The 57,671-nt window shown below is 60.6% G+C and carries 48 protein-coding genes and 2 pseudogenes (2 of these 50 running past the window's edge); 31 read left to right on the forward strand and 19 right to left on the reverse strand.

Annotated features, from left to right (window positions below):
* A pseudogene (locus MF6394_RS33090) lies at positions 1–16 on the forward strand (type II toxin-antitoxin system ParD family antitoxin); its annotated part reaches 59 nt to the left of the window's first position; the annotation flags it as partial.
* Positions 3–172, forward strand: a pseudogene (locus MF6394_RS34575) (type II toxin-antitoxin system RelE/ParE family toxin); the annotation flags it as partial. The pseudogenes MF6394_RS33090 and MF6394_RS34575, both read left to right, overlap by 14 nt.
* Positions 173–179: 7 nt before the next feature.
* Here MF6394_RS34575 and MF6394_RS13770 read toward each other — a convergent pair.
* A complete protein-coding gene (locus tag MF6394_RS13770) occupies positions 180–1,115 on the reverse strand; it encodes a helix-turn-helix domain-containing protein (RefSeq protein WP_003191111.1) in 936 nt (311 codons plus the stop codon).
* Between the two features lie 902 nt (positions 1,116–2,017).
* On the opposite strand from MF6394_RS13770, the gene oxdA reads away from it, so the two are divergent.
* The 9 genes from oxdA (at position 2,018) to MF6394_RS13815 (ending at position 11,916) form a co-directional block, all read left to right on the forward strand.
* Positions 2,018–3,076 carry an aliphatic aldoxime dehydratase gene (oxdA, locus tag MF6394_RS13775; protein WP_047710800.1) on the forward strand — a complete coding sequence of 353 codons (1,059 nt, stop codon included), beginning with the start codon at positions 2,018–2,020 and terminating at the stop codon, positions 3,074–3,076.
* Positions 3,077–3,158: 82 nt separating this feature from the next.
* Entirely contained in the window at positions 3,159–4,025 is an 867-nt protein-coding gene (locus MF6394_RS13780; RefSeq protein WP_044273676.1) for a transporter, read from the forward strand.
* Positions 4,026–4,194: 169 nt separating this feature from the next.
* Positions 4,195–5,709: an amidase gene (locus tag MF6394_RS13785; protein WP_044273675.1), complete on the forward strand. Its 1,515-nt coding sequence runs from the start codon at positions 4,195–4,197 to the stop codon at positions 5,707–5,709.
* A 75-nt stretch (positions 5,710–5,784) separates the two neighbouring features.
* Positions 5,785–6,378, forward strand: coding sequence for a nitrile hydratase subunit alpha (gene nthA, locus MF6394_RS13790; protein ID WP_044273674.1), 594 nt, complete (start codon positions 5,785–5,787; stop codon positions 6,376–6,378).
* A gap of 41 nt (positions 6,379–6,419) precedes the next feature.
* Entirely contained in the window at positions 6,420–7,076 is a 657-nt protein-coding gene (gene nthB, locus MF6394_RS13795) for a nitrile hydratase subunit beta (protein ID WP_044273673.1), read from the forward strand.
* Positions 7,073–8,317: a GTP-binding protein gene (locus tag MF6394_RS13800; RefSeq protein ID WP_078466843.1), complete on the forward strand. Its 1,245-nt coding sequence runs from the start codon at positions 7,073–7,075 to the stop codon at positions 8,315–8,317. The genes nthB and MF6394_RS13800 overlap by 4 nt, the downstream gene beginning before the upstream one ends.
* 18 nt (positions 8,318–8,335) lie before the next feature.
* Positions 8,336–9,628 (forward strand): methyl-accepting chemotaxis protein, encoded by a 1,293-nt coding sequence (locus MF6394_RS34940; protein ID WP_047710797.1) that lies wholly within the window; start codon positions 8,336–8,338, stop codon positions 9,626–9,628.
* Positions 9,629–9,697: 69 nt separating this feature from the next.
* Positions 9,698–11,338, forward strand: a complete 1,641-nt coding sequence (locus tag MF6394_RS13810; RefSeq protein WP_078466844.1) for an AMP-binding protein — start codon at positions 9,698–9,700, stop codon at positions 11,336–11,338.
* A complete protein-coding gene (locus tag MF6394_RS13815) occupies positions 11,335–11,916 on the forward strand; it encodes a TetR/AcrR family transcriptional regulator (protein WP_078466845.1) in 582 nt (193 codons plus the stop codon). Before MF6394_RS13810 ends, MF6394_RS13815 begins: the two co-directional genes overlap by 4 nt.
* A 99-nt stretch (positions 11,917–12,015) precedes the next feature.
* On the opposite strand, the gene MF6394_RS13820 is transcribed toward MF6394_RS13815, so the two are convergent.
* On the reverse strand, positions 12,016–13,293 hold the full coding sequence (locus MF6394_RS13820) for a DUF2254 domain-containing protein (RefSeq protein WP_078466846.1): 1,278 nt from the start codon (positions 13,291–13,293) through the stop codon (positions 12,016–12,018).
* 103 nt (positions 13,294–13,396) lie between these two features.
* Here MF6394_RS13820 and MF6394_RS13825 point away from each other — a divergent pair, with 103 nt between their 5' ends.
* The 5 genes from MF6394_RS13825 to MF6394_RS13845 all read left to right on the forward strand — a co-directional run bounded on the left by MF6394_RS13825 (position 13,397) and on the right by MF6394_RS13845 (position 21,090).
* Positions 13,397–14,293: a LysR substrate-binding domain-containing protein gene (locus MF6394_RS13825; RefSeq protein ID WP_078466847.1), complete on the forward strand. Its 897-nt coding sequence runs from the start codon at positions 13,397–13,399 to the stop codon at positions 14,291–14,293.
* Between the two features lie 217 nt (positions 14,294–14,510).
* The gene (gene mexE / locus MF6394_RS13830) at positions 14,511–15,752 is read left to right on the forward strand and encodes a multidrug efflux RND transporter periplasmic adaptor subunit MexE (protein WP_034135660.1); all 1,242 of its coding nucleotides are present in this window, start codon (positions 14,511–14,513) and stop codon (positions 15,750–15,752) included.
* Positions 15,753–15,764: 12 nt separating this feature from the next.
* Positions 15,765–18,944: an efflux RND transporter permease subunit gene (locus MF6394_RS13835; RefSeq protein ID WP_044273664.1), complete on the forward strand. Its 3,180-nt coding sequence runs from the start codon at positions 15,765–15,767 to the stop codon at positions 18,942–18,944.
* Positions 18,941–20,356: an efflux transporter outer membrane subunit gene (locus MF6394_RS13840; RefSeq protein ID WP_069558350.1), complete on the forward strand. Its 1,416-nt coding sequence runs from the start codon at positions 18,941–18,943 to the stop codon at positions 20,354–20,356. Before MF6394_RS13835 ends, MF6394_RS13840 begins: the two co-directional genes overlap by 4 nt.
* A 209-nt stretch (positions 20,357–20,565) precedes the next feature.
* Positions 20,566–21,090 (forward strand): hypothetical protein, encoded by a 525-nt coding sequence (locus tag MF6394_RS13845; RefSeq protein ID WP_078466848.1) that lies wholly within the window; start codon positions 20,566–20,568, stop codon positions 21,088–21,090.
* A 711-nt stretch (positions 21,091–21,801) separates the two neighbouring features.
* Here the strand turns inward: MF6394_RS13845 and MF6394_RS13850 are convergent.
* A complete protein-coding gene (locus tag MF6394_RS13850; RefSeq protein ID WP_078466849.1) occupies positions 21,802–22,824 on the reverse strand; it encodes an AraC family transcriptional regulator in 1,023 nt (340 codons plus the stop codon).
* A 168-nt stretch (positions 22,825–22,992) separates the two neighbouring features.
* Here MF6394_RS13850 and efeU point away from each other — a divergent pair, with 168 nt between their 5' ends.
* Genes efeU through efeO (MF6394_RS13870) form a run of 4 tightly spaced genes read left to right on the forward strand, consistent with a single transcriptional unit; the run spans position 22,993 to position 27,211 of the window.
* A complete protein-coding gene (gene efeU / locus MF6394_RS13855; protein WP_078466850.1) occupies positions 22,993–23,838 on the forward strand; it encodes an iron uptake transporter permease EfeU in 846 nt (281 codons plus the stop codon).
* A gap of 10 nt (positions 23,839–23,848) precedes the next feature.
* Entirely contained in the window at positions 23,849–25,051 is a 1,203-nt protein-coding gene (efeO, locus tag MF6394_RS13860; RefSeq protein WP_078466851.1) for an iron uptake system protein EfeO, read from the forward strand.
* Between the two features lie 14 nt (positions 25,052–25,065).
* Positions 25,066–26,370 carry an iron uptake transporter deferrochelatase/peroxidase subunit gene (efeB, locus tag MF6394_RS13865; RefSeq protein WP_069558355.1) on the forward strand — a complete coding sequence of 435 codons (1,305 nt, stop codon included), beginning with the start codon at positions 25,066–25,068 and terminating at the stop codon, positions 26,368–26,370.
* Positions 26,371–26,395: 25 nt separating this feature from the next.
* Positions 26,396–27,211 (forward strand): iron uptake system protein EfeO, encoded by an 816-nt coding sequence (gene efeO / locus MF6394_RS13870; RefSeq protein ID WP_078466852.1) that lies wholly within the window; start codon positions 26,396–26,398, stop codon positions 27,209–27,211.
* Between the two features lie 72 nt (positions 27,212–27,283).
* Here efeO (MF6394_RS13870) and pssA read toward each other — a convergent pair whose 3' ends face one another.
* Positions 27,284–28,627, reverse strand: coding sequence for a CDP-diacylglycerol--serine O-phosphatidyltransferase (pssA, locus tag MF6394_RS13875; protein ID WP_032891996.1), 1,344 nt, complete (start codon positions 28,625–28,627; stop codon positions 27,284–27,286).
* Between the two features lie 125 nt (positions 28,628–28,752).
* Between pssA and MF6394_RS13880 the strand changes: the two genes are divergently transcribed.
* Both MF6394_RS13880 and MF6394_RS13885 read left to right on the forward strand, forming a co-directional pair.
* Positions 28,753–29,316: a TetR/AcrR family transcriptional regulator gene (locus MF6394_RS13880; protein WP_078466853.1), complete on the forward strand. Its 564-nt coding sequence runs from the start codon at positions 28,753–28,755 to the stop codon at positions 29,314–29,316.
* Between the two features lie 54 nt (positions 29,317–29,370).
* Positions 29,371–29,850 carry a nuclear transport factor 2 family protein gene (locus tag MF6394_RS13885; RefSeq protein WP_047710787.1) on the forward strand — a complete coding sequence of 160 codons (480 nt, stop codon included), beginning with the start codon at positions 29,371–29,373 and terminating at the stop codon, positions 29,848–29,850.
* Between the two features lie 514 nt (positions 29,851–30,364).
* On the opposite strand, the gene MF6394_RS13895 is transcribed toward MF6394_RS13885, so the two are convergent.
* Together MF6394_RS13895 and MF6394_RS13900 are read right to left on the reverse strand one after the other, a co-directional pair.
* Positions 30,365–31,522: a PQQ-dependent sugar dehydrogenase gene (locus tag MF6394_RS13895; RefSeq protein WP_078466855.1), complete on the reverse strand. Its 1,158-nt coding sequence runs from the start codon at positions 31,520–31,522 to the stop codon at positions 30,365–30,367.
* 12 nt (positions 31,523–31,534) lie between these two features.
* On the reverse strand, positions 31,535–31,846 hold the full coding sequence (locus MF6394_RS13900; RefSeq protein WP_078466856.1) for a hypothetical protein: 312 nt from the start codon (positions 31,844–31,846) through the stop codon (positions 31,535–31,537).
* A 185-nt stretch (positions 31,847–32,031) separates the two neighbouring features.
* Between MF6394_RS13900 and ku the strand changes: the two genes are divergently transcribed.
* Together ku and ligD are read left to right on the forward strand one after the other, a co-directional pair.
* Complete coding sequence (ku, locus tag MF6394_RS13905; protein ID WP_047710785.1) at positions 32,032–32,871, forward strand: non-homologous end joining protein Ku; 840 nt, start codon at positions 32,032–32,034, stop codon at positions 32,869–32,871.
* A 24-nt stretch (positions 32,872–32,895) separates the two neighbouring features.
* Positions 32,896–35,412 carry a DNA ligase D gene (gene ligD / locus MF6394_RS13910; protein WP_078466857.1) on the forward strand — a complete coding sequence of 839 codons (2,517 nt, stop codon included), beginning with the start codon at positions 32,896–32,898 and terminating at the stop codon, positions 35,410–35,412.
* An 18-nt stretch (positions 35,413–35,430) separates the two neighbouring features.
* On the opposite strand, the gene lpxO is transcribed toward ligD, so the two are convergent.
* On the reverse strand, positions 35,431–36,330 hold the full coding sequence (lpxO, locus tag MF6394_RS13915; RefSeq protein ID WP_078466858.1) for a lipid A hydroxylase LpxO: 900 nt from the start codon (positions 36,328–36,330) through the stop codon (positions 35,431–35,433).
* Positions 36,331–36,594: 264 nt separating this feature from the next.
* Positions 36,595–37,920: a Wzz/FepE/Etk N-terminal domain-containing protein gene (locus MF6394_RS13920; protein ID WP_044273649.1), complete on the reverse strand. Its 1,326-nt coding sequence runs from the start codon at positions 37,918–37,920 to the stop codon at positions 36,595–36,597.
* 340 nt (positions 37,921–38,260) lie between these two features.
* Between MF6394_RS13920 and MF6394_RS13925 the strand changes: the two genes are divergently transcribed.
* Positions 38,261–38,647: a TIGR03067 domain-containing protein gene (locus MF6394_RS13925; protein ID WP_044273648.1), complete on the forward strand. Its 387-nt coding sequence runs from the start codon at positions 38,261–38,263 to the stop codon at positions 38,645–38,647.
* A gap of 255 nt (positions 38,648–38,902) precedes the next feature.
* Here MF6394_RS13925 and MF6394_RS13930 read toward each other — a convergent pair whose 3' ends face one another.
* Positions 38,903–39,715: a class I SAM-dependent methyltransferase gene (locus MF6394_RS13930; RefSeq protein ID WP_069558089.1), complete on the reverse strand. Its 813-nt coding sequence runs from the start codon at positions 39,713–39,715 to the stop codon at positions 38,903–38,905.
* A 155-nt stretch (positions 39,716–39,870) separates the two neighbouring features.
* Between MF6394_RS13930 and MF6394_RS13935 the strand changes: the two genes are divergently transcribed.
* From MF6394_RS13935 to MF6394_RS13945, 3 genes are all read left to right on the forward strand, one after another.
* Entirely contained in the window at positions 39,871–41,109 is a 1,239-nt protein-coding gene (locus MF6394_RS13935; protein ID WP_078466873.1) for an MFS transporter, read from the forward strand.
* 142 nt (positions 41,110–41,251) lie between these two features.
* On the forward strand, positions 41,252–42,838 hold the full coding sequence (locus MF6394_RS13940) for an ABC-F family ATPase (protein WP_003191057.1): 1,587 nt from the start codon (positions 41,252–41,254) through the stop codon (positions 42,836–42,838).
* A gap of 1,186 nt (positions 42,839–44,024) precedes the next feature.
* Positions 44,025–45,197, forward strand: a complete 1,173-nt coding sequence (locus tag MF6394_RS13945; protein WP_078466859.1) for an MFS transporter — start codon at positions 44,025–44,027, stop codon at positions 45,195–45,197.
* Here MF6394_RS13945 and MF6394_RS13950 read toward each other — a convergent pair.
* Both MF6394_RS13950 and MF6394_RS13955 read right to left on the reverse strand, forming a co-directional pair.
* Positions 45,191–46,228, reverse strand: coding sequence for an alpha/beta hydrolase family protein (locus MF6394_RS13950; RefSeq protein ID WP_044273645.1), 1,038 nt, complete (start codon positions 46,226–46,228; stop codon positions 45,191–45,193). The two genes, MF6394_RS13945 and MF6394_RS13950, sit on opposite strands and share 7 nt — an antisense overlap.
* A gap of 191 nt (positions 46,229–46,419) precedes the next feature.
* A complete protein-coding gene (locus tag MF6394_RS13955; RefSeq protein ID WP_003191051.1) occupies positions 46,420–47,031 on the reverse strand; it encodes an FMN-dependent NADH-azoreductase in 612 nt (203 codons plus the stop codon).
* A gap of 125 nt (positions 47,032–47,156) precedes the next feature.
* Here MF6394_RS13955 and MF6394_RS13960 point away from each other — a divergent pair, with 125 nt between their 5' ends.
* Positions 47,157–48,065: a LysR substrate-binding domain-containing protein gene (locus MF6394_RS13960; RefSeq protein ID WP_034127344.1), complete on the forward strand. Its 909-nt coding sequence runs from the start codon at positions 47,157–47,159 to the stop codon at positions 48,063–48,065.
* A complete protein-coding gene (locus MF6394_RS13965) occupies positions 48,062–48,418 on the forward strand; it encodes an MmcQ/YjbR family DNA-binding protein (RefSeq protein WP_054895937.1) in 357 nt (118 codons plus the stop codon). Before MF6394_RS13960 ends, MF6394_RS13965 begins: the two co-directional genes overlap by 4 nt.
* Here the strand turns inward: MF6394_RS13965 and MF6394_RS13970 are convergent.
* Positions 48,407–48,790, reverse strand: coding sequence for a DUF1294 domain-containing protein (locus MF6394_RS13970; RefSeq protein ID WP_032892008.1), 384 nt, complete (start codon positions 48,788–48,790; stop codon positions 48,407–48,409). The two genes, MF6394_RS13965 and MF6394_RS13970, sit on opposite strands and share 12 nt — an antisense overlap.
* A complete protein-coding gene (locus MF6394_RS13975; RefSeq protein ID WP_044273643.1) occupies positions 48,787–49,617 on the reverse strand; it encodes an undecaprenyl-diphosphate phosphatase in 831 nt (276 codons plus the stop codon). The genes MF6394_RS13970 and MF6394_RS13975 overlap by 4 nt, the downstream gene beginning before the upstream one ends.
* Positions 49,618–49,843: 226 nt before the next feature.
* Between MF6394_RS13975 and MF6394_RS13980 the strand changes: the two genes are divergently transcribed.
* Positions 49,844–51,478 carry a methyl-accepting chemotaxis protein gene (locus MF6394_RS13980; RefSeq protein WP_003191044.1) on the forward strand — a complete coding sequence of 545 codons (1,635 nt, stop codon included), beginning with the start codon at positions 49,844–49,846 and terminating at the stop codon, positions 51,476–51,478.
* Positions 51,479–51,525: 47 nt separating this feature from the next.
* Here MF6394_RS13980 and dctM read toward each other — a convergent pair whose 3' ends face one another.
* The 6 genes from dctM to MF6394_RS14010 all read right to left on the reverse strand — a co-directional run.
* Positions 51,526–52,806 (reverse strand): C4-dicarboxylate TRAP transporter large permease protein DctM, encoded by a 1,281-nt coding sequence (gene dctM / locus MF6394_RS13985; RefSeq protein WP_014718351.1) that lies wholly within the window; start codon positions 52,804–52,806, stop codon positions 51,526–51,528.
* Positions 52,806–53,438 (reverse strand): TRAP transporter small permease, encoded by a 633-nt coding sequence (locus tag MF6394_RS13990; RefSeq protein WP_047710778.1) that lies wholly within the window; start codon positions 53,436–53,438, stop codon positions 52,806–52,808. Before MF6394_RS13990 ends, dctM begins: the two co-directional genes overlap by 1 nt.
* 174 nt (positions 53,439–53,612) lie before the next feature.
* Positions 53,613–54,596 (reverse strand): TRAP transporter substrate-binding protein, encoded by a 984-nt coding sequence (locus tag MF6394_RS13995; RefSeq protein ID WP_078466860.1) that lies wholly within the window; start codon positions 54,594–54,596, stop codon positions 53,613–53,615.
* A 223-nt stretch (positions 54,597–54,819) separates the two neighbouring features.
* A complete protein-coding gene (locus MF6394_RS14000; protein ID WP_078466861.1) occupies positions 54,820–55,638 on the reverse strand; it encodes an HpcH/HpaI aldolase/citrate lyase family protein in 819 nt (272 codons plus the stop codon).
* 14 nt (positions 55,639–55,652) lie between these two features.
* Positions 55,653–56,846 (reverse strand): CaiB/BaiF CoA transferase family protein, encoded by a 1,194-nt coding sequence (locus MF6394_RS14005; RefSeq protein WP_078466862.1) that lies wholly within the window; start codon positions 56,844–56,846, stop codon positions 55,653–55,655.
* A gap of 10 nt (positions 56,847–56,856) precedes the next feature.
* On the reverse strand, positions 56,857–57,671 hold the 3' portion of the coding sequence (locus tag MF6394_RS14010) for an MmgE/PrpD family protein (RefSeq protein WP_078466863.1). The gene runs 535 nt beyond the window's last position; the window shows 815 of its 1,350 coding nt (coding positions 536–1,350); the start codon falls outside the window, past its right edge; its stop codon occupies positions 56,857–56,859.

The following is a 57,671-nucleotide window of genomic DNA, read 5'->3' on the forward strand; positions in this document are numbered from 1 at the left end:
GCGCACCGGGCCTTCGCAGCGATCACCTCGTCTATTCACGCCAGCAGGCCAAACAAACCAAGGAACGGTCAAAAACCCACGCCATATCGTGTTCTATCGTGGGGCAAACGACGACGTGATCGAGGTCGTCAGACTCCTTCATGACGCCATGGAAGCGCAGTTGCACTACCCCGCCAATTTCAATCGCGGCGCAAAAGCGTATTCGGTGCCACGCCAAACGCCTTGCGAAACGCATGGCTGAAATGCGAGAAGTCAGAAAACCCGAAGTCCAGCGCCGCCTCAGACACCGAGCGCACCTGGCCCCGCTCGATCGCTTCTCGGCTGGCATTCAGGCGCTCTTTCCAGATCTCTGCAACGGGGGTTTTTTGGTAGCGGGCGAAGGCCCGTGTAACGGTGCGGGTGGATACATTGTGGGCTTTGGCGATGGCTTCAATCGACAGGTCCGGCTCGGTCAGGTGGCGTTGGATGTACTGCATGATGCGGCCGTAGAGGTCCATTTCCTGATGGCTGGTTTTCAGGTCCTGGAGTTCCAGGCTGATCACAAGCAGATCAAGCACAGCACTTGAGTAACGATTGGAGATGCGCTCATCCTGCAGCGACGCAGGCGTGCTCGCGGCCTGGTGCAGCATTTCGCGCAAGGGCACTACACCAGGACGCCGGTCGTCGAGGACCATCGCGGTGTATTCTGCAATACGCGGCAGGCGCTCGGTGAGCAACGCTCTGGGAATACGGATCAAGTGGTTTTCGGTACCACCCAGGCTGAAGCGAAACGCCTGGGTTGCGTCATAAAGAAACAAATTTCCCGTGGCCAAGTTGGCTTTTCTTGAGCCTTGTTCGATTTGCCCATGGCCCTTTCGAGCGAAACCCAACCATAAATCTTCAGCCGGGCCGCTGCGCAGGTGCTGTTCGGAACGCTCCCAGTAATGCAGCGGTGAAGACAGCGTACAAATGTCCAGCGCGCCGACTGTATTGAGGGTGAGCGAGCCATCAAAACGGCTCTGGGACAAGGGTTTGCTATCGGCCGCCAGGCAATGGCGACAGACCACTTCTTTCCAATAATCAAACCGACGTGTTGCAGGGACGGCAAGGGTCGAATACTGAGTGTTCGGGTTCATGACGCTGACCTCGACAACGATGCAATAGGCGCGCGAGAAGTTGTAACGAGCGGCCGATTGTCAGCCATCGAAGCAATTAACACGCCAAATGCAGTGGCAGGTCGGCTGTAGCAACGGTAACTACGATGCGAAGCGAGCCGCTCTTGATCTTGATCTGCTTTTGATCTCAAGCGCCCCGTTAAACCACGCTGGCCGTAATTCGACAGGGATTTGGGGGGTAAACCGGCAGGGATGCCGGTTTAGCCGCCCCGCGCCATGGATGGCGCGTGGCGGCGGCCCCCAAAATCACTGGCGGATTACGGGCACACCGAGCCTAAGCGAGGTGCCGAGTGGTGGGGCAAGAGCGTTTTGCTTACTTTTGCGCTTCTCAAAAGTGAGCCGCCGTCAGGGCGGAACCCTAAGTAGCCATTACCGCAGCAATGGATATGTACACAATCCAACTGTGTTGGCTGCCAGGCCGCCTTCGCGAGCAAGCCCGCTCCCACAAGTTTGACCGCGTCGCACCGCAGTCGTGGCCCGTTTAAGGGCACAGCACATCACATCATCAGCCCGCGCGCACCAACGCAGACCACCGGTAAACCTCCGTAGCCGGCCTGTCTTTGCCAACCAAGCGGTTGTCTCACCGAACAAAGCGCGCCCTCCTCTGCCGGCCTAATTTCCACCTCACAGCAGCTCATACCCCGCTGATGAGGTACGCCATGCATCGACACTCTTCACCCCGATTGGCTGATTCTTCATGGCTTCTGCAACGGCGCGATCTCGCACCTGAAGAGTCGGCTTATTGGTTGATTGAATGGGGAACCATGCAGCTGCTGCACCGACGGCAGGTCGCCAAGCGCACCCTGCCGCCGACGCGCTGACGCCCACCCGTAGGCCTGAACCAAAATAACGAGGAGCTCAAGATGGAATCTGCAATCGACACACATCTCAAATGCCCACGCACCCTGTCCCGCCGCGTGCCCGAGGAGTATCAACCGCCTTTCCCGATGTGGGTGGCGCGCGCTGACGAGCAGCTGCAACAAGTGGTGATGGCTTATCTGGGCGTGCAGTATCAAGGCGATGCCCAGCGCAAGGCTGCATTGCAGGCGATGCGTCACATCGTCGGCAGTTTCAGCCAGGCCGACGGCCCGCAGAACTACGATTTGACTCAGCACACCGACAGCAGCGGCTTTGATAATCTGATTGTGGTCGGGTACTGGAAAGACCCTGCCGCCCATTGCCGCTGGTTGCGTTCACCCCAGGTGAATGACTGGTGGAGTTCGCCGGATCGCCTGGGTGAAGGCCTGGGTTACTTCCGCGAAATCACCGCGCCGCGCGCCGAGCAGTTCGAGACGCTGTACGCCTTCCAGGAGAACCTGCCCGGGGTCGGCGCAGTGATGGATGCCACCAGTGGCGAGATCGAAGAGCACGGCTACTGGGGCTCGATGCGCGACCGTTTCCCCATCTCCCAGACCGACTGGATGAAGCCCACGAGCGAGCTGCAAGTGGTCGCGGGCGACCCGGCCAAGGGCGGACGCGTGGTGGTGCTGGGGCACGACAACCTCACACTGATACGTTCCGGCCAGGACTGGGCGGATGCCGAGGCAGAGGAACGCTCGCTCTACCTCGATGAAATTTTACCGACGTTGCAGGACGGCATGGACTTCCTGCGTGACAACGGCCAGCCGCTGGGCTGCTACAGCAACAGGTTCGTGCGAAATATCGACCTGGACGGCAACGTTCTCGACCTGAGCTACAACATCGGTCACTGGCGCTCAGTGGAGAAACTCGAGCGCTGGGCCGAATCCCACCCGACCCACCTGCGTATTTTCGTGACGTTCTTTCGCGTGGCCGCGGGCTTGAAGAAGTTGAGGCTGTACCACGAGGTGTCCGTGTCCGACGCCAAGAGCCAGGTCTTCGAGTACATCAACTGTCACGCGCAAACCGGGATGTTGCGCGACGCCCTGCCGCCCACAGCCTGAGCGCCCTCGGCGTTTAACCCCCAGCTTCTACCGCCTTGCCACCCTTCACGGGTGGCCCGGGCGCCTGTGCGAGGAATAAACGATGAATAAGATCCGCCTGCTGACCCTCTCCACCCTGTTGCCCGCCCTCCACGCGAACGCGGGTGAAGTCGCGCCTGGCGACTACGAGCAATATCCGGTCGGCGCCACTATCGGGGCGATTTATTACCAGCACGCCACTACGGACTCGGCTTACGCCAACGGCCACAAGGCCAGCTCTGACTTCAGGGTGACCTCCGACGTCGGCATCCTGCGTCTGCTCCATGTGTATGCACTCAGCGACACGGTCACCATCGACCCGCAATTTCTTTTGCCTTTCGGCCACGTCTCCGGCGCAGGTGACGCCTCGGCACTGGGCAGTACTCGCGGCGTAGGCGACTTGATCCTCACCGCGCCGGTGAAATGGCGGTTCAACGAAGCCCGCGACACCCTCAGTATCGCCCCCTATGTGTATGTGCCTTCGGGCACGTATGACAAGAACGATGCGCTCAACCTCGGGGAGAATCGCTGGAAATTCGAACTGCAGAGTGCCTACGTCAAGCACTTCACAGAGAAATGGGCGATGGACCTGGTCGGCGGAGCGACCTGGTATGGCGACAACACCGATTACGGTGCAAATGCCGACCGCCTGAAGCAGGACGTGTCCTACGCCGCGCAGATCATGGGCCGCTACATGCCGGACGCCACCACCACCTTTGCTATTGGCTTTGGGCGTACCTGGGGAGGCGAGACAAACATCGAGCATGTCAATCAGGACAACGAGTTGGGCACCACCAACGTGCGTCTCACCGCCACCAAGTTCGTCACCCCCACCGACCAGGTGCAACTGCAATTGGGCAAAGACCTCTCGGTGGACAACGGCACCCGCGAAGACTTCCGCATGAACCTGCGTTACGCGCACATTTTTTAACGCCAGAAACTGCGAACGCGCGCCCCTGGCGCCAGGGTGTCCCGCTCAGCCAAGTCGATGTCTTTCTCAACCAAGCCACCGGCTGGATGCGCGGACTATCTTGAGCCCCAGGCCCGCTGATAGTGAGCATGCAGTGCTCTTAGGCCATTTACGATAAGGACAGCCAACCATGGCAATCGCTCGCCCCACCCTTGAACAGCTATTGGCTATTTCGAGCAGCCTGCACATGCAGCTCGATGCGCAGCAAGCCGATGAATACCTGGCGCTTATGCAGGCAAGCTTCGATGCCTATGACCTGGTTGACGAGCTGCCAGACTTCATCCCGCCGGTGCGTTATGAACGCAGCTCGGGCTATCGCCCCTCGGCCGCACACAACCCGCTCAACGCCTGGTACTTCCGCACCGAAGTCAACGGTGCACGCGAAGGCAAGCTGGCCGGTAAAACGGTCGCCCTCAAGGACAATATTTCACTGGCTGGCGTGCCCATGATGAATGGTGCCAAGCCGCTTGAGGGCTTCGTCCCCGCCTTCGATGCCACGGTTGTCACGCGTTTGCTGGATGCCGGCGCGACCATTCTGGGCAAGGCAACGTGTGAACACTACTGCCTGTCCGGCGGCAGCCACACCTCCGATCCTGCACCGGTGCACAACCCCTATCGCCAGGGGTTTGCCTCGGGTGGCTCGTCTTCCGGCAGCGCAGCACTGGTTGCCGCCGGCGAGGTCGACCTGGCCGTCGGCGGTGACCAGGGCGGGTCAATCCGCATTCCTTCCGCCTTCTGCGGCACTTACGGCATGAAGCCGACCCACGGCCTGGTGCCCTACACCGGCATCATGGCCATCGAAGCGACTATCGATCACGCCGGCCCCATTACCGCAAACGTGCGTGACAACGCCTTGATGCTGGAAGTGATGGCCGGCGCCGATGGGCTCGATCCGCGACAAGCCGCGCCACAGGTCGACGCTTACAGCGATTACCTGGAGCGCGGTGTCAGCGGACTGAGGATCGGCATCCTGCGCGAAGGTTTTGAACTGGCCAACCAGGACCCACGTGTGGCCGCGTGCGTACGTCAAGCCATTGCAGCGTTTTCGCGGCTGGGCGCGCAGGTCGAGGAGGTGTCGGTGCCTGAGCACAGCATTGCCGGTTCGCTGTGGCACCCCATCGGCTGTGAAGGCTTGATGATGCAGATGATGCACGGCAATGGGGCCGGTTTTAACTGGCAAGGGCTGTATGACCTCGGGTTGCTGGACCAGCAAGCCGGATGGCGCGATCAAGCCAATGACCTGTCCGCCTCTCTCAAGCTGTGCATGTTCGTCGGGCAGTACGGTCTGGAACGCTACAACGGACGTTTCTACGCCAAGGCACAAAACCTCAGGCGCGTGGCACGTGCCGGGTATGACGCCGCGTTGGCGCGGTATGACCTGCTGGTGATGCCCACCGTGCCGATCATCGCCCAGCCCCACCCGCAGCCGGGTTGCTCGGTTACCGAGTACGTGGCCCGTGCACTGGAAATGATCGGCAATGCCTCTGCCCAGGACATCACCGGGCATCCGGCCATGTCGATTCCCTGTGGTCTGGTAGACGGTCTACCTATCGGACTGATGCTGGTCGGCAAGCACTATGCCGAAGGCACGATTTACCAGGCCGCCGCAGCGTTCGAGGCGTCGGTTGACTGGAAAAACTGTTAGCCGGTAATCCCGCGCAGCGCAAAAAGAACAAGCCGCCAGGCGCTGCCCAGAAGCTCAACGATGAGGAGTCAACTTATGAGCGCACACGAAGCAACCACATCAACACCGGGCGAACGCGCGCAAGCGCTACTGCAGGTGCTCAAGCAGAAGGATCTGATCCCCGACGGTTACATCGAACACATGACACAGCTGATGGCGCACCAATGGAGCCCGGAGAACGGGGCTCGGGTGGTGGCCAAGGCCTGGGTAGACCCGCAGTTTCGCGAACTGCTGCTCAAAGACGGCACCGCGGCGTGCGCCCAATTTGGCTATACCGGCCCGCAGGGTGAATACATTGTTGCGCTGCCAGACACGCCCAGCGTGAAAAACGTGATTGTGTGCAGCCTGTGCTCCTGCACCAACTGGCCTGTCCTGGGCTTGCCGCCGGAGTGGTACAAGGGCTTCGAGTTCCGCGCCCGACTGGTGCGCGAAGGGCGCACCGTACTGCGGGAGCTGGGCACCGAGCTGCCGGCCGACGTCATCGTCAAGGTCTGGGACACCAGCGCCGAAACCCGCTATCTGGTGCTGCCTGTACGGCCCAAGGGCAGCGAATCGATGGATGAAGAGGCCCTGCGAAAACTGATCACCAAGGATGTCCTTATCGGCGTGGCGCTGCCTTACGTGGCGTAACCGGTGCCCTTTGTTTTTTGCATTTTTCAGAGGTATTCACAATGGATGGCTTTCACGATCTCGGCGGGTTTCAAGGCTTTGGCAAAGTCCCTCACACCATCAACAGCCTGAGCTACCAACCCGTGTTCAAACAGGACTGGGAGCACCTGGCCTACAGCCTGATGTTTGTCGGCGCCGATCACTTGAAAAAGTTCAGCGTGGACGAAGTGCGCCATGCCGTGGAGCGCCTGGATGTGCGCCAACATGTCGGCACCCAATACTACGAACGCTATGTCATCGCGACCGCCACCCTGCTGGTCGAAACCGGTGTGATCACCCAGGCGGAACTCGATCAGGCCCTGGGGTCGCACTTCAAGCTGGCGAACCCCGCGCATGCCAACGGGCGCCCAGCGATCACCGGCCGTGCGCCCTTTGAGGTTGGCGACCGGGTGGTGGTGCGAGACGAGTATGTGGCCGGGCATACCCGCATGCCGGCCTACGTGCGCGGCAAAGAAGGCGTGGTTGTGCACCGCACCGCGCAAAAGTGGCCGTTCCCTGACGCTATCGGCCACGGTGATCTGAGCGCGGCGCATCAGCCGACCTACCACGTCGAGTTTCGCGTGAAAGATCTCTGGGGCGACGCAGCAGATGAGGGTTTCGTGGTGGTCGACCTGTTCGAAAGCTACCTGGACCACGCCGATAGCACGGTGAACGCATGATGGACGGCGCCCTGACAGGCCGACTGCCGGTGACGGTGCTTTCCGGCTTCCTCGGCGCCGGCAAAACTACCCTGCTCAACCATATCCTGCGCAATCGTGACGGCCTGCGCGTGGCGGTCATCGTCAATGATATGAGTGAGGTCAACATCGATGCCGAGCAGGTGCAGCGCGACGTGGCGCTGCACAGGGGTCGCGATGAGTTGATCGAGATGAGCAATGGCTGCATCTGCTGCACGCTGCGCGCCGATTTGCTCGAGCAGATCAGCGCCCTGGCGCGCCAGCAACGTTTCGACTACTTGCTGATTGAGTCCACGGGGATCTCCGAGCCGATGCCGGTAGCCGAGACGTTCGCCTTCCTCGACGCGCAGGGCTTCAGCCTCAGCGAACTGGCGCGGCTCGACACCTTGGTGACGGTGGTCGATGGCAGTCGCTTTGAAGCATTGCTCCAATCGCCGGGCATCGTGGCCCGCGACGACGCACCCACGCGCCATCTGACCGACCTGCTGATCGAGCAAGTGGAATACGCCAACGTCATTCTCGTCAACAAACTGGACCTGATCGACGAGCCCGGCTACCAGGCCGTGCACGCGATCCTCGCCGGCCTTAACCCAAGCGCGCGGATCATCCCGATGGCTCAGGGTAACGTGGAGTTATCCGCCATCCTCGGTACCCAACTGTTTGATTTGCCCAGCCTTGCGGCCTCGCCCGGCTGGATGAAAAAAATGCAAACCGACGACGCGCCGGCCTCTGAATCGGACACCTATGGCGTGACCTCCTGGGTGTATCGCGAGCGTGCCCCGTTTCACCCACAGCGATTACTCGATTTTCTCCAGCAGCCTTGGCAAAACGGGCGCCTGTTGCGCAGCAAAGGTTACTTCTGGCTCGCCAGCAGGCACTTGGAAACCGGCCTGCTGGTGCAAAGCGGCAGGCAGTTCCAGTGGGACTACGTCGGGCACTGGTGGAACTTCATCGAGCAGTCGCAATGGCCGCAGGATGACTATCGGTTGCAGAGCATCATGGCCAAGTGGGACAGCATTGTCGGCGATTGCCGGCAGGAGCTGGTCTTTATCGGCCAGGACCTGGACACCCAAGCGCTGCAGCGCGCACTCGACAATTGCCTGCTGAGCGCTCAGGAAATCGCCGCCGGCCCCTCGGCCTGGCGAGCCCTGCCGGGGGCAGCAATCTTTGACTCCCAGGCCTTATCGGCGCCGATGTCGTCCGTGCAGGCTGACCCTATTTGACCGAGGTAGAGGTGCCCCATGCTCTTTTTCAGCCGAACCACCCGCTGCGTATTGGCGCCGCTCGCCGACCGACTGGAGCAGCCTGACCAGCCAGGCACACCGCTGTCGTCAAGCCACCCGTTGTTGCGCCGCATCCTGGCAAGCGTCGAACAACTGCTGCAAGAACGACGAACCCTCAAGGAGCAGGCCCGCGCACAGACGTTGGAGATCCGCCAACTGGAAGAGCGCCTGGCCCGCCGTGACCAGCTGGTGCGGCAGTGGGAGGCGCGCTGGACCCTGATCACACAGGGTGCAGGTGAACGGTTCTGGGAGCTGGAACTGGATGGCGCCGCCGCCCCCGCACCGGGTGCTGCGATGACGTGGACGGGGTCTGCGTCGAACCTGGCCCAGGCGATTGACCAGTTTGGCGGCTGGAGCGAACAACTGCACCCGGATGACCAGCCAGCGCATCGGGCGGCGCTCGCCCGGCACCTTGCCGATCGCAGCGGGCGTACGGCCTTTGCGCTCGACGTGCGGATGAAGTCGGCACTCGGCAATGACTATCGCTGGTGCCGGATCAGCGGAGCCGCCCGACGCGATGCGCAGGGCACAGCGCTTGCCATGGGGGGAACCGCGCGTGACATTCATGAACAGTACCTGCACCACGAGGCGCTCGAACTGGCGGCCACACGTTTCGACATTTCCCGAGAAATGCTGCACGACGGGCTCTGGGATATCGAGGTGGCGGCCGGCGACCCGGCGAACCCGAACAATACCATTTGGTGGTCTTCGCAGATGCGCCGGCTGCTGGGGTGCAACACGGTGGAGGAGTTCCCCAACACCCTGGAAAGCTGGACCTCGCGCTTGCATCCCGAAGATAGCGCACGGGCCATCGGCGCGTTCGTCGCCCATGTGGACGACCGCAGCGGCAAGACCCCATTCGATGTGGAGTATCGACTCAAACACACCAATGGCACTTACCGTTGGTTTCGCGGCCGGGGGCAAACCCGCCGCGCGCCGGACGGCTCGCCGCAACGGGTGGTGGGTGCCATCACCGATATCCATGCCCACCATGAAGAAAGTGCGATGCGCGAGGCGCAGGCGCAACAACACCAGGTGATGCAGGAAACCCTCACCAAGCTGACGCAGATTGTCGCCACGATCCAGGGCATTGCCAGCCAGACCAACCTGTTGGCGTTGAATGCCGCCATTGAAGCGGCGCGAGCTGGCGAAGCCGGTCGCGGGTTTGCGGTGGTTGCCGATGAAGTGCGTAAGCTGGCCACGCGGACCAGCCACGCGACCCAGCAAGCGGCCCAGATGATGGACCACTAGCGACAACCAGGCACCCGCGCAGCCTGCGTGGGCACAGCACAAATTCCAACAATAATAATCAGGTACGTTATGCGCGATTACGACTCAGCAGTCTCTTCCTTCGATTATCTACACCTGGCTGCCCAGGACTTGCACGGCGAACTCGGCGCCTTGAATGCCTGCATTGAATGCTGCGACCGGCACGCCCATGGCAATGCCGTGGCGTTGTATTGCGAAACGCGCGATGGCCGCGCCACGCAGTACACCTTCAGCGAACTGCAGGCGCACGCGGCGCGCTTCGGCAACTTCCTGCGAGCCCATGGCGTGCAGCCGGGGGATCGGGTCGCCGGCCTGATGCCACGCACGGTTGAACTGGTGATCGCCATCCTGGGAACCTGGCGCATCGGGGCGGTCTACCAACCGCTCTTTACCGCATTCGGTCCCAAGGCCATTGAACAGCGACTGGACTGTTCCAAGGCGCGCTGGATCGTGACCGACGCCTACAACCGTCCCAAGCTGGACGAGCTTCTCGACTGCCCCCACGTCATCGTGGCCGACGCCAACCCACAGCGCCCCAGCGACTACGCGTTTTGGGATGTGCTGGAGCATCAACAACCCGACTGCACACCTGAGCTGCTGGACGCCCGTGCGCCGTTCCTGCTGATGTGCACCTCGGGCACCACAGGGCCGGCCAAGCCGCTGGAGGTGCCTTTGAGCGCCATCCTTGCCTTCAAAAGTTATATGCGCGATTCAATCGACCTGCGCGAAGACGACCGTTTCTGGAACCTCGCCGACCCCGGCTGGGCCTATGGCTTGTATTACGCAGTGACCGGGCCACTGGCATGCGGCCGGGCCGCGCTGTTCCATGACGGCCCTTTCACCGTGCAAAGCACCAGCCGGATTATCGCCAAGTACGGGATCAGCAACCTGGCCGGCTCACCTACGGCCTTTCGCCTGCTGATTGATGCCGGGGCCGAGTTCGCCGACGCCGTGCGTGGCCAACTGCGTATCGTCAGCAGCGCCGGCGAACCGCTCAACCCGCAAGTCATCCGTTGGTTCGCCGAACAGCTCGGCGTGGTCATTCACGACCATTACGGCCAAACCGAAATCGGCATGGTGCTGTGCAATCACCATGGGTTACGCCATCAGGTACGTGAGGGTTCTGCCGGTTATGCGGTGCCGGGGTGCCGGATTGTCGTGCTGGACGATGCGCAACGGGAATTACCGACAGGCCAGCCGGGCGTCCTGGCGGTGGATCGTGAGCGCTCGCCCCTGTGCTGGTTCAACGGCTACCTTCACATGCCCACCAAGGCGTTTGTGGGCCGTTACTACTTGAGCGGCGATATCGTGGAGCTCAATGAGGACGGCAGTATCAGCTTTGTCGGCCGTAACGACGATGTGATCACCACGTCCGGCTACCGCGTGGGGCCTTTCGATGTAGAGAGCGCGCTTATCGAACATCCGGCGGTGGTCGAAACCGCGGTGATCGGCAAGCCCGACCCGCAACGTACCGAGCTGATCAAAGCGTTTGTCGTGCTCAACCGTGAGTACCTGCCCAGTGTCGAGTTGGCGGAAGTCTTGCGCCTGCATGTCCGACAGCGCCTGGCTGCGCATGCATACCCACGGGAAATCGAGTTCGTAGAGCAACTGCCCAAGACCCCCAGTGGCAAGTTGCAGCGGTTCATCCTGCGCAACCAGGAAATTGCCAAGCAGCAGGCACTCGACACATGAGGACGGCTCCCGCGCTCAGCCGGTCGGAGTTCCAGCGCAGAGCCCTGGAGCTGTTCAAGGAGCGTAGTTTCAGCCAGGTCAGCATGCGCGAATTGGCCGCGCATGTTGGCATCAGCCCGGGTGCGATTTATCACCATGTGGAGAGCAAGGAAGCCATGTTGTATGAGTGGCTGATAGAGCTGTATCAGGCCCTGTTGTCGCACGTCGATTGGATCAACACCCGTAGATTGACGCCTGCGCAACGCCTGGCAAAACTCATCGAAGGCCATCTTCAATTGCATGAACAGATGACCGGGCACTTCAAGTTGGCGGTCATGGACGCCAACTGCCTGGGCGCCACGATGCAGGCGAGCGTTGAGCGATTGAGGCTAGCCTATGAGTCGCAACTCATGAAGGTGGTCGGCCAGCAGGGCCATCAGCCCGGCGGGCCGTTGCGTGAGGGCGCGCTCACTGCGATTTTGCCCGTACTGAACAGCCTGCCCACATGGCTGAGCCCGACGATTGATCACTGTCAGCGTCGGCTTATTACAAAGACCATCGCCGATGCGGTCATAAAGGCCATTAATTCCCTACCTTGAGTGCCGCAGCCCAGCTCTGAAATGGCAACAGCAATGCAAAGCCAGGTATTTTGGGGATCCGTATAGCCTCTAAACGGCCCTTGCAGGCCCAATAGCCTCCTACACGCCTATCGCCTTGGCCAAGGCGCTTAGTCGCTCCTTCTCATGCTGCAGTGTCAGTGTTGCATGCGCGCGTGTGATGAGTTGGTCCGCCTGCCTAAGGCACGCCGTTTTGAACAGAACAGGGTTTATTTCGGCAAGGCTGATAAGGGCTTTCAACAGGCGAGCATCCACTTCGAACACACCTGCACCGTCTCTGCTGATCGGGGCGAAGAAATCCTCAAACAGATCATCGACGTTCAGCCCTCGAACAAATACCTGCTCACACTGCTGATCTGTCTGTCGGCCAGACCCGCCGGGCTTACCCCAGCATGTCAACGTTCTCACTCCCCGGCCAATCACATCAATAGCGGTACCTGGATCGTTGACGGCAGGTGACAACGCGCGCGAAGCGATTTCAGAGAGGACGCAGAGCCCGAAACGGGGATCGTGTTCGAATGTGCGACGGTTACCGATGGTCAGCGTAGACAGGATCTTTTCCCTGGTGGCCTGTGTGCCATCGTCTTGCCTGGTGCCCAGGCTGACCACGTGCAACAGTGGCATGCCTTCGTGTACGAAGGTTCCCGGCACCACCTCCAGGTAAATATGCGTGCAGTCGTGCTGCGCGATAGCGCCCAAGGTCAACACGTCGATATGCTGCACATAGCCCGTCTGCTCACTTTCGATGGTCATTGCGCCGGGGGCCAGAGCGTGATCGGTCGGGTAGGCTGCAGCGCCGAGGCAGGGCCATTGGGCGCGTTGTCTGATGGCCGCCATGGCCGCTTTTTCGACGCGGTCGATGGTTTCACCTACCCTGCCGAGCTTGGACAAATGGTCGATCCACCGCAGCAGGGTGTAGACCACCAGTACAACCACGGCGATGGTCACCGCGAACAGCAGCACGCGACCCTGCGCGCCGTAGGCGCCGGTGCTCAGGGCAATGATGCCTACCAGGCTGAAAAGAAATGAGCCAATGAACGTAGCGAGGGCGTTTTGCGTCGTAGTGTCTTCCATCACCAAAGTGGTGGCTCGCGGGGTCACACCACTACTTGCGGCACCGTACGCGGTGACCATCGTGCTCAACGAAAAGGTCGTGACGGCCAGCATGCTGGACGCAATGATGCCCAGAATCTTGTCCACCGCATCTGCACCGATGCGCGTGGGCAGGGACTCGGGAACGAAGTCTTTGAACACAACGGCAAGCAGTGCCGTAGCGACCCCTAGAAGCGAGAACAAGGAGGCTCTGAACCACAATCGCTTAGTGAGACGATGGGTTGCCCAGCGCAAACGGTCGATCATGTGGTGCCCTCGGTGACTGCGTCGATTTGAACGGAGTGTACATGGCTGTCGATACTGGCTAAGTTGAATTAATCCTGGCCATCTCAAAAATGGAACACTGCCCATGTTCGACCTCAACGAACTCTTCCTCTACGCCAAGGTGGTCGAGCACGGCGGCTTTGCGGCGGCGGGCCGTGCGCTGAACCTGCCCAAATCGACCTTGAGCCGCAGAGTCAGCCAGCTTGAAGCCAGGCTGGGGGCGCGGCTGATACAACGTTCGACGCGCCAGTTCCAGGTCACCGATATCGGCCAGGCCTATTATCGCCATTGCGTGGCGATGATTAGCGAGGCCGAGTCAGCCGAAGATGTGATTGCCTTCAACAAATCAGAGCCGCGCGGTGTGATCCGCTTGAGCTGCACCACCGCACTGCTCAACTACTGGGTGGCGCCGATGCTCGCCCAATTCATGGCGCAATGCGCCAGCGTCGAACTGAACGTGAAAAGCTTCAACCGCAAGGTCGACATCATCAGCGAAGGCTATGACATGGCCTTGAACCTGTGTTTCCCACCGCTGGAAAGCAGTGAGCTGGTCATGAAGGTACTGGCTAAAAGTCCTCAGGTACTGGTGGCGAGCGCGGCTTTTTTGCAGGACACTCCCCTGCCCTTGTTACCGGCTGACCTTGGCGGGCTGGCGACTATCCACTGGGGCAACCCGTTGCTTCAGTACCTGTGGGACTTGACAGGGCCTGACGGCGCGACGGCCCAGGTCGCGCACACGCCACGCCTGGTCAGTGATGACATGTCGACCCTGAAAAACGCGGCACTGGCCGGCGTGGGCATCGCCAACCTGCCGCAGGTCGTGGTGAAAGACGAACTGGCCGATGGCCGCCTGATTGCCGTATTGCCTGAATGGCAACCCGCTGAAGGCGTGATCACCGCCGTGTTCCCCTCCAGGCGTGGGCTCATGCCGTCAGTGCGGTCCTTGATCGACTTTCTGGGCGAGGCGTTTGAGGCGCCGTGATGCGCCCTCGCGTTGCTGGGAAAGTTCCTTGCACCCTCAGCAACAGTCTTTTGTCATCAATCACATTGATAGCTCCCTAACAACCCCCCCATGCTAGAGGGCTGACTCCGCGCTTATATCATTCCGAATGATAGTTACCTTTGCTTCATTCGATTCGTGACCTAGCACCTCCCCGCGCATGATCCGCCCATCTCAAATACATTGGCGGATGCACCTCATGGAACAGTCACTCAAACATTTGCGCTTCCCCTTGGCGATCTTGGCCGTGGTGGTGATGAGCGCGTGCGGCAAGTCCCCGGAACAAGCGGCCGCCATGCCTCCTGCCAAGGTCAGTGTGGCCAAGGTGTTGGAACAACCGGTCAACGAATGGGACGAGTTCACCGGGCGCCTTGAAGCGCCGGAAACCGTGCAGATTCGTCCGCGAGTGTCCGGCCAGATTGACCAGGTGGCGTTCACCGAAGGCGCGCTGGTGAAGAAAGGCGACCTGCTGTTCCAGATCGACCCTCGCCCGTTCCAGGCCGAAGTGCGCCGCCTCGAAGCCCAGCTTGCACAGACGAAAGCCGCCGCCACCCGCAGTGAAAACGAAGCGCAACGTGGCGAGCGCCTGCGCCAGAGCAATGCGATCTCCGCCGAACTGGCTGACTCGCGCACCACCGCCGCCCAGGAAGCCCGCGCCGCCATGGCCGGGATCCAGGCGCAGTTGGACCTGGCCAAGCTGAACCTGAGTTTCACCCGCGTGACCTCGCCCATCAGTGGCCGCGTCAGCCGTGCCGAAATCACCGCCGGCAACCTGGTCACCGCCGATACCACTGCGCTCACCAGCGTGGTGTCCACCGACAAGGTCTACGCCTACTTCGACGCCGATGAGCGCGTGTTCCTCAAGTACACCGAACTGGCCCGTGAAGGCCGGCGTGGCGCAACCACCCCTGTGTACCTGGGCCTGTCCAACGAAACCGGCAACCCCCACCTGGGCCAGATGAACTTCGTCGACAACCAGGTCAACCCGGCCACTGGCACCATCCGTGGCCGTGCGGTGTTCGATAACAGCAAGGGCGAATACACCCCTGGCCTGTATGCGCGCTTGAAGCTGGTCGGCAGCGGCACCTATTCGGCTGTGTTGATCAATGACGAAGCGGTCGGCACCGACCTGGGCAAGAAATTCGTGCTGGTGATGGACGGCGACAAGCCGGCTTATCGCGCGGTGGAACTGGGGCCGAAAATCGAAGGTTTGCGCATCGTGCGCAGCGGCCTGACCAAGGACGACACCGTGATCGTCAAGGGCCTGCAGCGTGTGCGCCCAGGCTCGCCGGTCGCGCCGGAAACCATCCCGATGGCCAGCAAGGAAACCCTCGCCGCCTTGGCCCAACAACGACAAGCGCTTGAAGCCAGCAACCTGGAGCAAGTGGCGCCGGAAAAACCCGCGCCCAAGCTCGCAAGCGTCGCGACTCCACGCGGTTAAGGGATACTCAAGATGAATTTTTCCAAGTTCTTCATTTCACGGCCGATCTTCGCAGCGGTGCTGTCGCTGTTGATCCTGATCGCCGGTGCGATCTCGCTGTTCCAACTGCCGATCAGCGAATACCCGGAAGTGGTGCCGCCGACTGTGGTGGTACGCGCCAACTTCCCGGGCGCCAACCCCAAAGTCATCGGTGAAACCGTGGCGGCGCCGTTGGAGCAAGCCATCACTGGCGTCGAGAACATGCTGTATATGTCTTCGCAGTCCACTGCCGACGGCAAGCTGACCCTGACCATCACCTTCGCCCTGGGCACCGACCTGGACAACGCGCAGGTCCAGGTGCAAAACCGTGTGACGCGCACCCAGCCCAAGCTGCCAGAGGAAGTGACGCGCATCGGTATTACCGTGGACAAGGCCTCCCCCGACCTGACCATGGTGGTGCACTTGACCTCCCCGGATCAGCGTTACGACATGCTGTACCTGTCCAACTACGCGATCCTCAATATCAAGGATGAACTGGCACGCCTGGGTGGCGTTGGCGATGTGCAGCTGTTCGGCATGGGCGACTACTCCCTGCGCGTGTGGCTGGACCCGAACAAGACCGCCTCACGCAACCTGACCGCCACCGATGTGGTCACGGCGATCCGCGAGCAGAACCGTCAGGTGGCTGCCGGTGCCCTGGGCGCGCAACCTGCGCCGAGTGACACCAGCTTCCAGTTGTCGGTGAATACCCAGGGCCGCCTGGTCACTGAGGAAGAGTTCGAGAACATCGTGATTCGCGCCGGCGCCAACGGTGAAATCACGCGCCTCAAGGACATCGCCAGGGTCGAACTGGGCTCCAGCCAATACGCGCTACGCTCGCTGATCGATAACCAGCCCGCCGTCGCGATTCCGATTTTCCAGCGTCCCGGCTCCAATGCCATCGACATCTCCAACGATGTGCGCAGCAAGATGGCCGAACTGAAAAAGAGCTTTCCGGCGGGGATGGATTACCGCATCGCCTATGACCCGACCATCTTTGTACGCGGTTCCATCGAAGCGGTGGTGCATACCCTGTTTGAAGCACTGATCCTCGTGGTGCTGGTGGTGATCCTGTTCCTGCAGACCTGGCGCGCCTCGATCATCCCCCTGGTGGCGGTGCCGGTATCGTTGATCGGTACGTTTGCGGTGATGCACCTGTTCGGGTTCTCACTTAACGCGCTGTCATTGTTCGGCCTGGTACTGGCCATCGGTATTGTGGTGGACGATGCCATCGTGGTGGTGGAGAACGTCGAGCGCAATATCGAGCTGGGCCTGGAGCCCTTCCCGGCAACCGAAAAAGCCATGAGTGAAGTGACCGGCCCCATCATCGCCACGGCGCTGGTGCTGTGTGCGGTGTTCATTCCGGCCGCCTTTATCAGTGGCTTGACCGGGCAGTTCTACAAGCAGTTCGCCTTGACCATCGCGATCTCAACCGTGATCTCGGCATTCAACTCCCTGACCCTGTCCCCTGCCCTGGCCGCTGTGTTGCTGCGCGGTCACGACGCACCGAAGGACCGTTTTTCCAAGTTCCTCGATAAGGTCTTCGGTGGCTGGCTGTTCCGTCCCTTCAACCGCTTTTTCGAAAAAGCCAGCCATGGCTACGTAGGCACCGTGCGCCGAGTGATTCGCGGCAGCGGTATTGCGTTGTTCGTCTACGCAGGTTTGATGGTGCTGACGTTCTTCGGGTTTGCCCACACGCCGACCGGTTTCGTACCGGCCCAGGACAAGCAATACCTGGTGGCCTTCGCCCAATTGCCCGACGCCGCAAGCCTGGACCGCACCGAAAACGTGATGAAGCGCATGTCGGAGATCGCCCTGAAACAACCCGGCGTGGAAGCTGCGATCGCCTTTCCGGGCCTGTCGATCAACGGGTTCACCAACAGCCCGAACAGCGGCATCGTGTTCGTGACCTTGAAGCCCTTCGATGAGCGCAAAGACCCGAGCATGTCCGCCGGTGCGATTGCCGGTGCACTGAACGGTCAATACGCCAATATCGAAGAAGCCTACATGGCGATCTTCCCGCCGCCGCCGGTACAAGGCCTGGGCACCATCGGTGGCTTCCGCCTGCAGATCGAAGACCGTGGCAACCTCGGCTATGACGAGCTGTACAAAGAAGTGCAGAACGTCATCGCCAAGAGCCACGGCGTGCCTGAGCTGTTCGGCCTGTTTACCAGCTATACGGTGAACGTGCCGCAAGTGGACGCGGCCATCGACCGCGAAAAGGCCAAGACCCACGGCGTGGCGATCAGTGACATCTTCGACACCCTGCAGGTCTACCTGGGCTCGTTGTATGCCAACGACTTCAACCGCTTCGGGCGCACCTATCAGGTCAACGTGCAGGCTGAGCAACAGTTCCGCCAGGACGCCGACCAGATCGGCCAGCTGAAAGTGCGCAATAACAGAGGCGAGATGATCCCCCTGGCGACCTTTATCAAGGTCAGCGACACCTCGGGCCCGGACCGCGTGATGCACTACAACGGCTTCATCACCGCAGAAATCAACGGCAACGCCGCGCCGGGCTACAGCTCTGGCCAGGCCCAGGCCGCGATTGAAAAACTGCTCAAAGATGAACTGCCCAACGGCATGACCTACGAGTGGACCGACCTGACCTATCAGCAAATCCTCTCGGGCAATACCGCGCTGTTTGTGTTCCCGCTTTGCGTACTGCTGGCGTTCCTGGTGCTCGCCGCCCAATACGAAAGCTGGAGCCTGCCACTGGCGGTGATCCTGATCGTACCGATGACGCTGCTGTCGGCCATTACCGGGGTGATCATCTCGGGCGGCGACAACAATATCTTCACCCAGATCGGCCTGATCGTACTGGTGGGCCTGGCGTGCAAGAACGCGATCCTGATCGTCGAATTCGCCAAGGATAAACAGCAGGAAGGCCTCGACCCGCTCGCCGCGGTACTGGAAGCCTGCCGCCTGCGTCTGCGGCCGATCCTGATGACTTCGTTCGCATTCATCATGGGTGTGGTGCCACTGGTGCTTTCCAGCGGTGCAGGCGCCGAGATGCGCCATGCCATGGGCGTGGCGGTGTTCTCCGGGATGATCGGTGTGACCTTCTTCGGTCTGTTGCTGACGCCAGTGTTCTACGTACTGATCCGTCGCTATGTCGAGCGCAGTGAAGCGCGCAAAGCGGCCAAGGCCTTGAAGCTGGAGACACAGCAATGAGTGTGAAAATATTCCTGCCGAGCTTGTTGGTACTGGCGCTCGCCGCCTGTGCCGTAGGCCCGGACTACAAGACCCAGCCACTGGAGGCGGCCAACATCACGGCCGCCGCCGACACCAAGAGCTACGACCACGCCAAGTACGAAGGCATCTGGTGGCAGCAGTTCGACGACCCGACCCTCAACCAGTTGGTGACCCAGTCCCTGAGCGGCAACCGTGATTTGCGCGTGGCCTTCGCCCGTCTGCGGGCGGCACGGGCCATCCGTGATGATGCGGCCAACGACATCATGCCGGTGGTCACCTCCCGCGCCAGCAGCGATGTGGGCAAGGGCCAGATTCCCGGCCAGACCACCAAGCGTGTCAACAGCGAGCGCTACGACCTGGGCCTGGACATGGCCTGGGAAGTGGATTTGTTCGGGCGTATCCGCCGCAACCTGGAAGCCAGTGACGCCGACCAACAAGTGGCCGAAGCCGACCTGTACCAACTGCAAGTCACCATGATTGCCGAACTGGTGGACGCCTACGGCCAACTGCGCGGCGCGCAACTGCGTGAACGCATCGCCCTGGACAACCTGAAGAACCAGCAGGAGTCGCGCACCATCACCGTCAGCCTGCGCGATGCCGGCGTGGGTGATCAGCTTGACGTCGAACGCGCCGACGCCCGCCTGGCAGCGGTTGAAGCCAGCGTGCCGCAACTGCAGGCCGAACAAGTGCGTGAGCGCAACCGCATCGCCACCCTCCTCGGCCAGCGCCCCGACAAGCTGAGCGTGGACCTGAGCCCCAAAGACCTGCCAGCGATTGCCAAGGCGTTGCCAATTGGCGACCCGGGGCAACTGCTGCAACGGCGCCCGGACATCCTCAGCGCCGAACGCAAACTGGCCGCCGCCACCGCACGTATCGGCGTGGCCAAGGCCGACCTGTTCCCACGGGTGAGCCTCAGCGGTTTCCTCGGCTTCACCGCCGGGCGCGGTTCGCAGATCGGCTCGGCCGCCGCGAATGCCTGGTCCCTTGGCCCGAGCATCACCTGGGCCGCATTTGACCTGGGCAGCGTGCGCGCGCGTTTGCGCGGTGCGAATGCCGAAGCCGATGGCGCCTTGGCAACGTATGAACAGCAAGTGCTGCTGGCGCTGGAAGAGTCCGAGAACGCCTTCAGCGACTACGGCAAGCGCCAGCAACGTTTGGTCTCGCTGATCCGCCAAAGCGAATCCAGCCGCGCCGCCGCCGACCTCGCGGCGATCCGCTACCGCGAAGGCACCGTGGACTTCCTGGTCCTGCTCGACGCCCAACGCGAACGCCTGGCCGCCGAAGATTCCCAGGCCCAGGCCGAAGTGGATCTGTATCGCGGCATTGTGGCGATCTACAAGGCGTTGGGTGGAGGCTGGCAGCCGGATACGGTGGTCGCCAGCAACAAGTGAGGTAAAGAGCTCCTTTGGTTGGTCGCATCCAGCCAATTTTTAGCCCTGCGGTCCATTCGGTCGCGGGGCTTTTTTTGCAGCCGTTGCGGTCAATTTTCTATATTTGTAATCCGAATCTGAAAGAAACTTCCCAAATATTTAGATGAGCTAAATATCCCGTGCAGCACGTCGATAGCAGGGTGAACCGTTCATCCATTAAGGAGACGAGCATGGACATGAGAGTGGTAATGCCTAGTGTGCTTTCAAAGCAGACGGATGCTTTTGTAATTAAAAATCCAGAGAGAACGACGAATACGTTTACTGTTACCGAGGAAGCTCAGGCGGCTGAAGAGTTGCGAATATCGAAGCGAGCGCAGCTCACGGATTTAAAAACGTTTCTAAAAAACTATGATATGACGTCCATCAGCACGGATGAACTTAAGAAGGTAGGAAGACGACTATTCGAAAGCAACATTATCGATGAACAAGCATTTCTTATTTTCATCGCTGGCGACGGAGCGTCGGATGCCAACGGTAGGCAAACGAACACACATGTGAAATTCAATGCTATAGCGCTGTTCGACGAAAAACTGCAGGATTATCTGGCCTTTGTGGACAGCAACCCAGACGTAAGGCGCTCACAGGGCATTCCTGAATATATACAAGGCATGGTAGATGCTAATCGAGCGATTAACGCTCTATTATATTTCGCCCACTCTTCAAAAGACGATTTATCGGTGGAAGAGCATGCCTGACTGGGAAAAAGCAGTGTGCTACAGGTGTCGCGGCACACTGCTTTTCCTGTCACTTAACGCCCGTATCTGACGGTTCCTGAATAGGTTTTTGATACAGCCTCAGGATTATGCACCCTGACTCGATATGTACCGAAAGACCCCAGCCAAGAAACGCGAGGTGACAAAGGATTAGCCGCTACCTTTGTCCAAGCGGAGCCAACTTCGCGCTCAATAGAAATTTGAGGAGCCCGACCCGACCCACCGGTTGAAACCATGGCATCAATGTTCGCGCCAGAACAACCGTTGCTACCGGTTATCGTGAATGGGCCATGGGCGGTTATTTCACTATCCGGCTCGACTATTCCGCCAAAGCTTTCGGAAACACTCAAGCACAGTGCAGACGCTTGAGCAGACAGCAACATTAACGCAGCAAAGGGTAATGCAATTAAACTTCTCATAAGCTCACCATAAAGTCTGTCTCGAGAACTTAACGCATGAAGGTCACTATCACCCCTCCTCACTCATCAAATGCGATCCCTCACCGTTAAGAGTGCGATCCATCCAAACTGAAACCATTCATGATTTGGTGCCAGTCGCCGGGTAGGATCGTATGTAAAACCGTACTCGATTTTTTGCTCCGAATATGCCAGCCACTTCCTAAAAACAATAAGGATCGTTCTGTCATACTTAAGTGAAGGGCGCTGTCAGTTGCTTCCTAGTCCCGCACTCGGCTTACTTCTCAGGCGTTATTTCATTCAAAATCAAACTCCGATAATGCCCGGGATTCGATCCAGACCACTTACGAAACGCCTTATAAAACGAACTCGCATCGGCAAACCCCAACCGCGTGGCAATTTCGGCAAAGCTGATCTGCGGTTCAGCCAGCCATACAATCGCCAGTTCCTTGCGCACGCTGTCCTTGAGCCCCTGATAGGTCTGCCCCTCTTCCGCCAAGCGGCGGCGTAGGGTGGACGCAGAAATACACAACCTGGCGGCAAGCCCCTCGGTTTCCGGCCAGGTGTCGGGGGGCATCTGCCGAAGGTCGTGCTTGATGCGCGTGGCGAGGCTTTCGGGGTCGCGATATTTGACCAGAATGTTAGCCGGTGCATGGGCCAGGAACCGTTGGAGCTCCTGCGGGCTGCGCTTGATCGGCAGGTCCAGGCAATCGGCGGAAAAGATCATGCGGGTGCGGGGTCGATCAAAGCGCAGGTTGTCAGAGAACATCACCTGATAATCGTCACAGAAGTCCGGCTGCGCGCAACGCAGCTCAATGGCGAGAATCGGAATGCGCCGCCCCGCCAGCCAGCAGGCGACGCCGTGGACGATCATCCAGTAGGTAAAGTAGGTAAACGCACGCTTGGGCTCATCAGACTCGAGCAGGACAATTTCCGCCAGGCTCTGTTGGCGCACCAACTGGGCTGGCAGGTGCTCCAGCATCAGTGAGAGAAACCCCAAGCCGGTTTCCAGGCCCGCCGCCAGGCTGGGTTGCGCCATGGCGGCGCGACACAGGAACGCCAGGCTGCCGGACTTGAGCTTGCGCGGGTCCATGCCAAAGAACTCATCGTCCCTGCGCCGCGCCAGCAAACGCCACAGGCGTGCATAGGCCGTGGCCGCCACGCGAGCGTCGGGCGGCTCAAGCAACGCCGGGGCAATCCCGACTTTGCTCAATGCCTCAACGGTGGCGGCTCCCGGCGCGCAACTCTGCAACAACGCTTCGCGCACGAGGTGGATGGAGATGGTGTCTTTTTCCGACATGGGGCGTTGAGCTGTCCGGCTGCGGTCTGGTTGGCCTGCATCATAAGGGCGGTTGCGCTTCGCCACCACTGTTCAGCCCACGTTCAGCAAAGGTCAATATTTCTTGTTTAGCAATGAGTATCATTATGTTACAACTTAGCTCCCTAACTAGTTGCGCCCGGGTGCCCGATGCTCGTTCCTTTTTTAATCATGCTGCGCGAAGGCATTGAAGCGGCATTGATCGTTGGCATTATCGCCAGTTACCTGCAACAGACCGGGCGTGGCCAGTGGATGCCCGCGGTGTGGATCGGGGTGTTCCTTGCGGCGGCGCTGGCGCTGCTGGTGGGCGGCGGCCTGGAGTTGGTGAGTGCAGAATTCCCGCAAAAGCAGCAGGAATTGTTTGAAGGTGTCGTCGGGCTGGTCGCCGTGGGCATCCTCAGTTCCATGGTGTTCTGGATGCGCAAGGTGGCGCGCTCGATTAAGCACTCGCTGCATGAATCCCTCGACCATGCGCTGGCCGGCTCCAGGCATCAGGTGTTCGCGCTGATTGCCATGGTGTTTTTCGCCGTGGCCCGCGAAGGGCTGGAGACGGTGTTCTTCCTGTTGGCCGTGTTTCAGCAGAGTGAAGGCCCAGGCGCTCCGATAGGCGCCCTGCTCGGCCTGGTCCTGGCCATCATCGTGGGCTTGCTGATTTATTCCGGCAGCATGCGCCTGAACCTCGGTGCATTTTTCCGCTGGACCGGCCTGTTCATCCTGGTGGTCGCCGCCGGCATTCTCGCCAACTCGGTGCAAGCCCTGCATGAAGCCGGCGTGTGGAATCACTGGCAAACCGTGCTGTTCGATTTCAGCGCCGCATTGCCCATGGACAGCCCACTTGGCTCGGTACTGGCCGGCATGTTCGGTTACCAGGAAGCACCGACCGTCAGCACCCTGGGCGCCTATCTGATTTACCTGGTAGTGGCCCTGGTGATGTTCTTCCTGCCCTCGCCTCCTACCCAGCCCGTTGCCAACACTTCTTCCGTTTCCAGCCAGTAAGGACCGTCTCTTGTCCAACCCAACCCCTCAATCGGCCCCACCGTCCCGCGCCTTGCGCTGGGGCGTGGCCGGCTCGGTGGTGGTGATGATCGCCGCCGGTGGCCTGTTCTACTACGCCTCGCAATTGGCCGCCGGCAAGCGCCAGGCCAACCACAATGAAATCGCGGTGACCATCCACGGCCACGCCTGCGAACCCAACGCCCTGACGGTACCGGCCGGGCATGCCAGCTTTCGCATCATCAACCGTTCCGACCGCGCGGTGGAGTGGGAAATCCTCGACGGCGTGCTGGTGGTCGAAGAACGGGAAAACATTGCCCCGGGCCTGAGCCAGGTGATCAACGCCAACCTGCTGCCCGGCGACTACGCCATTACCTGTGGCCTGCTGAGCAACCCGCGCGGCACCTTGCATGTCACGCCCACCGCAGAGTCTGACGCCCAGGCCAAGGCCAAGCCGTCGATGGTGGCCTTTATCGGCCCGTTGTCGGAGTTTCGCGTGTACCTGAGCGGCCAAGGCGGTGCGCTGGTCAAGGCCGTGACGGCCCTGCAACAGGCCATCGCCGCCGGTGACCTGGCCCAGGCCCAGGCGCTGTATGTACCGGCTCGCGAGGCGTATCAGCGCTTGGCGCCGGCGTCCCAGCGTCTGGCCGAATTGGATAACGCGATCAACGCCCGCGCCGATTATTTTGAACAGCGCGAGCAAGACCCCGCCTTCAGCGGCTTCCACCGCCTCGAATACAGCCTGTTCCAACAACACAGCCTCGATGGCCTGGCGCCGGTCGCCCAACGCCTGGTTACCGACGTCACCACGCTCAAGCAACAGTTACTGGCCCAGTCCCTGCCACCGGAGCAACTGGTGAGCATTGTGGTACGCAACCTCAACAGCCTGGCGGACGTGCGTGCGGCGAGCGGTGAAGAAGAACGCTACAGCCACATCGACTTGAACGGCTTTGCCGCCAACCTGGAGGTCGCGCACAAAGTGATCGACCTGATGCGCCCGTTGCTGGGCAAGTCCGCCGCCGACCTGCTCCCCACTATCGACAGCGCGCTCAACGCCTTCGACACCGAACTCAACGGGCTCAAGGTGAATGACCGCTACCCAACCTACGACAAGGTTACAGCCGATCAGCGCAAGCAGATCGCCGACAAGGCCAAGGCACTGGCCGTTGCACTCGATGGAATCGACCCAGCCCTTGGCCTTTCCGGCCTGCAGTGAAGACGACCGCATACATGAGTGATACACAACAGTTTGACCTCCAACGTCGCCGCGTCCTGTTGGGCATGGCGGCCACCGGCGCTGCGATTGCCGGCAGCAGCCTGAGCTGCCCGGCCATGGCGGCAGCCGCCGAGCAAGTCACCACCGCACCACGCAGTGACAAAACCCAGGACCACCAAGCGTTTTTCGGCAAGCACCAAAGCGGCATCGTCACCCCGCGCCCGGCCTGCGGCATGGTCGTGGCGTTCGATGTGCTGGCCAGCGACCGCGAAGACCTGGAACGCCTGTTCCGCACCCTCAACGAGCGCATCGCGTTCCTGATGACCGGCGGCACCGTGCCCCAGGTCGACCCGAAATTACCGCCTACCGATTCCGGCATCCTTGGCCCGGTGGTCACACCCGATAACCTGACCATCACCGTGTCGGTCGGCGAGTCATTGTTCGACGAACGCTTCGGCCTCGCGGCGGCCAAACCCAAGCGCCTGAGTCGCATGGTCGGTTTCCCCAACGATGCGCTGGAACCGGCGCAGTGCCATGGCGACCTGAGCCTGCAGTTCAGCTCCAACACGCCGGACACCAATATCCACGCTCTGCGCGACATCGTCAAAAACCTGCCCGACCTGCTGCTGGTGCGCTGGAAGCAGGAAGGCAGCGTGCCGCCCCAGGCACCGACCAAACCCGGTGAGCCGGCGCAGAGTGCGCGCAACTTCCTGGGCTTTCGCGATGGCTCGGCCAACCCCAATTCCAACGATGACAAGGCCATGGACCAGATCGTCTGGGTACAGCCCACCAGCGACGAACCGGCCTGGGCCGCCCATGGCAGTTACCAGGCCGTGCGCATCATCCGTAACTTTGTCGAGCGCTGGGATCGCACCCCGCTGCAAGAACAGGAAAGCATCATCGGCCGTATCAAGCCCACGGGCGCGCCCATGGACGGCCAGCATGAAACCCAGGTCCCGGACTACAGCAAGGACCCGGAAGGCAAGTTGACCAAGCTCGATGCCCACATCCGCCTGGCCAACCCGCGCACCCCGCAGACCCAGGCCAACCTGATCCTGCGGCGGCCGTTCAACTACTCCAACGGCGTCAACAAAAACGGTCAACTGGACATGGGCTTGTTGTTCATCTGCTACCAGGCTGACCTGGAGAAAGGCTTTATCAGCGTGCAAACCCGGCTCAACGGCGAGCCGCTGGAGGAGTACCTCAAGCCCGTGGGTGGCGGGTATTTCTTCACGTTGCCCGGGGTCACCGGCCCTAAGGATTTCATCGGGCGCACGCTGCTCGCGGCAACGCACTCTCAAACGCCTGCCAAGACCTAAAACACACCAGAGCGGAATGTCTCCCATGAAGAAGTCGTCTATCGCGTTGTTGTTACTCAGCCTTTCGCCACTGGCAAGCTTCGCCGCTACTGCGCCGTTGGACCTGGTGGGCCCGGTGTCGGATTACAAGATCTACGTCACCGAAGAAATCGGCGAACTGGTCACCCAGACCCAGGCGTTCACCGACGCCATCAATAAGGGCGACCTGGCCACGGCCAAGAAGCTCTATGCGCCGACTCGCGTGCACTATGAATCCATCGAGCCGATCGCCGAGCTGTTCAGCGACCTCGACGCGTCCATCGACTCGCGTGTCGACGACCATGAAAAAGGCGTGACGGCCGAAGACTTCACCGGCTTTCACCGCATTGAATACACGCTGTTCTCGCAGAACTCGACCCAGGGCCTGCAAGCGCTGACCGCCAAGCTCAACGCCGATGTGAATGACCTCAAGACCCGCGTCGATGGCCTGACTTTCCCGCCGGAGAAAGTCGTTGGTGGTGCCGCTGCGTTGCTCGAAGAAGTCGCGGCCACCAAGATCTCCGGTGAAGAAGACCGCTACAGCCACACCGATCTGTACGACTTCCAGGGCAACATCGACGGCGCGAAAAAAATCGTCGACCTGTTCCGCGGCCAGATCGGGCAGCAAGACCAGGCCTTCCTGGCCAAGGTCGACAAAAACTTTGCCAGCGTCGACAAGATCCTGGCCAAGTACAAAACCAAGGATGGCGGCTTTGAGACCTATGACAAGGTCAAGGACAACGACCGCAAGGCGTTGGTCGGCCCGGTCAACACCCTGGCCGAAGACCTCTCAACCCTGCGCGGCAAGCTGGGTTTGAACTAACTGCCGCCCACAAAAAAAACACCCAGTCCCTGTCGAAGGGCCTGGGTGTTTTTTTGCCAGCACGTTGCTCAGTTAGAGAATGCGGTACAGCAAGCGCTCGATCCGCACCCGGCTGACACGCCGCAGGAATTTGCCGACGGCGGGCGGGTAATCCACCAGCGTCTGCAATTGCTGGTAACCCTGGATACGCGTGGTGTGCTGGAAAATATTCGCAAGCTCGGCGCTTCGCGGCTCCAGCCATTGGCCTTGAGGGTCGTCGATCAGCAAGCCGTTTTCCAGGTCGAGGCGAAATGCCCGAGGGTTGAGGTTGTTGCCGGTGAGCAAGGTGTAGCGCTCATCCACCCACATGCCCTTGAGGTGGTAGGTGTTATCGCCGTCGCGCCATAAGTGCAGGTTCAACTGGCCGCTGTTGATCATCGGCTGATGCCGCTTGGCAAAGCGCCGCAGGCTGATCTCGTACAAGTACGGCAACGCCGCAATCACCTTGAAAGGCTCGGTGGGCGGAATGTAGAAGTCGTTGGCGGTCTTGTCGCCCACCACGATGTCGATCTTCACGCCGCGTGCCAGGGCGCGGTTGATCTCACGGGTCACCGGCAATGGCAGGTTGAAATACGGCGTGCAAATAGTCAGTTGCTGCTGGGCGCTGGCGATCAGTTCGAGGATCACCCGGCTCAACGGGTTGTTCTTGCCAACGCCCAGCAAGGGGCTGACCGACAGATGGCCGTTGGGTAACTGCCCGGCCGTGGTGTCGTAGGTCGCATGCTTGAGACGGCTGCGCAGGTCGCCGATGTCGTTGCGCAGGCTGCGGGTGGTGGGCGGGTTCGGCAGGTCCAGGCGATGCACGGCCTTGGACGCTACCAGGCCGTGCTCCACCAGATGCTGCATCGAATCGGCCAAGGGTTGGCTATGGATCAGGTGGTAACGGTCGAAGCGGTATTTGTCGAACTTGTGCAGGTACACGTTGTTCAGGCTGGCGCCGCTGTACAGCACGCTGTCATCAATCACGAAACCCTTGAGGTGCAACACGCCGAACAGCTCGCGGGTTTGCACCGGCACGCCGTACACCGGCACTTCGGTGGCGTGGCGCTGGGTCATCGCCTGGTACCAGGCGCTGTTGCCCGGTTGCTTGCCCGCGCCGATCAACCCGCGCTGGGCGCGCAGCCAATCCACCATCACCACGATGTCCAGTTCAGGCCGTGCGGCCTTGGCGGCGTGTAGGGCGTCGTAGATCTCCTGCCCCGCCTCGTCCTGCTGCAAGTACAAAGCAACGATGTAGATACGCCGCGTGGCCTGGGCGATTTTCTCCAGCAGGCAGCGACGATAGGCGTCGGCGCTGGGCAGCACCTCAATGGCCTCGTTGGACAACGGAAAACCGCGCAGCTTGGGCAACAGGGAGCGTTTGAAGAACGACGGCATAGGGCTCGCAATGGGTCGAATCCGAAGAGGCCCAAAGCTTACACCATGAGGCTGCTCAGGTCTCGCGGTGGGTAATTTAAAAAACCCTGTTGACCATGAAGAACGATCGTTCTACTGTAATCGACATGAACGATATAACCCAGAATGAAACCCGCGATATTATCCTCGACGTCACCGAGAAGTTGATCTATCGCCACGGCATCGCTGCCACCGGCATGGACTTACTGGTGAAAACCGCCGGCGTGTCGAGAAAAAGTATCTATCGTTACTTCGCCAACAAGGATGAGTTGGTGGTGGCCGCCCTGCAACGCCGCGACGAACGCTGGATGCAGTGGCTGCGCAGCGAAGTGGAACGCAGCGACGACAGCGGCGAGCGCCTGCTGGGGCTTTTCAGCGCGCTCAAAGGCTGGTTCGGCTCGGCAGACTTTCGCGGCTGCGCCTTTATCAACACCAGTGGCGAAACTGGCGACGGCCAAGACCCGGTGCGCCTGTTGGCCAAGGCCCATAAACGCAAACTGTTCGAGTACGCACTTGAACTGTGCCAAGCACATGGCACCGCCGCCCCGGAGCAGCAGGCCGCGCAACTGCTGATCCTGATCGATGGCGCCATTACCGTTGCCCTGGTCATGGGTGATTCAACAGCTGCCGATAATGCGCAATGCATGGCGCGAACCTTACTGCAACTGTGAACCCACAGCCCAGGCAACTTTAGACCCAACCTTTATTGCTTCGAGGAGTCGCCCATGTCAGCCCAAGAAGAAGTCCGTCCGCCCCTGCCGCCGTTTACCCGCACGTCTGCCATCGAAAAAGTCCGCCTGGCCGAAGATGGCTGGAACTCCCGCGACCCGCAGCGTGTGTCCCTGGCCTACACCTTGGACACGAACTGGCGTAACCGCGCCGAATTTGCCCATAACCGCGAAGAAGCCAAGCAGTTCCTGACCCGTAAATGGGCCAAGGAGCTTGATTATCGACTGATCAAAGAACTGTGGGCCTTCACCGATAACCGCATCGCCGTGCGCTACGCCTATGAATGGCACGATGATTCGGGTAACTGGTACCGCTCGTACGGCAACGAAAACTGGGAATTCGACGAGAACGGCTTGATGGCCAACCGCTTTGCCTGCATCAACGATATGCCGATCAAGGAAAGCGAGCGCAAATTCCATTGGCCGCTGGGCCGGCGCCCGGATGAGCATCCGGGCCTGTCAGAACTCGGGCTATAACCCCGATTCTGTAGGCAGCGTGAGATCCAATGTGGGAGCTGGCTTGCCTGCGAAGACGGACTAACAGTCGACACCGTTATACCGAGTACATATCCATTGCTGCGGTAACGGCCACCTAGGGTTCCGCCCTGACGGCGGCTCACTTTTGAAAAGCGCAAAAGTAAGCAAAACGCTCTTGCCCCACCACTCGGCACCTCGCTTAGGCTCGGTGTGCCCGTAATTCGCCAGTGATTTGGGGGGCCGCCGCCACGCGCCTTCCATGGCGCGGGGCGGCTAAACCGGCATCCCTGCCGGTTTACCCCCCAAATCCCTGTCGAATTCCGGCCAGCGTGGTTTAACGGGGCGCCTGAGATCAAGAGCAGATCAAGAGCGGTTCGCTTCGCATCGTGGTTACCGTCTGCTGTTACAACCCACAAAGTTGTGTAGATACCTATGCCTTCGCAAGCCAGCTCACACATTTGGATCGCGGGGCATCAATTGGATCAACGTCTGCTAACAGCGCCCTCCCACACGTTTAGTCCTGATTCAGCCCCACCCGATACAACACACCATCATCCTCATCCGTCAGCACGTACAGAAAGCCATCCGGCCCCTGTCGCACATCGCGAATCCGCGCTTTCAATTCGCCCAGCAAGCGTTCCTCGTGAACCACCTTGTCACCCTCGAACTGCAAGCGAATCAGCTCCTGGCTGACCAGCGCACCGATAAACAGGTTGTGCTGCCAGGCCTTGAACCGGTCGCCGTCATAGAACGCCATGCCACTGATGCCCGGCGACTTCTCCCACACATGATGGGGTGCCACTGTGCCCTCGGCCGTTTTGCCCTTGGCTTCGGGAATCGGCAACAGGGAATAGTTGATGCCATGGGTCGCCAGCGGCCAACCGTAGTTCTTGCCGCGCTCGATGATATTGACTTCATCACCACCACGGGGCCCGTGTTCATTTTCCCAAATCGTGCCGCTCCACGGGTTCAAGGCCAGCCCTTGCGGGTTACGCTGCCCATAGGACCAGATCTCAGGACGCACGCCGGGCTGACCGACAAAGGGGTTGTCATCTGGCACGCGCCCATCCGGGTAGATGCGCACCACTTTACCTTGCAGCTTGTCCAAGTCCTGGGCCGTGGGGCGGTCGTTGTTCTCACCCAGGGTCACGAACAGGTAGCCGTCACGGTCAAAGGCCAGGCGCGAACCGAAGTGGTTGCCGGTAGACAGCTTGGGCTCCTGGCGCAGAATCACCTTGAAGTCCTCCAAGCCGCTCAAGTCGGCCGCCAGGCGCCCACGCCCTACGGCCGTGCCGGCCTTGCCGCCCTCGCCACCGCCTTCGGCGTACGACAGGTACACCAGGCGGTCCTGCTTGAAGTCTGGCGACAGCACCACATCCAGCAACCCGCCCTGCCCTTTGGCCCAAACCTGTGGCACGCCCTTCAAGGGTGCAGAGAGCTTGCCGTCGGGGCTGACAAAGCGCAGGTTTCCAGGCAGTTCAGTCACCAGGAAACCTTGCTGGTCGGGCAAAAACGCCAGCGCCCACGGATGGTCCAGGCCCTTGGCAACCGGCGTGGCCGTGATGCTGCCTTGCTCACTGGGGAACTGTTGGCTATCGGCGGCATACACCGCGCTCAACGGCAGCAACGCGGTGGCGCACAGGGCGGCTAGCAGGGTTTTACGTACAAACATAAGGCGAAATCCTTAGCGGCGATTGCCGTTGGCATCATAGGTGGGCGCTTTGGGTGCGGTGGCCGGACGGCTGGGTGCCGCCTCCTGCTTGGGGTAGCGGTTGCCGATGCCGCCGTTTTCCAGCGTCGGCCGCGGGTTGGCCGGGACAGGCTGGATACTGCGAACCGCCGGTGCATTGGGCTGGGTGCCCTGCATGCTATTGGGGTTGGCCCGATGAATAGGGCCGTGGTCGCTGCTGCGGCCCGGCAGGTTTTGCGCCTGGGCCCACGGCGCGAGGGCCAGGCCCAGCGCCAATGCTGCAAGATGACGTACACAACGGTTCATGGCCAAACCTCTCTCTGCCAAGTACTACGTGCTTTCGATAACACGCTACGCCGTGGGTTCGGGTTGTGACACTAAATAGTTTCTCATCAGGTGTAACACGATCTGTCCGAGCATCTATCCGCCGAAACTTTTGCCCTGCGCTGCGAGTCACCAGCACACAGGCTCTTCGTTGAGGAATCACACCTATGCCACGGGCAATCTGGAAAGGCGCCATCAGTTTTGGCTTGGTTCACATCCCGGTATCGCTGGTTTCGGCGACCTCTTCACAAGGCGTCGACTTTGACTGGCTGGACAAACGCAGCATGGACCCGGTGGGCTACAAGCGCATCAACAAAACCACCGGCAAGGAAGTCACCAAGGAAAACATCGTCAAGGGCGTGGCGTTTGAAAAAGGACGCTACGTGGTGCTCAGCGAAGACGAGATTCGCTCGGCCCATCCCAAGTCCACCCAGACCATCGAAATCATCGCCTTCGTCGCCAGCGACCAGATCCCCCTGCAAAACATCGACACGCCCTACTTCCTCGCCCCGGATAAACGCGGCGGCAAAGTCTATGCACTGCTGCGCGAAGCGCTGAAAAAAACCGGCAAGGTCGCGCTGGCCAACGTGGTGCTGCATACCAAGCAACACCTGGCTGCATTGATGCCGCTGGAGTCGGCCCTGGTGCTGGTCATGCTGCGCTGGCCGGCCGAAGTGCGCAGCCTGGATGAACTGGAACTGGGCAGCGATGTGACAAAGCCGACCTTGGCCAAAGGTGAATTGGACATGGCCAAGCGCCTGGTGGAAGACATGAGCGCCGATTGGCAGCCCGATGAATACCGTGACAGCTTCCAGGACAAGATCCGGGCGCTGGTGGCGAAGAAGGCCAAGGCCGGCAAGATCGAAGACGTGGAAACCGCCGAAGGCGGCGAAGAGCGCAAGTCCGCCGATGTCATCGACCTGACCGAACTGCTCAAACGCAGCCTGGCGGGTAAACCTGCGGCGAAAAAGAGCCCCGCGAAAAAGTCCAATAACAAGGCCTCTTGAGCCTGCCATTGACGGGAGAACAACATGGCAAAGCCCCTGAGCGAGTACAACAGCAAGCGTGATTTCAAGATCACCGCCGAACCCGCCGGCAGCTCACCCAGCAAACGTAAAGCCTCGGCCCTAAGCTTTGTGATTCAAAAGCACGATGCGCGCAACCTGCATTACGACTTTCGCCTGGAACTGGATGGCGTGCTGTTGAGCTGGGCGGTGCCCAAGGGCCCAAGCCTGGACCCGAGCCAGAAACGCCTGGCGGTGCATGTTGAAGACCACCCACTGAGCTATGGCAGTTTCGAGGGCAGTATCCCCACCGGCCAATACGGTGCGGGGGATGTAATCGTGTGGGACCGAGGCATCTGGCAACCCCACGATGACCCGCGCAAAGCCTACGCGGCGGGTAAACTCAAATTCACCTTGGTGGGTGAAAAACTCTCCGGTGACTGGGCGCTGGTGCGTACCCGCCTCAAGGGCAGCGGTGACAAGGAGCAGTGGCTGTTGATCAAGGAAAACGATCAGCAGGCGCGCCCGGCCTCTGAGTTCGATATTGTCGAGGCCGAGCCCGCCAGCGTGCTCAGCGATGCGGTGGTGGGTAAGCCAAAAGCCAAGGCCAAGGCCAAACCCAAGGCCGCGCCAAAAGCCAAAGCGCCCAAGCGTACCGCTGCCCTGCCGGATGAGTTCGCCCCTCAATTGGCAACCCTGGTGGACCGGGCGCCCGAAGGTGATTGGCGCTACGAAATCAAGTTCGACGGCTACCGCATCATGGCGCGCATTCGCGACGGTGAAGTGCGCCTGTTCACCCGCAACGGCCACGACTGGACCGAGCGCCTGCCGCGTCAGTGCAAAGCCTTGCAAGCGCTCAAGCTCAAAGACAGTTGGCTGGATGGCGAAGTGGTCAGCCTCAATGGCGACGGGCTGCCGGATTTCCAGGCGCTGCAAAATGCGTTCGATATCGGCCGCAGCCTGGACATCGTCTATTACCTGTTCGATGCCCCGTTCTTGAACGGTCGCGACCAACGCGAAGACCCGGTCGAAGAGCGTCGCGCTGCGCTTAAATCCGCACTGTCTGGCAGCCGAAGCAAACTGCTGCGCTTCTCCGAAGCCTTTGCCGCCAGCCAGCGCGATATTTTCGAAAGCGCCTGTGACCTGGCCCTGGAGGGGGTGATCGGCAAGCGTGCTGGCAGCCCTTACGTGTCGCGGCGCAGTGACAACTGGATCAAGCTCAAATGCCGCCTGCGCCAGGAATTCGTGATCGTTGGCTACACCCGCCCCCAAGGTTCGCGCAGCGGCTTTGGTGCGCTGCTGCTGGCGGTCAACGATGAGGCAGGCCTGGTATATGCCGGGCGCGTAGGCACGGGATTTGATCAGGCGGCGCTGAAAAGTATCTATGCCCAGCTCACACCGCTTGAGCGCAAGGACTCGCCACTGCAAAAGCCGCTGACCAGTGCCCAGGCCCGTGGCGTGCACTGGGTTGAGCCGAGCCTGGTCGGTGAGGTGCAATTTGCCGAATGGACCCGTGAAGGCGTGGTGCGCCAGGCCGCGTTTGTGGGCCTGCGTACCGACAAGCCAGCCTCGCAGATCATTCACGAACAGCCGCGTGCGGCCAAGTCGGTCAAGGCATCCGGGGCATCGAAAGCCGGTAAAGCCCAGGCAACGGTGAAGAACGTGAAAATCACTCACCCCGATCGCATTATCGACAAGCACAGCGGCACGCAAAAACAGCAACTGGCGCAGTTCTACACCGATATCAGTGAATGGATACTGCCCTTCCTGCGTGGACGTGCCGTGTCATTGTTGCGGGCGCCGGAAGGTATTGAAGGTGAGCAGTTCTTCCAGAAGCACTCAGAGCGCATGGCAATCCCGCACATCAAGCAATTGGACCCGGCGCTGGATCCAGGTCATGCGCGCCTGATGGAAATAGACAGCGTGGATGCCCTGGTCGGCGCCGTGCAAATGGGCACGGTCGAGTTTCACACCTGGGGCGCCACCGCAGACAAGATCGAAACGCCTGACCTGTTTGTTCTCGATCTCGACCCGGACCCGGCCCTGCCCTGGAAAGCCATGCTGGAAGCCGCCCAACTGACCCTGTCGGTACTCGATGAACTGGGCTTGCAAGCCTTCGTTAAAACCAGCGGCGGCAAGGGCCTGCATTTGATCGTGCCGTTGGCCCGGCGCAATGGCTGGGACACCGTGAAGGCGTTCGCCAAAGCCATTGCCCAATTCATGACCCGGCAACTGCCCGAACGCTTTACCGCCACCAGCGGCCCCAAGAACCGCGTGAGCAAGATCTTTATCGATTACCTGCGCAACGCCCGTGGCGCCAGTACCGTGGCGGCGTATTCAGTGCGGGCACGCCCAGGCTTGCCAGTGTCGGTGCCAGTGAGTCGAGAGGAGTTGAAAGGATTGCGCGGCGCCCAACAGTGGACAGTGGCGAACCTGCATCAGCGGCTACAAACGTTGAAGGACGACCCGTGGGCGGGGTATGCCAATCGGCAGAAGATCAGCAAAAAGATGTGGGACAAACTGGGCGCGGAGCCACCCGGGTGATCCGCGCCCTGAGCCAGGTCAGATAAGAATGAAGATCAGCGCCAGACCGGCAAAGATCGCCCACTTTTCCAGGTAGTAGCGCGTGCGATTGCGCTTTTTAAGCTCTTTGCCACGCAGGCGAATCTTGTACAGGAGAGTGAAGGCACGGTTGAGGCCGCCGGTCTTGTCGCCCTCGTCATTGGGCGAACCCGCGGCGGCCATCACATTACGGCTGAACCAACGGTTGAACGCTGCCGCCCAGCGGTACTTCATCGGCCGTTCGATGTCGCAGAACAGAATGATGCGGTTCTGTTGCGTGGTGTTTTCCGCGTAGTGAATGTAAGTCTCGTCAAACATTACCGGCTCACCGTCGCGCCAGTAATAGTTTTCACCATCCACGTTGATATAGCAGCCTGGATCATTAGGCGTATCCAGCCCCAGGTGATAGCGGTAGGAGCCTGCATACGGGTCACGGTGACGCACCAGCTTGGAGCCCGGAGGCAGCTCGGCGAACATCGCCGCCTTGATCGAGCCGATGCTCTGCACCAGCTCGGTGGTGCGTGGGCACAGCTTCATCGCCGAGGGGTGACTGTCGCCGTACCACTTGAGGTAGAAACGCTTCCAGCCGGTCTTGAAAAACGAGTTGAAGCCTACGTCGTTGTATTGCTCCGAGCGCTTGATCTCCCCCGCCCGCATCAGGTTCTGGCCTTCTTCGCGGATCTCTTCCCAGTGCTCCTGCAATGGGCTCAGGTCTGGGAAGTCGCTGGGCGAGAGAAAGGGACGGCTGGGCTGCTTGGAGAACAGGTACAGGAAACAGTTGATCGGCGCCAGGAACGTCGAGTGATCGCTAAGCTGGCGACCCAGCTTGTGTCGCACCCGACCGCGCAGGTGTACATACGCAATGGAAGCAACGTAGAGAGCAACAATGATGAGTTTCAAGGGATTCGTCACACGTCAGGGAGAGAACAGGCTGCTCCTGCGGGCCCACAACGGCCGAGGATGGATAAGCAGCACCTGAAATCACAATTCACATACAGGCGACACGGCCGGCGGGATAACCGCCTGCGTGCAACCATTGGCAGTTATTTAGCCACACTTTGTAACCAAAGGTTAACTAAGAATTGTGAAAAGCTGTCTACTGAGTGTGCTGGGGGTAGGAGCAGGCAGGCCCTTGAGCCTGCCTGTTTGAGGGCGTTTGCAGGGTTACAGCGGCGAATCTTTACCCTCGCGGCGATCGCCTAATGCCGTATAGGGTACGGCTTGAGCGCGGCTGCGAACGAAGTAGCGGATCAGCGCAATCATCAGGCCCAGCAACAGGCCGCCGACGAGGCTCAACGCGATGACCAGCGGCTTCTTCGGCTTGATCGGCGACAGAGGCTCCTGGGCTCGACGGTCAATCGTCACCAGCTTGAGGTTGCTCATGTCGATGTTCAAACCACGCAACCTGGCGACTTCAGCGCGAAGCGGCTCGACGTCCTGCAAGAAGATGTCTTCATTGCCACGCTTGCGCAGTACCTCAACCTCGCGGTTGCTTTCCAGCAGTTGCAGCTCTTTGCCGATCTCGGCAATGCGCGGGTTGGTAAAGTCATCGCTGGTACGCTGCTGCAATGCAGCGCGCTCGGCTTCCAACGCCTCGGTCCCCATGAAATACAGCGGGATCTTCTGGTTGTTCACCTCGGTACGCATGACCTGGCTCGAACCCGTGCGGGTGGAGTCGGCCATAGAGGACGGCGTTGTCGGTGTACGGATGCCCATGGACTTGGCAATGCTGATGGCTTCGGCCAACTCGGCCAGGCGGTTGGTGCGTTCCATCTTCATCTGCAAGCGCAAAGCGCTGAGCTCATCCTGCAATTGGGCACGCTTGAGCCGGTCGGCTTCCAGCAGCTTGGCGATTTTCGATTCTTTATCGGTATCGTAGTTGGCGCGGGCGGCGTCGATCTTGCCCTTGAGCTCGCTCAAGCGGTTATTGACGATCACCTTCAGGTCAGCACCCACCTGCTGACGCTCGGCGGCAATGGCGTAGTCCACAAAACCGTTGAGAATCGCAACACCGTCGACGTCGGTCGGGTATTGCAGCTCCAGACGGATGTAGCTGCTGAGCGAATCGGACTTCTTGGGGTCGGGCAAAATCAGATTGACGGAATTGCGGTTGAACGCCTCAAAGCTCTGCTCAAGGGTTTGCCCCGGTTTCTTGAACGCCTTGAACAACTCCTCATGGTCCTTGAAGAACCCCAGGCGCGCATCATAAGAGTCCAGCTGTGCGCCCACTTTGAGCAACGCATCGGCAGGCGGCAACTTATACACTTCCGAACGGTTCAAGGCGTCTAGCTCGTTGATTGCAGCAGGCCGCAACACACTGCTGACTTCATAGGTCTTGGGTGCCAGGAAGGCATAACCTGCGCCTAATACCCCGGCCAGAAGCGTACACCCGACCACCAGCTTTTTTTGTCGCCAGATGGCGTGAAACAATTCAAACAAATCAATTTCATCAGACGCTGCGGAAGGTGGAAGCGGGGAAGTACGATTCAAAATAAGAACACCTTAAAATAATACTAAAAGGCCATCATTCTCAGAAGTCTAAAAGACTTCAAAAATCAGGGACAACGCCCTGGATACGGCAGACCAATGGCGATGTGACCACTCAGTCCCCTGAAATATCCCACAAACTTAGGGATTATTTCGGTTTCATTTCGGTGAGTAAGCCAAATGACACAGCCATGTCAGACTGATCTGGTTGCAAGCGTAGTCAATACAACATGAAAAAGCTGTCAAATACCTGTCTTATAAAGAAAAAAATTTCGCCTACAGGTGGAACAGTGTCAGCCTCACTACAATTGAACATTTTTTTGAACAGCAATAAGGACTTTGCATGTCACCCCTTTCCGCTTCGGACTTTCGCGCACTGCAAGGCACTTGGGAACAAACAGCCCTTGAAGACAATGGCGTGCTCAACCCCGTGGATGCCCACAGCGCGCCAGGCGCGATCACCACAATTTCAGGGGATCGCTTCGAAGTGACCACGGTCAGTGGCGAACTATTATTGGCGGGTCGGTTCGAGCTGGACGCCAGTACCACGCCCAAAAGCATTACCTGGACTGACGACATAGGTGATGACGCAGGCAAGCAGCTCCCCGCCAGTTACCGGCTCGACGGCGATGATTTCGTATTTATCGCAGCGGATGAAGGCATGCCCAGGCCCACTGTGTTCAGCACCGGCCCTGGGCAAACCATGCGCACCTTCGTACGGCGCTCTTGAATGCCCCTCTGTAGGAGCGAGCTTGCTCGCGAAAAACTCCCAGACGCCGCGTCTGATTCAGGCAACACGCGTAATCGTTAGCGTTCTTCGCGAGCAAGCTCGCTCCTACACCAAACGGCATTGGTCATCCGATTTGATCACGGCATTTTCACAAGGCCTTCACTTTTCCACCTATAGGGTGAAGCCTACCTACTCCAGTGAATCCCTTGGCCCGCCCTCTCCTCGCGGGCCTTTTTTTGCCTGCGCAAACCTTGATCAGCCATCACGCTTGGTCGCTGTCAGGGTAAAACACAGGGGCATTTGCGCGACCTGATGCTCATACTGTTCGTAAAGTTCTTCCCGGTTGCAATGCGGGTATTCCTGCAAATGGGCGATCTGCAACTGCGCTGCGATAGCCCCGCTGACCACGCTGCCCAGGGTATGTACGTACCAATAGGAGGTGGGCCCGGGCCGTTCATCCTTCCCTTCATAGACAATTGCCTCCTGCAGTACAAAGGGCTCGCGCTGAAAGTAAGAACTGGCAGGCTGCATCGGGTTGGCCCCACAGGGGTCAAACACCTCGAGAAAGGGATGGGTTTCGTACATGACCAGCGTGCCGCCGGGCTTCAGCACACTGGCAACCTGGCGCATGAACAGCGCCACATCCGGCATCCAACCCAGCACGCCAATGGTCACCAGGGCAATATCGAAGCGTGCCTGCAAACGCTCCGGCAAATGGTGGATATCGGTCTCAATGAACTCAGGGCTATGCGGCGAGACCTCGGCCAATTCTCGCGCCTGTTCAAGAAACGCCCGGGATTGATCGACCCCCACCACCGAACGCGCGCCCAAGCCATACAGCGATAGGCTTTCGCGCCCGTTGTTGCAGCACAACTGCACCACATCCTTGCCCATTACACCCGCCTCTTGCAGCAAGGTGGTGATGGTCGGGTCAAGGCAGGAAAAATCAGGCGCGGCGACGGAGGCCAGCAGTGCCGTCCAGGTCGGAGTATCTTTGTGCAACCCGGCAGATTCATCCCAGGCATTTTTGTTGCTGGCGATCGCCTCTTGCGCTGAGGGCATGTCCATTGCTTCTCCAGAAACTCATTACAGTGGGCTTTGGAAAGTAAGTTAAATGCACGCAGGAGGAAAGCCTCCCCGACCGCGAAACTTATCACCCAGCCCACAGGTCACTAATCCAACGCGCGTTCAGCCCCTGAACGCGGCTCTTGAAGGTCAGCACCGTGGCCCGTCATTCAGACCTGCGCATCGCTTTATCCCTGGACAGCCTGAACTTCTTTCTCGCCGATGTGCGCGACGGTCTCGGACCGTACCTGGCAATCTATCTGCTGGCCGTGCATCAATGGGAGCCGGCCAGCATTGGCGTGGTCATGACCCTGGCAGGCATCGCCGCCTTACTGACCCAAGGCCCCGCAGGTGCGCTGATCGACCGCACTCGCAGCAAACGCGCGGTGGTTGCCATTGCCGCGCTGCTGGTGACGGGCAGTTGCCTGATGCTGCCCTTCGTCAGCTCATTTGGCTGGGTGGCGTTGACCCAGGCGGCCAGCGCCGTAGCTGCGTCTGTCTTTGCCCCGGCAATTTCCGCCATTTCGCTGGGGATCACCGGGCCGCGCGCCTTCACCCGGCGTACCGGGCGCAACGAGACCTTCAACCACGCTGGCAATGCCGTGGCCGCATTGCTGGCCGGCGGGTTGGCGTACCTGTTCGGGCCGGTGGTGGTGTTCTACCTGATGGCCTTTATGGCGGTCGCCAGTGTCATTGCGGTCAGTTGCGTGCCGGCCAAGGCGATTGACCATGAGGTCGCCCGTGGTTTCGATCCGGCCCATCACACCGACCATGAACAGCCCTCGGGCCTGAAAGCGTTGCTGGCCAACCAACCGCTGTTATTGTTCGCCATCTGCTGCGCGCTGTTTCACCTGGCCAACGCCGCGATGCTGCCGCTGGTCAGCCAGAAACTGGCGCAGATCAATTTGCAGATGGCCACCCCGCTGACTTCAGCCTGCATTGTCGCCGCACAGTTGGTGATGGTGCCGATGGCCTGGCTGGTCGGGCTCAAGGCCGATATCTGGGGGCGCAAGCCGCTGTTGCTTGTAGGTTTCCTGATACTGCCGCTGCGTGGCGTGCTCTATACCTTGTCCAGCGACCCCTACTGGCTGGTGGCCGTGCAGATGCTCGACGGTATCGGCGCCGGCATTTTCGGCGCCCTGTTCCCGGTGATTGTCAAAGACCTGACCCAAGGCACCGGGCGCTTCAACGTCAGCCTGGGCGCCCTCTCCACCGTATTTGGCCTCGGCGCGGCGCTCAGTAGCAGCCTGGCCGGTTTCGTGGTGCAGCAGGCTGGCTACAACGCGGCGTTCCTGACGTTGGCGGCGGTTGCGGCCGCTGCCTTGATGCTGCTGTGGCTGGCCATGCCGGAGACCTTGGCAAAACCATCCTTCGCTCGCCATACAACTGTCGCCTGACATATGCGACAATGCGCGCCAAATTCCAACACACATCCCAAATTTTGTGTTCAGCGACCGGGTTTCGCGCCTTGATGTCGCTGTTGACGCATGCCGGAAGGCACCTGCCGTCACGCTCGCAACCCATTGATAGGTAAAGTAATTGATCTCCACAGCTAACATCACCATGCAGTTCGGCGCCAAGCCGCTCTTCGAGAACGTCTCGGTCAAGTTCGGCGCCGGCAACCGCTATGGTTTGATCGGTGCCAACGGTTGCGGCAAGTCGACCTTCATGAAAATCCTCGGTGGCGACCTCGACCCGTCCGGCGGCCAGGTCATGCTCGAGCCGAATGTGCGCCTGGGTAAACTGCGCCAGGACCAGTTCGCCTATGAAGAATTCACCGTGCTCGACACCGTGATCATGGGCCACGAGGAGCTGTGGAAGGTCAAGGCCGAACGCGACCGCATCTACTCGCTGCCGGAAATGAGCGAAGAAGACGGCATGGCCGTGGCCGAGCTGGAAACCGAGTTCGCCGAGATGGACGGCTACACCGCCGAATCCCGCGCCGGTGAACTGCTGCTGGGCCTGGGCATTCCCCTGGAACAGCATTTCGGCCCGATGAGTGAAGTGTCCCCAGGCTGGAAGCTGCGCGTATTGCTGGCCCAGGCGCTGTTCTCCGACCCGGAAGTGCTGTTGCTCGACGAACCGACCAACCACTTGGACATCAACACCATCCGCTGGCTGGAAAACATCCTGACCCAGCGCTCCAGCCTGATGATCATCATCTCTCACGACCGTCACTTCCTGAACAGCGTGTGCACCCACATGGCTGACCTGGACTACGGCGAGCTGCGCCTGTTCCCGGGCAACTATGACGAGTACATGACCGTGGCGACCCAGTCCCGCGAGCAATTGCTGTCGGACAACGCCAAGAAGAAAGCGCAGATCTCCGAACTGCAATCCTTCGTCAGCCGCTTCTCGGCCAACGCCTCGAAAGCCAAGCAGGCCACCTCCCGTGCCAAGGCGATCGACAAGATCCAGCTGGCCGAAGTCAAGCCGTCGAGCCGTGTGAGCCCGTTCATCCGTTTCGAGCAGAACAAAAAGCTGCACCGCCAGGCGGTCATGGTCGAAAAAATGGCCAAGGGTTTTGACGGCAAGCCGCTGTTCAAAGACTTCAGCTTCCAGGTTGAAGCCGGCGAGCGCGTGGCGATCATCGGCCCGAACGGTATCGGCAAGACCACCCTGCTGCGCACCCTGGTCAATGAACTGACTCCGGATGCCGGCAGCATCAAGTGGACCGACGCCGCGGAGTTGGGCTACTACGCCCAGGACCACGCCCACGACTTCGAAGACGACGTGAGCCTGTTCGACTGGATGGGCCAGTGGACTCAGGGCGAACAAATGATCCGTGGCACGCTGGGCCGTATGTTGTTCTCCAACGACGAGATCCAGAAGTCGGTCAAAGTGATCTCCGGTGGTGAACAAGGTCGCATGCTGTTCGGCAAGCTGATCCTGCAAAAGCCCAACGTGCTGATCATGGACGAGCCGACCAACCACTTGGACATGGAATCCATCGAAGCATTGAACCTGGCGCTGGAGAACTATCCGGGCACGCTGATCTTCGTCAGCCACGACCGTGAGTTCGTATCGTCCCTGGCCACTCGCATTATCGAGTTGAGCCCAAGCGGCGTGATCGACTTCAGCGGCACCTATGACGACTACCTGCGCAGCCAGGGTGTGGTGTTCTAAGAACAGCGCTTAGCTACAAGCTGCAAGAAAAAGCCCTGTCCCTGTGATAGGGCTTTTTTGCATCCGCACTGTGCCGGGCGCTGATTCTGTGGGACATGCATAACCAGTGTGGGAGCTGGCTTGCCTGCGACAGCGCAGACCGCCTTCGCGGGCAAGCCCGCTCCCACAGGGGATCTGCGCCGGGCTCTGATTCTGTGGGCAATACATAACCAATGTGGGAGCTGGCTTGCCTGCGAAAGCGGTGGTTCAGCTATAGATTCACTGACTGACACACCGCCTTCGCGAGCAAGCCCGCTCCCACAGGGGATCTGCGCCAGGCGCTGATTTTGTGGGCCATGCATAACCCATGTGGGAGCCGGCTTGCCTGCGAAAGCGGTGGTTCAGTTATAGATTCACTGACTGACACACCGCCTTCGCGGGCAAGCCCGCTCCCACAGGGGATCTGCGCCGGGCGCTGATTTTGTGGGCCATGCATAACCCATGTGGGAACAGGCTTGCCTGCGAAAGCGGTGGTTCAGTTATAGATTCACTGACTGACACACCGCCTTCGCAAGCAAGCCCGCTCCCACAGGGGATCTGCGCCAGGCGCTGATTTTGTGGGCCATGCATAACCCATGTGGGAGCCGGCTTGCCTGCGAAAGCGGTGGTTCAGCCATAGACTCACTGACTGACACACCGCCTTCGCGAGCAAGCCCGCTCCCACAGGAAACTGTGCCAGGCGCTGATTTTGTGGGCCATGCATAACCAGTGTGGGAGCTGGCTTGCCTGCGAAAGCGGTGGTTCAGTTATAGATTCACTGATTGACACGCCGCCTTCGCGGGCAAGCCCGCTCCCACAGGGGATCTGCGCCAGGCGCTGATTTTGTGGGCCATGCATAACCACTGTGGGAGCTGGCTTGCCTGCGAAAGCGGTGGTTCAGTTATAGATTCACTGTTTGACACGCCGCCTTCGCGGGCAAGCCCGCTCCCACAGGGGATCTGCGCCAGGCGCTGATTTTGTGGGCCATGCATAACCCATGTGGGAGCTGGCTTGCCTGCGAAAGCGGTGGTTCAGCTATGGATTCAGTGGCTGACATACCGCCTTAGCGGGCAAGCCCGCCACAGGGATGTACGGTAGGCGTCCCTCGCTCCTACAGGGAGGCAGGATATGCCATGATGCTTTACCGCCCGCCAGCGATTGAGTATTCATGCCCGCCGCCCCCTCCTCCCTGTCGATCACCCGGCAGATCGTTTCCATCGTTTTCTACACCTTCATTGCCTTTATCTGCATCGGCCTGCCGATTGCGGTGATTCCAGGCTATGTGCACGAGCAACTGGGCTTCAGCGCCGTGGTGGCCGGGGTGACCATCGGTTCACAGTACCTGGCCACGCTGCTCAGCCGTCCGATGGCCGGGCGGATGTCGGATAACGTCGGTACCAAACGCGCGATCGTGCTAGGCCTGGCCGGCATTCTGATCAGCGGTGTACTGACCTTTATCGCCACGCTGCTGGAAAGTCTGCCGAGCTTGAGCCTGGGTATTCTGATCGCCGGTCGCCTGTTACTCGGCGTGGCCCAGGGCCTGATTGGCGTGGGGACCATCAGTTGGTGCATGGGCGCGGTGGGCGCCGAGCACACCGCACGCTCGATTTCCTGGAATGGCATCGCCTCCTACGGCGCGATTGCGATTGGTGCGCCACTTGGCGTGGTGATGGTGGCTGATTACGGCTACACCAGCCTCGGTCTTGCCCTCGCGGTGCTGGCGGCGTTGGGCCTGGTGCTGATCCGCAATAAACCGTCGGTGCCAGTGGTGCGTGGCGAGCGGCTGCCGTTCTGGGCGGTGTTCGGGCGTATCGCGCCGTTCGGCGCCAGCCTGTGCCTGGCCTCGATTGGCTACGGCACGCTGACGACCTTCATCACCCTGTATTACCTCAATCGCGGCTGGACCGGTGCGGCGTATTGCCTGACGGTATTTGGCGTGTGTTTTATTCTCTCGCGCCTGGTGTTCATTTCCGCCATCAGCCGGTTTGGCGGGTTCACCGCCGCCATCGCCTGCATGCTGATCGAAACCCTGGGCCTGACGCTGTTGTGGCTGGCGCCGTCTACCAGCGTGGCCTTGATCGGCGCCGGGTTGACCGGCTTTGGCTTGTCACTGGTGTACCCGGCGCTCGGCGTGGAAGCCATCAAGCAAGTGCCGGACAGCAGCCGCGGCGCGGGGCTGAGTGCCTATGCGGTGTTTTTCGACCTGGCCCTGGCGATTGCCGGGCCGTTGATGGGCGCCGTGGCGCTGAACCTCGGCTATGGCTGGATCTTCTTCTGCGCGGCCTTGCTGTCGGTCAGCGCGCTCGGCCTGACCGTATTGCTCAGGCGTCGCGCCTACTGATCAGCGGTCTGCAAGCCGGCGCGGGTGGCCTCGCCCAGGGTATGGCTGAAAAAACGCCCGGCCTCGGAGACCAGGTCGCGGTGAATGCCTTCGCGATCGACGCCATCGGCATCCGTGCAAATGGCCGGCATGCTCGCCAATTGATCACTGTCACACGGCGCCATGAACACAAAGTGCCCGGCCCCGGCCAACAGCTTGAAATCCGGGGGCTGCGGCAACTTGCGCGCCAGGGCGGCGGCGTTCTTGTCCACGGCCACCAACTGGTCGCCATCGCCACTGTAGAGCAGCACCGGCACATGCACGTCCGCCAGGGTGTGGCGGCCAAACATCAAGCTCAGCGGCGCCATCAGCATCAAGGCATGGATGCGCGGATCGGCCTGGGGTTGCAAATCGTCGCGGTCGACCACCAGCTCGCCCTTGGTGGTGCACGCGTCGCGGTCTTCGGGGCGCTCTTGGCAGTAGCGGCGCAGACGTTCGAAATCAGGCTTGGCGCCGGCCAGGATCAATGCCGTCTCGCCACCGGCGGAATAACCGATGACGCCGATCTGATCGATATCCACAAAGGGCGATAGCATCGGCTCGGCCAACGCGGCGGTGATCGCCTGGGATATCTGGATCGGCCGACCATATAAATTGCTTACAGTGCCCAGGCGGCTGTGGTCCTTGTAGTTGTCCCCGGGATGCAGCACCGCCACCACCACAAACCCCTTGCGCGCCAAGGCGGTGGCCAGGTCATGCAGGGCCAACGGCGTGCCGGTATTGCCGTGGGACAGCATCAGCATCGGGAATCGCCCGATCGCCACCTTGGCATCTTCGCTGGCCGCCACATGGTAGGCGCCCAGCGCGGTGGAGCGCTCGGCATCGGTAGAGGGGTAGAACGCGATGGCTTTCATCGGCTGCGCATCCAGCGGGTCGAGAAAACTCATGCGATGAAACCCCACGCTCCAATGGGGGTGCGGTGCCGGCGCGGCGTGCACTGAAACCAGGCCGCCAATCAGGGAAAGAACCAAAACAGCACAAAGACGCATCATGGGGATGTCCACCTTTGCTGCACAAGAACCGGCCTGTCGAATAAAAAGTCCAGGGTATCGAATGGATGTCTGCATAACCTGGGCCACAACGAGAAAACTCCGTACTCCGCTCGCGCTCAGGCGATCAGAATACAGAGTTTAGGCGCTCGGTTTCAGATTGAAACCGAGGACAGAGCAAATTTACATAAGCCTTACGCAGCGGCGAACAGTTGCTCGTTGATGCGCACGTTGGCGTCGCTCATGGCTTTGCTGCGCACTTCATCACCGTAGGCCAGGCCTTCGGCGCGGACGATCTCGATGTCGGTGATGCCGAGGAAACCGAACAGCAGCTTCAAGTAGCCTTCGTGAGCAGCGCCCGAGGCCTGGTCGGCATGCAGGCCACCGGCGGTGGAGACAATAATGACTTTCTTGTTGCCGCACAGGCCTTCAGGGCCGGCTTCGGTGTAGCGGAAGGTCTGGCCGGCTACCGCGATGCGGTCGATCCAGGCTTTCAACTGGGTGGGGATGGTGAAGTTGTACATCGGCGCACCGACTACCACGGCATCGGCGGCGAGGAATTCAGCCAGCGACGACGCACTCAGTTCAGCCTCGTGCTTTTGCGCTGCATCGCGCAGTTCGGCAGCAGTGCCCAAGGCGCCCAGGGTCGCGCCGGAAAAATGGTTGATGCCTTCGCTGGCGAGGTCACGGTAAGTCACTTCCACGCCCGGCTGGGCGGCCTGCCATGCCTTGACCACACCCGCGCTGAGCTGACGGGAGGCCGAGTTGTCGCCGAGGATGCTGGAATCGATATGCAACAGTTTCATGATGGATCTCCGAGGTGGGATCGACAGTGGCGATCAGATGGTGGTGATGCTACGCATGAAACCAATGGTCGATAAGCCAGCTGAAATGCGATAGTTTGTCCCACTGACAGGACAATAGGCCCACCATGCAAGACCTCAACGACCTCTACTATTTCGCCAAAGTCGTCGAAGCCGGCGGTTTTGCTGCGGCTGGCCGGCTACTCGGCATTCCCAAATCCAGGCTTTCACGGCGCATTGCCGAACTGGAAGACCGCCTGGGTGCACGCTTGCTGCAACGCACCACCCGGCAACTGACGCTCACCGCCGTCGGCGAACGCTACCTGCGCCACTGCCAGGCCATGCTGCTTGAAGCGGAAATGGCCGACGAAGCCGTGGCCAGTATGTCCAGCGAACCACGGGGGCGCTTGCGGGTCAGTTGCCCGGTGGGCCTGGCCCAGCAGATCCTGCCGGAGTTGGTAGCCGGTTTTCTGGCCGCGCACCCGTTGGTACAGTTGGACATGACCCTGGTGAATCGCCGCGTCGACCTGGTGGCCGAAGGCATTGATGTAGCGCTGCGCGTACGCGAACTGGGCGACGAAGACCCGTTGCTGGTCACCAAACGCCTGCGCCAGGCGCATACCGTGCTGGTGGCCAGCCCCGTTTTCATGCGTGAGCGGCGGGTCGAAACCCTGGAAGACCTCAAGCAGTTGCCAATCCTTGGCGCACTCGAGGCGGACCGAATGGTGCACCAACGCATCATCGACCCCCAGGGCAACATGCACGAGCTAGTGATGGAGGCGCGCCTGGGCATCGAAGACTTTATCGTGCGCAAGGCCAGCGCAATGATGGGCGTGGGCTTTACGGTGTTGCCAATGATGTACTGCGAAGAAGAACTGGCCAGCGGCCGGCTGGTGCAATTGCTACCGGAGTGGTCATTGCCAGGCGGCTGGCTGCAGGCGGTCTACCCGCACCGGCGCGGCGTGCTGCCGGCCATCCGGGCCTGGATCGACTACCTGGAAGAAGGCTTCAAAGGCTGTGGAGATCGGCTGTTATGAGCATGACGGAAGAACAAGTCGCACGTTTTTGCCTGAGCCTGCCAGGCGCACGGGAAGACTATAAATGGGGTGGCGTGCGGGTGTTCTCGGTTGCTGGCAACAAGATGTTCGCCTTGCAGAACCTGCGCGGTGAGTCGCTGGCCTTCAAGGTCGACAAAGAACTGTTCCTGGGTCACGTCGACCGCCCGGGCATTCACCCGGCGCCTTACCTGGCGAGGGCGCAGTGGGTCATCATGAACACGCCCTACCCTTTGGGCGCTGAGGAACTGCGCGGCTTGTTGCAGCGCTCCCACCAGTTGGTGGTGAGCAAGCTGCCCAAGCGCACGCAGATTGGCTTGCGGCTAGAGGATTGACAGCAAGGTGCCGCCGAGGAACAGCTGGTCCAGCCAGAACACCTGGTGCAACAGCACAATCACCCAGAACAACACCTGGTAAGACACCTTGCGCGTCTTGTGCCGGAACACCTGTTGGGCGATCAACGCCCCCGGCCAACCGCCGGCCAGCTCCACCGCATGCAGGATGTTTTCCGGGGTCCGCCAGCCTTCGGTCTGCGCCTTGCGCTTATCGCTCCAGTACAAGAAGAACGCCACCACGCTGACCACGCCGTAGGCCATCAACGGGATCACCGTTTCGCCGCGATACCACAGCAACGCCGAGCCCAGCAGCGGCGCGGCACACAGCAGTACAAAGATCAGCGCCTTCAGGCGTGGATGCTGGATACTCATGGCTTGACCGCAGTCCAGTCGATCCAGCCGAACTGCCAGGTCGCCAGGATCACCAGACCAAAGGCAATCCGGTACCAGGCAAACGCCGCGTAGCTGTGGCTGGCGATGAACTTGAGCAGGGCCTTGACCGCGATCATCGCGAAGATGAACGAGGTGACAAAGCCAATGGCGAACACCGGCAGGTCCGCGGGCTGGAACAGGTCACGGTATTTATAGCCCGAGTACACCGCCGCACCGACCATGGTCGGCATCGCCAGAAAGAACGAGAACTCGGTGGCGGTCTTGCGCGACAGGCCGAACAACAGCCCGCCAATGATCGTCGCACCAGAGCGCGAAGTGCCGGGGATCATGGCCAGGCACTGGGCCAGGCCGACCTTCAGGGCGTCTTTCCAGGTGATGTCATCGACGGTTTCAGCCCGCACTGCATGTTGGCGGCGTTCAGCCCACAACATGATCACGCCGCCCACCACCAGCGCCGTGGCCACGGTGATCGGGTTGAACAGGTAATGCTTGATCAGGTCGGCAAAAATCACCCCCAGTACCACCGCCGGCAACACGGCGATGATCAGGTTGACGGTAAAGCGCCGGGCTTTGGGCTGGGTCGGCAGGCCGATAACCACGTCAAAGATCTTGCGTCGAAACTCCCAGACCACCGCCAGGATCGCGCCCAGCTGGATGATGATGTTGAAGGCTTCGAAACGCTCGCCGCCAAAATTGATCAGGTCGGCGACGATGATCTGGTGGCCGGTGCTGGAGATCGGCAAGAACTCCGTAAGCCCCTCTACGATGCCGAGAATCAATGCCTGTATGGCGGTCCAAAAATCCATGCTGTCTCCAAAGGTCATGCACGGGGCATGCCTCTTAGTCTTTTTTAAGTTCACTGACGACGAGCGCACACAAGCGCCCGCGGTTGATTCTCAACGCCGGTCTGCAAAAATTCCGTGAAAAATCAGGCAGTACTCAGGTTTTTCGATTCCGGGCCGAAAGCCTATCAGACACGCCGGAAATCTCGAAGCAGCACCACAATTATAAAGAGCAGGGAGTGACAGGACGATGAACAGTTTGCGCAGCATGTCGATCAGCCGCCGCCTTTGGCTGATCCTGATAGTCGCCGTGTTGATGCTGCTGGCCTTGGGGCTGTTGATGCTCAACCAGATCCACGGCGACCTCTACCAAGCCAAGCGCCAGCAGACCCAGCACGTGGTACAGACCGCCAGTGGCGTACTCAGCTATTACCAGAACCTGGAAAAAACCGGCGTGCTGACCCGCGACGCCGCGCAACAACAGGCCTTGAGCGCGGTGCGCGGCCTGCGTTATGACCACGATGATTACTTCTGGATCAACGACCTCACCCCCGTGATGATCATGCACGCGGCCAACCCCAAGCTCGACGGCCAGAACCTCTCGGCGATTCGCGACCCGGACGGTTTCGCCGTGTTCAACGAATTCGTGAGCCTGGCCAAGGCCAAGGGCGCCGGCATCGTCAACTACCGCTGGCCGAAGCCCGGCGCCGAAGCGCCGGTGGAGAAAACCTCGTACATCCAACTGTTCGAACCCTGGGGCTGGATCATCGGCTCCGGCGTCTACGTGGACGATGTGCAGGCCGAATTCAGGGGCCAGGTGTGGAAAGCCTCGGCCATTGGCCTGGGTATTGCGCTGATGATGGCCGTGCTGGTGGTGCTGATTGCCCGCAGCATCGTGCAGCCGTTGCAGGCGGCGGTGAATGCCATGGGCAATATCGCCAGCGGCGAAAGCGACCTGACCCACAGCCTCGACACCCACGGCCGTGACGAGTTGACGCAACTGGCCCAGCACTTCAATAGCTTCACCGCCAAGCTGCGCCAGGTGGTCGGCCAGTTGCAGGTGTGCGCGAACGCCCTGGGCCAGTCGTCCACCGAACTGGGCCACAACGCCAGCCAGGCCCATGACCGCAGCCAGCAGCAGTCGCAGCAGATGGAACTGGTGGCCACCGCCATCAACGAAGTCACCTACGGCGTGCAGGACGTGGCCAAGAATGCCGAGCACGCTGCCAGCGAAATGCGCGATGCCCAGGCCCAGGCACAACAGGGCCAGGTCAATATCGACGGCAGCTTGCAGCAGATCGACCAGCTCTCCACCACTATCAGCCAGGCCGTGGAGGTGATCCGCACGCTCTCCAGCGAAAGCACGCAGATCGGCGGCGTACTGGAAGTGATCCGCTCCATCGCCGACCAGACCAACCTGCTCGCCCTCAACGCCGCCATCGAAGCCGCCCGCGCCGGTGAACAAGGCCGTGGGTTTGCGGTGGTCGCCGATGAGGTGCGCCTGCTGGCCCAGCGCACGCAGAAATCCACCGCCGAGATCCAGGTGATGATCGAGCGCCTGCAAGGCCACTCGGAAGCAGCGGTCAAGGTGATCAGCGACAGCCACAGCGCCTCGCAACTGACCATCGAACAAGCCGGCCAGGCGGGCGCGAGCCTCACCGCCATCGGCCAGGCGCTGCACAATCTCAACGGCCTGAACGCCTCGATAGCCAGCGCCACCCTGCAACAGGCCCACGTGGTGGAAGACATCAACCAGAACGTCACCCAAGCGGCCGGGCTGTCCCACAGCACCGCGCTGGCGGCGGAGCAATCGAGCGTGGCGAGTGCACAGTTGCGTGGCTTGAGTGAACAGCTGGATGGGCTTTTGCGTCAGTTCAAGGTCTGACGCCCCTCAACGGTGGGAGGGCTGCCCTCTCCCACCGTCCAGCGGCCTCACATCCCCAGCCACTGCGGCAGTGCGAGGGAAATGAACGGCAGGTAGGTGACCATGATCAGGAACACCAACAGGATCATCAGCCACGGCATCGCCGCGCGGATGGTCTGCCCCAGGGTCAGCCCCGTCACCGCCGAAGTCACGAACAGGTTCAGCCCCACCGGTGGATGTACCAGGCCGATTTCCATGTTCACCACCATCACGATGCCCAGGTGAATCGGATCAATACCCAGCTTCATCGCAATCGGGAAAAAGATCGGCGCCAGGATCAGCACAATGGCCGAAGGCTCCATAAAGCTGCCGGCAATCAGCAACACCACGTTGACCATGATCAAAAAGCCAATCGGCGTCAGCCCTTCGGAGATCACCCAGGCGGTAATTTGCTGGGGGATCTGCTCGGTGGTCAGCACGTGGGCAAACAGCATGGCGTTGGCGATGATGAACATCAGCATGATCGACAATCGCCCGGACTCCAGCAGCACTTTGGGACAGTCGCGCAGCTTCATGTCCTTGTAGACGAACAGCGCGACAAACGCCGAATACACCGCCGCCACCGCCGCCGCTTCGGTCGGGGTGAACATGCCGCTGTAAATGCCCCCAAGGATGATCACCAGCAGCAACAGGCCCCAGAATGCCCGGCGTGCGCAACTCAGCCACTCACGGAACGTCGCCCGGGGTTGCGCCGGCAGCTTCTTGATGCGGGCGACGATGTAGATCGCGACCATCAACATCAGGCCCAGCAGCAAACCCGGAATCACCCCGGCCATGAACAGCTTGCCCACCGAGGTTTCGGTCGCCGCCGAATACACCACCATCACAATCGACGGCGGAATCAGAATGCCCAAGGTCCCGGCATTGCAGATGATGCCCGCCCCAAACTCCTTCGGGTAACCGGAACGCACCATGCCTGCCACGGCAATCGAGCCCACTGCTGCCACCGTGGCCGGTGATGAGCCGGACAGCGCCGCAAACAGCATGCACGCCAGCACCGCCGCAATCGCCAGGCCACCGCGGATATGCCCGACACAGGCATTGGCAAAGTCGATCAGCCGTTGGGCCACGCCGCCGGTGGTCATGAAGGCACCGGACAACAGGAAAAACGGAATCGCCAGGAAGGTGTAGGCGTCGCTGGTTTCAAACAGCTTGATCGCCAGGGAACTCACCGAGTCCTGGCTGAACATCAGGATCGACACCGCACCGGACAGCCCCAGGGCAATCGCAATCGGCACGCCCAGAAACATGAACACGAACAACAGCAGAAACAGACAGAGCACGGCCATCAGTGACGCTCCTCATGGCTGCCGGCCAACTTGCTGGCCTCACCGGCCTCGTCGGCCAACCCCAACCCGACCTGGCGGTGGGTAAAGATGCGGTAGAAAATTTCCAGGTAGCGGATCAAGACCAAGGCAAAGCCAATGGGCACGATCACCACGATGTCGCCGACATCGATACCGAACTGGTCGAGGTCTTCGGCGCCGATATGCGCGGTCATCACCGCACTCACCCACTTGTAGCTGGCCACCATGAACAACCCGGCATAGGCCAGGCAGCACAGGCACGCGAGCATGCCGAGCAGGCGTTGCACCGGGCGCCGAGTCAGCCGCACCAGCGCGTCCACGCCCAGGTGGCCTGCGGTGCGCACGCCGTAAGAAATGCCGAAGAAAATCAACCAGCCGAACATGGCCTTGGTCAGCGCCACGCTCCAGGTCATCTCTTGGGCCAACGTCATGGTGCCGTCGCCCAGGGCATTGAAGAAGGGGCTGCTCCAGGCCCATTTGTCGGCCAGGGTAAAAAACAGGGTGTAGACGTTGTTGAGCATGACGTAGACGAATGTCACCAGGGTCATGGCGGCCAGCAGGAACGCAATGAAGCCTTCCTCCAGGTGCTCCCAGACGCGCCTTAGCGTTTGCATGGCAAAACCTCGCGAAAAAGGGATGGGTTATGCAAGGCACAGGGTGAAAACCGGTTCGACATGTGGGAGCGGGCTTGCTCGCGAATACAGTCTGTCAGTTGATAACACTGGTGACTGACCCACCGCTTTCGCGAGCAAGCCCGCTCCCACATTGGATCTCGGTATGCCCTGGGATTACTGGTTGGAAGCGTCCGCCGCCTTGATCAGGTCAGCCCCAATCTCGCCCTCGAACTTCTGCCACACCGGGCGCATGGCTTCGCGCCACAGCGCACGTTGCGCGGGGGTCAGTTCGATGATTTCGCTGGTCTTGGCGTCGATGATCTTTTGCTTGGCCGACTGGTTCAGCGCTTCGGCCTGCTTGTTCACCTCTACGGTAACCTCGGCCATGATCTGCTCCAGGGTGCTGCGCACATCCGGCGCCAGGCTGTTCCAGAATTTTGCGTTGGTGATCACCATGTAGTCGATCAGGCCATGGTTGGACTCGGTGAAGTACTTCTGCACTTCGTTGACCTTCTGGCTTTCATAGTTGGACCAGGTGTTCTCGGTGCCATTCACGGTGCCGGTCTGCAGGCCTTGGTAAACCTCGGCAAAGCTCATCTTGCGCGGGTTGGCACGGATCGCCTTGAACTGCTCTTCGAGCACACTGGAAGCCTGCACGCGGAACTTCAGGCCACGGGCGTCCTTGGGTTCATGCAGGGCCTTGTTGGCGGAGAGTTGCTTGAGGCCGTTGTGCCAATAGGCCAGACCGAGGATGTTCTTATCCTGCATCGAGGTCAGCAGTTGCTTGCCCTCAGCGGCCTGGAAACGGTCGACGGCGGCCAGATCGTTGAACAGGAACGGCAAGTCGTAGATCTGCACTTGCTTGGTGTAATGCTCGAACTTGGCCAGGGACGGCGCCAGCATTTGCACGTCGCCCAGCAGCAACGCTTCCATTTCCTTGCCATCGCCAAACAGCGACGAGTTCGGGTACACCTCGACCTTGACCTTGCCGGGCAGGCGCTCTTCAGCAAGTTTTTTAAACAGCAACGCGCCCTGGCCTTTAGGGGTGTTTTCGGCAACCACGTGGGCGAACTTGATCACAATCGGGTCTGCCGCCTGGGCCAGGCCCGCGGTAAACAACGTGGCGGCGCACAGCAGCGCCCGGGAAAGCTTGAGCATGGGAATCACCTTCTTATTGTTGTGTTGTAAGGCAAGGTGCCTGATGAAACGCGTGTCGTGAATTTCGAATTTTAGATACCTGCGTTCGGCCAGGACGAACGCAGGGCTTATTAAGCGCTGATGTTCCAATGTGGGAGCGGGCTTGCTCGCGAACGCGGTATGCCAGGCGCCGAATTCGTTGACTGATCCACCGCATTCGCGAGCAAGCCCGCTCCCACAGTTTTTATTCGGTTTCTCCAGTGAGCAGCCGCTGCGCGCGCAGCAGTACCGGCGCATCCACCATCTGCCCGTCAATCTGATAAGCCCCTGCCCCATGGGCGCCCGCCTCCACCACCCGCCTGGCCCAGGCCAGCTCTTCGGCGCTCGGCGCCAGCGCGGCATGGATCACTGCGACTTGCTTGGGATGAATGCACAACGCGCCGGCAAAGCCCATTTCATAAGCGTGCCGGATCGAGCGGTGCAGGCCTTCGGGGTCGTCGATGGCCGGGTGCACGCCGTCCAGCGGCGGCGCCAGGCCCGCGGCGCGCGAATGCACGATCAACGCCAGGCGCGCCTGGTCGAGGGCCAATTCGGCCGCGCGGGAGTGACTGCTCAGGTTGAGGTCCAGCGCCAGGTCCAAGCCGCCGAAGGACAGGCGCTCTACCTGGGGCGCCTGGGCAATCTGCGCCAGTGCCAGCAAACCGCGTGCGCTTTCGATAATCGGCCAGATAGCCTTGCCGGTCGCGGCCACCACCGCCACCTGGGCCGCGCTTTCGACCTTGGGCAGCAATACCCCCGCCACATTTGCATGGGCCTTGCAGAAGGCGACATCGGCAAAATGCTCAGCATGCTGGGGCGCGTTGATGCGTACCCACACCTGGGCTTCGGCATGCGCATGCAGGAACGCGCCCAGATTATCCCGGGCCTGACGCTTGAGCGGCTCTTCCACCGCGTCTTCGAAATCCACAATCACTGCGTCGGCGCCGCTGGCCAAGGCCTTGGCAAACCGCTCCGGGCGGCTGCCCGGCACAAACAGCGCAGAACGTACTAATGGCTTTGGCATCACTTGATTCCTGATTAGATAACGCCGCGCTCGCGCAGGCTGTTAATGGCCTCAACGGAGTAACCCAGCTGGTCGAGGATGCCTTGGCTGTGTTGCCCCAGCGCTGGCACGCCGTCCATGCGCGGGGTAAACGCAGCGTTACGCGCCGGTGGCAGCAGCGACGGCAGCGGCCCCGCTGGGCTGTCGACTTCGCGCCAGCGGTCGCGGGCCTTGAGTTGTGGGTGATCCCACACGCCTTGCATGTCGTTGACCCGTGCACTGGCAATCTGCGCGTCTTCCAGGCGCTGGATCACCGCCTCGACGTCCAGTGGGGCAAAGCGCTCCACGATGATCTGGCGCAGCAGCTCGCGGTTGGCCGAGCGCTTGAAGTTGGCGCTGAAGCGCTCGTCCGTTGCCAGCGCCGGGCTGAGCAGCACCTTGTCGCAGAACGCCGCCCATTCGCGCTCGTTCTGCAAGCCGAGCATCACCGTGCCGCCGCCCCCGGTGGGAAACGGCCCGTAGGGGTAAATCGTCGAATGCGCGGCACCCGCACGCGGTGGCGGCGGCGCGCCGTCGAAGGCGTAATACATCGGGTAGCCCATCCACTCCACCAGGCTTTCGAGCATGCTCACATCGATGCGACTGCCCTGGCCGGTTTTGCCGCGCAGCAGCAGCGCCGACAGAATGCCGCTGTAGGCGTACATGCCGGCCGAGATGTCCGCGATAGAGCAACCGGCCTTGGCCATCTGTTCTTCATCTGGGCCACCGGTCACCGAGAGAAACCCGCCCTCGCTCTGGATCAACAGGTCGTAGGCTTTCTTTTTCTCGTAGGGCCCGCCTTCGCCGTAGCCGGAAATATCGCAGACGATCAGCCGTGGAAAGCGCGCGTGCAGCGCCTCGAACGATAAGCCCATGCGCGCCGCCGCGCCGGGGGCAAGGTTCTGCACCAGCACATCGGCGTCGGCCAGCAGCGCATCCAGAATGGCGCCCGCCTCGTCCTGCTTGAGGTCCAGGGTCAGGCTTTCCTTGGAGCGGTTGGTCCAGACGAAATGCGATGCCAGGCCACGCACCCGCTCGTCATAGCCACGGGCGAAGTCGCCGGTGCCGGGGCGCTCCACCTTGATGACCCGGGCACCCAGGTCGGCCAGTTGGCGCGTACAGAATGGCGCGGCAATCGCGTGTTCCAGGCTGACGACGGTGATGCCGTCCAGCGGTCGTTGTTCAGTCATGACAAATCCCTCAAAGCCAATGGGCCATGGACGCGGTAGTGCGCAGGTTCCATACCTGCTCGATCAGGCGGTTGGCCTGGGCCGGGGTGCGGGCGCCGCTGAAGTGGGCCAGGCGCTGGAATTTATCCGCCAGTTCGGCCCGACTCAGGGTGTTGCCCGGGTCGCCCTTGGGTTCATCAATGGCACCGTGCAGCGTGCGGCCATCGGTGGTGGTGACCGTGACGCGGCCCAGCCAGCGTTGCGGGTAGGCGCTGTCGACTTCCGGGTCCAGGGTCATGCTGACCTTGTCGCGAAACGCCGCGACCGCAGGATCGGTCAACGCCAGGTCATGGAATTCAGGCAACCCAGCTTTGCCATGCACGGCGATCAGGCCGAGCACGGTGCCCATGGAGAATTTGGCCTGGTGCACGGTGGCCGGCACCGTCACTCGGCCGAGTACGTCGATGGCGCCTTGGTGCACGTGGGTTTGCACCTGGGAAATCTGTGCAGCGCTCAAGCCTTCACGCTGCATCACGTCCAATAGCGCATCGGCAGCGGGATGGGTGTGGCGGCAGGAGGCGTGGAACTTGAACGAGGTTTCTACCAGTGCCCAACGGCTGCCCAGGTCGGCAGACAATTTGCCCGGCTGCGCATCACTGGACATGCCCGCCGCCAAACCCTGGTCGCCTTCAAGAATATTGCGCGCGCCGGTCAGCCCATCGGCCGTCAGGTAAGCCGCCAGCAAGCCGTCCGCCGCCGCCTTGGCCGTGTGCAGTTGCTTGGAGTCGGCGGCATCGCGCAGAAACTCCCACAGCCCGGCGGCCTGGGTGCCGGCGCTGCCGAGCA

The organism is Pseudomonas sp. MF6394, assembly GCF_002018845.1.
Classification (GTDB): domain Bacteria; phylum Pseudomonadota; class Gammaproteobacteria; order Pseudomonadales; family Pseudomonadaceae; genus Aquipseudomonas; species Aquipseudomonas lactis.

Bases quoted from the DNA above. Each gene is read 5' to 3' on its own strand.
- MF6394_RS13770 (WP_003191111.1), bottom strand. From the start codon at position 1,115: ATGAACCCGAACACTCAGTATTCGACCCTTGCCGTCCCTGCAACACGT.
- oxdA (WP_047710800.1), top strand. From the start codon at position 2,018: ATGGAATCTGCAATCGACACACATCTCAAATGCCCACGCACCCTGTCC.
- MF6394_RS13780 (WP_044273676.1), top strand. From the start codon at position 3,159: ATGAATAAGATCCGCCTGCTGACCCTCTCCACCCTGTTGCCCGCCCTC.
- MF6394_RS13785 (WP_044273675.1), top strand. From the start codon at position 4,195: ATGGCAATCGCTCGCCCCACCCTTGAACAGCTATTGGCTATTTCGAGC.
- nthA (WP_044273674.1), top strand. From the start codon at position 5,785: ATGAGCGCACACGAAGCAACCACATCAACACCGGGCGAACGCGCGCAA.
- nthB (WP_044273673.1), top strand. From the start codon at position 6,420: ATGGATGGCTTTCACGATCTCGGCGGGTTTCAAGGCTTTGGCAAAGTC.
- MF6394_RS13800 (WP_078466843.1), top strand. From the start codon at position 7,073: ATGATGGACGGCGCCCTGACAGGCCGACTGCCGGTGACGGTGCTTTCC.
- MF6394_RS34940 (WP_047710797.1), top strand. From the start codon at position 8,336: ATGCTCTTTTTCAGCCGAACCACCCGCTGCGTATTGGCGCCGCTCGCC.
- MF6394_RS13810 (WP_078466844.1), top strand. From the start codon at position 9,698: ATGCGCGATTACGACTCAGCAGTCTCTTCCTTCGATTATCTACACCTG.
- MF6394_RS13815 (WP_078466845.1), top strand. From the start codon at position 11,335: ATGAGGACGGCTCCCGCGCTCAGCCGGTCGGAGTTCCAGCGCAGAGCC.
- MF6394_RS13820 (WP_078466846.1), bottom strand. From the start codon at position 13,293: ATGATCGACCGTTTGCGCTGGGCAACCCATCGTCTCACTAAGCGATTG.
- MF6394_RS13825 (WP_078466847.1), top strand. From the start codon at position 13,397: ATGTTCGACCTCAACGAACTCTTCCTCTACGCCAAGGTGGTCGAGCAC.
- mexE (WP_034135660.1), top strand. From the start codon at position 14,511: ATGGAACAGTCACTCAAACATTTGCGCTTCCCCTTGGCGATCTTGGCC.
- MF6394_RS13835 (WP_044273664.1), top strand. From the start codon at position 15,765: ATGAATTTTTCCAAGTTCTTCATTTCACGGCCGATCTTCGCAGCGGTG.
- MF6394_RS13840 (WP_069558350.1), top strand. From the start codon at position 18,941: ATGAGTGTGAAAATATTCCTGCCGAGCTTGTTGGTACTGGCGCTCGCC.
- MF6394_RS13845 (WP_078466848.1), top strand. From the start codon at position 20,566: ATGGACATGAGAGTGGTAATGCCTAGTGTGCTTTCAAAGCAGACGGAT.
- MF6394_RS13850 (WP_078466849.1), bottom strand. From the start codon at position 22,824: ATGTCGGAAAAAGACACCATCTCCATCCACCTCGTGCGCGAAGCGTTG.
- efeU (WP_078466850.1), top strand. From the start codon at position 22,993: ATGCTCGTTCCTTTTTTAATCATGCTGCGCGAAGGCATTGAAGCGGCA.
- efeB (WP_069558355.1), top strand. From the start codon at position 25,066: ATGAGTGATACACAACAGTTTGACCTCCAACGTCGCCGCGTCCTGTTG.
- efeO (WP_078466852.1), top strand. From the start codon at position 26,396: ATGAAGAAGTCGTCTATCGCGTTGTTGTTACTCAGCCTTTCGCCACTG.
- pssA (WP_032891996.1), bottom strand. From the start codon at position 28,627: ATGCCGTCGTTCTTCAAACGCTCCCTGTTGCCCAAGCTGCGCGGTTTT.
- MF6394_RS13880 (WP_078466853.1), top strand. From the start codon at position 28,753: ATGAACGATATAACCCAGAATGAAACCCGCGATATTATCCTCGACGTC.
- MF6394_RS13885 (WP_047710787.1), top strand. From the start codon at position 29,371: ATGTCAGCCCAAGAAGAAGTCCGTCCGCCCCTGCCGCCGTTTACCCGC.
- MF6394_RS13895 (WP_078466855.1), bottom strand. From the start codon at position 31,522: ATGTTTGTACGTAAAACCCTGCTAGCCGCCCTGTGCGCCACCGCGTTG.
- MF6394_RS13900 (WP_078466856.1), bottom strand. From the start codon at position 31,846: ATGAACCGTTGTGTACGTCATCTTGCAGCATTGGCGCTGGGCCTGGCC.
- ku (WP_047710785.1), top strand. From the start codon at position 32,032: ATGCCACGGGCAATCTGGAAAGGCGCCATCAGTTTTGGCTTGGTTCAC.
- ligD (WP_078466857.1), top strand. From the start codon at position 32,896: ATGGCAAAGCCCCTGAGCGAGTACAACAGCAAGCGTGATTTCAAGATC.
- MF6394_RS13925 (WP_044273648.1), top strand. From the start codon at position 38,261: ATGTCACCCCTTTCCGCTTCGGACTTTCGCGCACTGCAAGGCACTTGG.
- MF6394_RS13930 (WP_069558089.1), bottom strand. From the start codon at position 39,715: ATGGACATGCCCTCAGCGCAAGAGGCGATCGCCAGCAACAAAAATGCC.
- MF6394_RS13945 (WP_078466859.1), top strand. From the start codon at position 44,025: ATGCCCGCCGCCCCCTCCTCCCTGTCGATCACCCGGCAGATCGTTTCC.
- MF6394_RS13950 (WP_044273645.1), bottom strand. From the start codon at position 46,228: ATGATGCGTCTTTGTGCTGTTTTGGTTCTTTCCCTGATTGGCGGCCTG.
- MF6394_RS13955 (WP_003191051.1), bottom strand. From the start codon at position 47,031: ATGAAACTGTTGCATATCGATTCCAGCATCCTCGGCGACAACTCGGCC.
- MF6394_RS13960 (WP_034127344.1), top strand. From the start codon at position 47,157: ATGCAAGACCTCAACGACCTCTACTATTTCGCCAAAGTCGTCGAAGCC.
- MF6394_RS13965 (WP_054895937.1), top strand. From the start codon at position 48,062: ATGAGCATGACGGAAGAACAAGTCGCACGTTTTTGCCTGAGCCTGCCA.
- MF6394_RS13970 (WP_032892008.1), bottom strand. From the start codon at position 48,790: ATGAGTATCCAGCATCCACGCCTGAAGGCGCTGATCTTTGTACTGCTG.
- MF6394_RS13975 (WP_044273643.1), bottom strand. From the start codon at position 49,617: ATGGATTTTTGGACCGCCATACAGGCATTGATTCTCGGCATCGTAGAG.
- MF6394_RS13980 (WP_003191044.1), top strand. From the start codon at position 49,844: ATGAACAGTTTGCGCAGCATGTCGATCAGCCGCCGCCTTTGGCTGATC.
- dctM (WP_014718351.1), bottom strand. From the start codon at position 52,806: ATGGCCGTGCTCTGTCTGTTTCTGCTGTTGTTCGTGTTCATGTTTCTG.
- MF6394_RS13990 (WP_047710778.1), bottom strand. From the start codon at position 53,438: ATGCAAACGCTAAGGCGCGTCTGGGAGCACCTGGAGGAAGGCTTCATT.
- MF6394_RS13995 (WP_078466860.1), bottom strand. From the start codon at position 54,596: ATGCTCAAGCTTTCCCGGGCGCTGCTGTGCGCCGCCACGTTGTTTACC.
- MF6394_RS14000 (WP_078466861.1), bottom strand. From the start codon at position 55,638: ATGCCAAAGCCATTAGTACGTTCTGCGCTGTTTGTGCCGGGCAGCCGC.
- MF6394_RS14005 (WP_078466862.1), bottom strand. From the start codon at position 56,846: ATGACTGAACAACGACCGCTGGACGGCATCACCGTCGTCAGCCTGGAA.